Source organism: Formivibrio sp. oc-25 (genome assembly GCF_055810895.1).
The window spans coordinates 1-44,687 of record NZ_JBVVOL010000022.1 but is presented as its reverse complement, the minus strand read 5'-3'; the positions used below and the strand labels follow the sequence as shown (position 1 = coordinate 44,687).

Annotated in this window: 44 protein-coding genes; 27 read left to right on the top strand and 17 right to left on the bottom strand. The window is 56.9% G+C overall.

Translation table 11 applies throughout. From position 1 onward, the window contains the following. Positions 1–189: 189 nt before the first annotated feature. Positions 190–1,857: an energy-dependent translational throttle protein EttA gene (gene ettA, locus AC0KVQ_RS13025; protein ID WP_473421596.1), complete on the bottom strand. Its 1,668-nt coding sequence runs from the start codon at positions 1,855–1,857 to the stop codon at positions 190–192. 256 nt (positions 1,858–2,113) lie between these two features. Next, the gene (locus AC0KVQ_RS13020; protein ID WP_473421595.1) at positions 2,114–2,236 is read right to left on the bottom strand and encodes a hypothetical protein; all 123 of its coding nucleotides are present in this window, start codon (positions 2,234–2,236) and stop codon (positions 2,114–2,116) included. Between the two features lie 187 nt (positions 2,237–2,423). On the opposite strand from AC0KVQ_RS13020, the gene AC0KVQ_RS13015 reads away from it, so the two are divergent. Together AC0KVQ_RS13015 and AC0KVQ_RS13010 are read left to right on the top strand one after the other, a co-directional pair. Beyond that, positions 2,424–3,350 (top strand): ketopantoate reductase family protein, encoded by a 927-nt coding sequence (locus tag AC0KVQ_RS13015; RefSeq protein WP_473421594.1) that lies wholly within the window; start codon positions 2,424–2,426, stop codon positions 3,348–3,350. A gap of 59 nt (positions 3,351–3,409) precedes the next feature. After that, on the top strand, positions 3,410–4,486 hold the full coding sequence (locus AC0KVQ_RS13010; RefSeq protein ID WP_473421593.1) for a LacI family DNA-binding transcriptional regulator: 1,077 nt from the start codon (positions 3,410–3,412) through the stop codon (positions 4,484–4,486). An 826-nt stretch (positions 4,487–5,312) separates the two neighbouring features. Here AC0KVQ_RS13010 and thiD read toward each other — a convergent pair. Continuing rightward, a complete protein-coding gene (thiD, locus tag AC0KVQ_RS13005; RefSeq protein WP_473421592.1) occupies positions 5,313–6,161 on the bottom strand; it encodes a bifunctional hydroxymethylpyrimidine kinase/phosphomethylpyrimidine kinase in 849 nt (282 codons plus the stop codon). 223 nt (positions 6,162–6,384) lie between these two features. Between thiD and AC0KVQ_RS13000 the strand changes: the two genes are divergently transcribed. Beyond that, complete coding sequence (locus AC0KVQ_RS13000; RefSeq protein WP_473421591.1) at positions 6,385–7,701, top strand: PTS transporter subunit IIC; 1,317 nt, start codon at positions 6,385–6,387, stop codon at positions 7,699–7,701. Positions 7,702–7,809: 108 nt separating this feature from the next. After that, positions 7,810–8,451, top strand: a complete 642-nt coding sequence (locus AC0KVQ_RS12995; RefSeq protein ID WP_473421590.1) for a CheB methylesterase domain-containing protein — start codon at positions 7,810–7,812, stop codon at positions 8,449–8,451. 66 nt (positions 8,452–8,517) lie between these two features. Here AC0KVQ_RS12995 and AC0KVQ_RS12990 read toward each other — a convergent pair whose 3' ends face one another. The 10 genes from AC0KVQ_RS12990 to flhB all read right to left on the bottom strand — a co-directional run bounded on the left by AC0KVQ_RS12990 (position 8,518) and on the right by flhB (position 19,281). After that, positions 8,518–9,264 (bottom strand): flagellar motor protein, encoded by a 747-nt coding sequence (locus AC0KVQ_RS12990; protein WP_473421589.1) that lies wholly within the window; start codon positions 9,262–9,264, stop codon positions 8,518–8,520. Next, positions 9,264–10,007: an RNA polymerase sigma factor FliA gene (locus AC0KVQ_RS12985; protein WP_473421588.1), complete on the bottom strand. Its 744-nt coding sequence runs from the start codon at positions 10,005–10,007 to the stop codon at positions 9,264–9,266. Before AC0KVQ_RS12985 ends, AC0KVQ_RS12990 begins: the two co-directional genes overlap by 1 nt. A 59-nt stretch (positions 10,008–10,066) precedes the next feature. After that, the gene (locus tag AC0KVQ_RS12980; RefSeq protein ID WP_473421587.1) at positions 10,067–10,663 is read right to left on the bottom strand and encodes an ABC-type transport auxiliary lipoprotein family protein; all 597 of its coding nucleotides are present in this window, start codon (positions 10,661–10,663) and stop codon (positions 10,067–10,069) included. After that, entirely contained in the window at positions 10,660–11,706 is a 1,047-nt protein-coding gene (locus AC0KVQ_RS12975; RefSeq protein ID WP_473421586.1) for an MlaD family protein, read from the bottom strand. Before AC0KVQ_RS12975 ends, AC0KVQ_RS12980 begins: the two co-directional genes overlap by 4 nt. Continuing rightward, positions 11,703–12,455 (bottom strand): ABC transporter ATP-binding protein, encoded by a 753-nt coding sequence (locus tag AC0KVQ_RS12970; RefSeq protein WP_473421585.1) that lies wholly within the window; start codon positions 12,453–12,455, stop codon positions 11,703–11,705. The genes AC0KVQ_RS12975 and AC0KVQ_RS12970 overlap by 4 nt, the downstream gene beginning before the upstream one ends. A gap of 1 nt (position 12,456) precedes the next feature. Continuing rightward, positions 12,457–13,545 (bottom strand): ABC transporter permease, encoded by a 1,089-nt coding sequence (locus tag AC0KVQ_RS12965; protein ID WP_473421584.1) that lies wholly within the window; start codon positions 13,543–13,545, stop codon positions 12,457–12,459. A 3-nt stretch (positions 13,546–13,548) separates the two neighbouring features. Then, complete coding sequence (locus tag AC0KVQ_RS12960) at positions 13,549–14,445, bottom strand: MinD/ParA family ATP-binding protein (RefSeq protein WP_473421583.1); 897 nt, start codon at positions 14,443–14,445, stop codon at positions 13,549–13,551. Continuing rightward, entirely contained in the window at positions 14,438–15,934 is a 1,497-nt protein-coding gene (gene flhF / locus AC0KVQ_RS12955) for a flagellar biosynthesis protein FlhF (protein WP_473421582.1), read from the bottom strand. Before flhF ends, AC0KVQ_RS12960 begins: the two co-directional genes overlap by 8 nt. A gap of 100 nt (positions 15,935–16,034) precedes the next feature. Then, positions 16,035–18,035, bottom strand: coding sequence for a flagellar biosynthesis protein FlhA (gene flhA / locus AC0KVQ_RS12950; RefSeq protein ID WP_473421598.1), 2,001 nt, complete (start codon positions 18,033–18,035; stop codon positions 16,035–16,037). Between the two features lie 112 nt (positions 18,036–18,147). Continuing rightward, a complete protein-coding gene (gene flhB / locus AC0KVQ_RS12945) occupies positions 18,148–19,281 on the bottom strand; it encodes a flagellar biosynthesis protein FlhB (protein ID WP_473421581.1) in 1,134 nt (377 codons plus the stop codon). Positions 19,282–19,360: 79 nt separating this feature from the next. Here flhB and AC0KVQ_RS12940 point away from each other — a divergent pair, with 79 nt between their 5' ends. From AC0KVQ_RS12940 to AC0KVQ_RS12895, 10 genes are all read left to right on the top strand, one after another. Further along, entirely contained in the window at positions 19,361–20,464 is a 1,104-nt protein-coding gene (locus tag AC0KVQ_RS12940) for a flagellar hook-length control protein FliK (protein WP_473421580.1), read from the top strand. A gap of 188 nt (positions 20,465–20,652) precedes the next feature. Further along, a complete protein-coding gene (locus tag AC0KVQ_RS12935; protein ID WP_473421579.1) occupies positions 20,653–21,168 on the top strand; it encodes a flagellar basal body-associated FliL family protein in 516 nt (171 codons plus the stop codon). A 39-nt stretch (positions 21,169–21,207) separates the two neighbouring features. Beyond that, complete coding sequence (gene fliM / locus AC0KVQ_RS12930) at positions 21,208–22,227, top strand: flagellar motor switch protein FliM (RefSeq protein WP_473421578.1); 1,020 nt, start codon at positions 21,208–21,210, stop codon at positions 22,225–22,227. Further along, entirely contained in the window at positions 22,220–22,645 is a 426-nt protein-coding gene (gene fliN, locus AC0KVQ_RS12925; RefSeq protein ID WP_473421577.1) for a flagellar motor switch protein FliN, read from the top strand. The genes fliM and fliN overlap by 8 nt, the downstream gene beginning before the upstream one ends. Positions 22,646–22,647: 2 nt before the next feature. Then, complete coding sequence (fliO, locus tag AC0KVQ_RS12920) at positions 22,648–23,094, top strand: flagellar biosynthetic protein FliO (protein ID WP_473421576.1); 447 nt, start codon at positions 22,648–22,650, stop codon at positions 23,092–23,094. Beyond that, positions 23,091–23,831, top strand: a complete 741-nt coding sequence (fliP, locus tag AC0KVQ_RS12915; protein WP_473421575.1) for a flagellar type III secretion system pore protein FliP — start codon at positions 23,091–23,093, stop codon at positions 23,829–23,831. Before fliO ends, fliP begins: the two co-directional genes overlap by 4 nt. A 10-nt stretch (positions 23,832–23,841) precedes the next feature. Further along, complete coding sequence (gene fliQ / locus AC0KVQ_RS12910) at positions 23,842–24,111, top strand: flagellar biosynthesis protein FliQ (protein WP_473421574.1); 270 nt, start codon at positions 23,842–23,844, stop codon at positions 24,109–24,111. Next, positions 24,111–24,896, top strand: coding sequence for a flagellar biosynthetic protein FliR (gene fliR / locus AC0KVQ_RS12905; protein WP_473421573.1), 786 nt, complete (start codon positions 24,111–24,113; stop codon positions 24,894–24,896). The genes fliQ and fliR overlap by 1 nt, the downstream gene beginning before the upstream one ends. 75 nt (positions 24,897–24,971) lie before the next feature. Continuing rightward, positions 24,972–25,760 carry a GTP cyclohydrolase FolE2 gene (gene folE2 / locus AC0KVQ_RS12900; protein WP_473421572.1) on the top strand — a complete coding sequence of 263 codons (789 nt, stop codon included), beginning with the start codon at positions 24,972–24,974 and terminating at the stop codon, positions 25,758–25,760. Between the two features lie 15 nt (positions 25,761–25,775). Then, on the top strand, positions 25,776–25,940 hold the full coding sequence (locus AC0KVQ_RS12895; RefSeq protein WP_473421571.1) for a hypothetical protein: 165 nt from the start codon (positions 25,776–25,778) through the stop codon (positions 25,938–25,940). Positions 25,941–26,032: 92 nt separating this feature from the next. On the opposite strand, the gene pgeF is transcribed toward AC0KVQ_RS12895, so the two are convergent. Both pgeF and rluD read right to left on the bottom strand, forming a co-directional pair. After that, positions 26,033–26,773: a peptidoglycan editing factor PgeF gene (gene pgeF, locus AC0KVQ_RS12890; protein ID WP_473421570.1), complete on the bottom strand. Its 741-nt coding sequence runs from the start codon at positions 26,771–26,773 to the stop codon at positions 26,033–26,035. After that, positions 26,760–27,812, bottom strand: a complete 1,053-nt coding sequence (rluD, locus tag AC0KVQ_RS12885) for a 23S rRNA pseudouridine(1911/1915/1917) synthase RluD (protein WP_473421569.1) — start codon at positions 27,810–27,812, stop codon at positions 26,760–26,762. Before rluD ends, pgeF begins: the two co-directional genes overlap by 14 nt. Between rluD and AC0KVQ_RS12880 the strand changes: the two genes are divergently transcribed. The 5 genes from AC0KVQ_RS12880 (at position 27,811) to AC0KVQ_RS12860 (ending at position 34,290) form a co-directional block, all read left to right on the top strand. Beyond that, positions 27,811–28,611 carry an outer membrane protein assembly factor BamD gene (locus tag AC0KVQ_RS12880; RefSeq protein WP_473421568.1) on the top strand — a complete coding sequence of 267 codons (801 nt, stop codon included), beginning with the start codon at positions 27,811–27,813 and terminating at the stop codon, positions 28,609–28,611. The two genes, rluD and AC0KVQ_RS12880, sit on opposite strands and share 2 nt — an antisense overlap. A 159-nt stretch (positions 28,612–28,770) precedes the next feature. Continuing rightward, positions 28,771–29,901, top strand: coding sequence for a glutamine-hydrolyzing carbamoyl-phosphate synthase small subunit (gene carA / locus AC0KVQ_RS12875; protein ID WP_473421567.1), 1,131 nt, complete (start codon positions 28,771–28,773; stop codon positions 29,899–29,901). Between the two features lie 90 nt (positions 29,902–29,991). Beyond that, positions 29,992–33,213 carry a carbamoyl-phosphate synthase large subunit gene (carB, locus tag AC0KVQ_RS12870; RefSeq protein WP_473421566.1) on the top strand — a complete coding sequence of 1,074 codons (3,222 nt, stop codon included), beginning with the start codon at positions 29,992–29,994 and terminating at the stop codon, positions 33,211–33,213. Between the two features lie 89 nt (positions 33,214–33,302). Then, positions 33,303–33,785 (top strand): transcription elongation factor GreA, encoded by a 483-nt coding sequence (gene greA, locus AC0KVQ_RS12865; protein ID WP_473421565.1) that lies wholly within the window; start codon positions 33,303–33,305, stop codon positions 33,783–33,785. 73 nt (positions 33,786–33,858) lie between these two features. Further along, positions 33,859–34,290: a DUF4149 domain-containing protein gene (locus tag AC0KVQ_RS12860; RefSeq protein ID WP_473421564.1), complete on the top strand. Its 432-nt coding sequence runs from the start codon at positions 33,859–33,861 to the stop codon at positions 34,288–34,290. A 63-nt stretch (positions 34,291–34,353) separates the two neighbouring features. Here the strand turns inward: AC0KVQ_RS12860 and yhbY are convergent, their stop codons facing one another. Continuing rightward, positions 34,354–34,662 (bottom strand): ribosome assembly RNA-binding protein YhbY, encoded by a 309-nt coding sequence (gene yhbY, locus AC0KVQ_RS12855; RefSeq protein ID WP_473421563.1) that lies wholly within the window; start codon positions 34,660–34,662, stop codon positions 34,354–34,356. Positions 34,663–34,695: 33 nt separating this feature from the next. Between yhbY and rlmE the strand changes: the two genes are divergently transcribed. From rlmE to rpoD, 7 genes are all read left to right on the top strand, one after another. Beyond that, a complete protein-coding gene (gene rlmE / locus AC0KVQ_RS12850; RefSeq protein WP_473421597.1) occupies positions 34,696–35,319 on the top strand; it encodes a 23S rRNA (uridine(2552)-2'-O)-methyltransferase RlmE in 624 nt (207 codons plus the stop codon). 53 nt (positions 35,320–35,372) lie between these two features. Then, positions 35,373–37,289, top strand: a complete 1,917-nt coding sequence (gene ftsH, locus AC0KVQ_RS12845; protein WP_473421562.1) for an ATP-dependent zinc metalloprotease FtsH — start codon at positions 35,373–35,375, stop codon at positions 37,287–37,289. Between the two features lie 128 nt (positions 37,290–37,417). After that, positions 37,418–38,248 carry a dihydropteroate synthase gene (gene folP, locus AC0KVQ_RS12840; RefSeq protein ID WP_473421561.1) on the top strand — a complete coding sequence of 277 codons (831 nt, stop codon included), beginning with the start codon at positions 37,418–37,420 and terminating at the stop codon, positions 38,246–38,248. 103 nt (positions 38,249–38,351) lie between these two features. Beyond that, positions 38,352–38,564: a 30S ribosomal protein S21 gene (rpsU, locus tag AC0KVQ_RS12835; RefSeq protein ID WP_473421560.1), complete on the top strand. Its 213-nt coding sequence runs from the start codon at positions 38,352–38,354 to the stop codon at positions 38,562–38,564. A 77-nt stretch (positions 38,565–38,641) separates the two neighbouring features. Then, a complete protein-coding gene (locus AC0KVQ_RS12830; protein ID WP_473421559.1) occupies positions 38,642–39,082 on the top strand; it encodes a GatB/YqeY domain-containing protein in 441 nt (146 codons plus the stop codon). A gap of 28 nt (positions 39,083–39,110) precedes the next feature. Further along, entirely contained in the window at positions 39,111–40,982 is a 1,872-nt protein-coding gene (gene dnaG / locus AC0KVQ_RS12825; protein WP_473421558.1) for a DNA primase, read from the top strand. A gap of 97 nt (positions 40,983–41,079) precedes the next feature. After that, positions 41,080–43,032, top strand: coding sequence for an RNA polymerase sigma factor RpoD (gene rpoD, locus AC0KVQ_RS12820; RefSeq protein WP_473421557.1), 1,953 nt, complete (start codon positions 41,080–41,082; stop codon positions 43,030–43,032). Positions 43,033–43,114: 82 nt separating this feature from the next. Here the strand turns inward: rpoD and AC0KVQ_RS12815 are convergent, their stop codons facing one another. Next, positions 43,115–43,882, bottom strand: a complete 768-nt coding sequence (locus AC0KVQ_RS12815; protein WP_473421556.1) for a sulfite exporter TauE/SafE family protein — start codon at positions 43,880–43,882, stop codon at positions 43,115–43,117. Positions 43,883–44,328: 446 nt separating this feature from the next. On the opposite strand from AC0KVQ_RS12815, the gene AC0KVQ_RS12810 reads away from it, so the two are divergent. Further along, a partial coding sequence (locus AC0KVQ_RS12810) for a phosphoketolase family protein (protein ID WP_473421555.1) occupies positions 44,329–44,687 on the top strand: 359 nt, incomplete at its 3' end.

Below are 44,687 nucleotides of genomic sequence, written 5' to 3'. Positions count from 1 at the left end.
TCAGGCGCTCAAGGAGTGGCAGAAAAACAAGCCAGGATTATTCAATAAGCGCATTATCAATCGTCCGGGACTGGACAGATAGATCAGATAAACCTCGTACGGTGCAACTGTAGGGCAATGGGAGGCAGGCGCTGAAACAAAAACGCCACCGTTGCCGGTGGCGTTTCCATTTTCAACCACAAAAACCAATCAGCGCGTCACCGGCTTGTAGCGAATCCGCTTCGGCTTGGCGCCTTCTTCGCCCAGGCGCTTGCGTTTGTCGGCTTCGTATTCCTGATAGTTGCCGTCGAAGAAGGTCCACTGGCTGTCGCCTTCGGCTGCGAGGATGTGCGTGGCGATACGGTCGAGGAACCAGCGATCGTGGGAGATCACGAACACGGTGCCGGCGTATTCGAGCAGGGCATCTTCCAGCGCGCGCAGGGTTTCCACGTCCAGATCGTTGGACGGTTCGTCCAGCAGCAATACGTTGCCGCCCTTCAAGAGCGTCTTGGCCAGGTGCAGGCGGCCGCGCTCACCACCGGAGAGCATGCCGACCTTCTTCTGCTGGTCGCCGCCCTTGAAGTTGAAGCGGCCCAGGTAGGCACGGGATGACATTTCGAATTTGCCGACGGTAAGGTTTTCCAGCCCGCCCGAGACATCCTCGAACACGGTCTTGTCGGCTTCCAGCCCTTCGCGGGTCTGCTCGACAAAGGCCATCTGCACGGTCTGGCCGATTTCGATTTCGCCGGAATCCGGTTGTTCCTTGCCGGCGATCATCTTGAACAAGGTCGATTTACCGGCGCCGTTCGGGCCGATGATGCCGACGATGGCGCCGGGCGGGGCGTTGAAGCTGAGGTTGTCGATCAAGAGGCGATCGCCAAAGCTCTTGGAAACGCCCTTGAATTCGATCACCTTGTCGCCCAGGCGCTCGGCCACGGGGATGAAGATTTCCTGCGTTTCGTTGCGCTTCTGGTGTTCGACGCTGCTCAATTCCTCGAAGCGGGCGATACGCGCCTTGGACTTGGCTTGCCGCCCCTTCGGATTCTGGCGCACCCATTCCAGTTCCTGTTTCATCGCCTTCATGCGGGCGGCTTCGCCCTTGGCTTCCTGCTCAAGACGGGCTTCTTTCTGCTCCAGCCAGGAAGAGTAGTTGCCCTTCCACGGAATGCCGTGGCCGCGGTCGAGTTCCAGGATCCATTCGGCGGCGTTGTCGAGGAAGTAGCGGTCGTGGGTGACCGCCACCACGGTGCCGGGAAAGCGCACCAGGAATTGCTCCAGCCATTCCACCGATTCGGCATCCAGGTGGTTGGTCGGCTCATCCAGCAGCAGCATGTCCGGCTTGGACAGCAGCAGCTTGCACAGTGCCACGCGGCGCTTTTCACCGCCGGAGAGGTGGCCGATCTTGGCATCCCAGGCGGGAAGGCGCAGCGCGTCGGCGGCCAGTTCCAGTTGCAGTGCGGTGTTGTCGCCCGCGCCGGCAGAAATGATGGCTTCCAGCTTGGCCTGCTCTTCGGCCAGCGCATCGAAATCGGCATCGGGTTCGGCATAGGCCGCATAGACTTCTTCCAGACGCTTTTGCGCATCCATCACATCGCCCATGCCGGATTCGACTTCCTCGCGCACGGTCTTTTCCGGGTCGAGCTGCGGTTCCTGCGGCAGGTAGCCGATCTTGGTGCCGGCCAGATGCTGTACTTCGCCGTCATACTCCTTGTCCACGCCGGCCATGATGCGGATCACGGTCGATTTACCCGAACCGTTCAGGCCCAGCAGGCCGATCTTGGCGCCGGGGAAAAAGCTGAGGGAAATATCCTTGATGATCTGGCGCTTGGGCGGAACGATCTTGCTTACGCGCAACATCGACATGACGTACTGGGCCATGGTTAACCTTTTGTGAAAATCTGTGAATGAAGAGGGCGCCTCAGTTTGAGTTGGCAGGCGCAGACATGGCCGCGATTTTACCCGTACGGATGCCTGGCAGTCACGGAGGGATGCGCCTATGGCACCAGCTTTTGCGGCTGGCGAGTGCCCCGGTGCAACGCTGTAGACCTTTATGTGCATGTTGTGGTGCATGCAACAGGTTATTGCTATAAAACATCAATATTTGTTACCGGTATCATTGTTGTGATACTGTGCATTAATCAGTATGCGATATCTCCGTAAATGCTGCCGGCACCACGATTTCGACCAGCAACTTCCAGTCGATCGAACCGCCTCTGGTAAATGGTCGCTTCCAGCGCAATGCGGATGGCAGCATCATCCTGAATGGGTTCCTGCAACGTAATTGAGTTGAAATGAATTGAAACGACCCTGAAGCCTCCCCGGAATAGGGCACGTTTTACCCGGCAAGCTTTGCTTGCCGGGTTTTTTTATGGGTGTTTGCCGCAGCCTTGTAGCGGTAGCATCATGCTGATTTCCTGCTTTCCCTTTGATGAGGTTTTGCCGACATGGTCCAGAGCTTGCAACGCATCCATTTCATCGGCCTGGGCGCCATTGGTCTCAAATACGCTGCGCGCTTGCATGATGTGAAACCCGGCTGTGTGCGCGTCATCGCCGATGCCGAGCGTGAGGCTGCGCTTCGGGCGGATCCTCCCACGGTCAATGGCAAGTGCTATGACTTCAGTTTTGTGAGCCCGGGCGATGACAGCGAACCGGCCGATCTGCTTTTTGTTGCGGTGAAAGCCCGGCAACTGCCGCAGGCGCTGGCGGATATGCACAGTTTCGTGGGGCCGCATACCAGTGTGATTTCGTTGATGAACGGGATTACCAGCGAGGAAATCCTGGGGCAGGTGCTGGGCTTTGAGCATGTGCTCTATGCCAATGTGTATATGGATGCTGTGCGGCAAGGCCATGCCGTCACGTACCACCATATCGGCAAGATCGTGTTTGGCGAGCGGGATAATACGCATCGCTCCGGGCGCGTTCAGGCCATTGCCGATCTGTTCGATCTGGCAGGTATTCCTTATGAAATCCCGGTGGATATGCTGCGTGCACACTGGGCCAAATTCATGCTCAATGTGGGCATCAATCAGGCATCGGCCGTGTTGCGCGCGCCGTATGGCTGGTTCCAGCATAACGCGCATGCACGGGCGTTGATGGTATCTGCCGCGCAGGAGGTGGTGGCATTATCCCAATCGGCTGGTATTGGTCTGGAGCAAGAAGATCTTGACCGGATGCTTGCCATCATCGATACCCTGGCGCCGCATGCCAAGACTTCCATGCTGCAGGATATCGAGGCCGGGCGCGAAACCGAGGTGGATATCTTCGGCGGTGCCGTGATCGATCTGGGAAGGCATTACGGTGTCCCTACGCCGGTCAACCAGACCCTTTTTGACATGATCAAGGCTATGGAGGCCGCAAGCCGTGGTGCTTGAGTTGCCGGTAACATCGTATTGAAAAGCATAGGAAGGCCGTGGCAATACGGTCTTTTTGCATGAGCGAGGGATGGCTGTACACTTGGCCAATAATTCATCAGGATGACTTTATGCAAACCAAACGTCCCAGCATCGTAGATGTGGCTGCATTGGCCAAAGTATCCAAGCAGACTGTATCACGCGTGATCAACAACAGCCCGAATGTATCGGAAAAAACACGTGAGCGAGTTTCGCAGGCGATTTCCGCGCTGGGTTTTCGTCGTAGTGAGTTGGCCCGCAGTTTTTCCAGTGGAAGGACATTTTCCCTGGGTGTGGTCGGGCGCGATATCGGCTATTTCGGATCACGCACCTATCTGGGCATGGTTCAGCAGGCCGAGGCACTAGGGTATTCGTTGTTGCATAAGGAAATATCGAATTCAAGCCAGCAACAAGTCGAGGAGGTATTGCACACACTGCTCGACCGTCGAGTGGATGGCATCATCTGGACGGTTCCTGAGATCGCGGATAACCATGCCTGGCTGGATAGCGGATTGTTTTCCAGTTTGACAGTACCAATCGTGTTTCTGTCGATGACGGCTCGCCCTGATCTAAATGTGGTGGCCTTTGATAATGCCGAGGGTGCCCGCCTGGCAACCCAGCATTTGGTTGATAACGGATGCCGGCATATTGGACACATTGCTGGTCCTCTTGATTGGCTCGATGCCAGTGCGCGCAAGAGTGGTTGGGAATCTGTTTTGAAACAAGCAGGTTTGCCCGTTGGGCCTGAGCAAATTCAGTCGGGGGCCTGGAATGCAGAATCCGGCTACGAGGCCATGACGCGCTTGTTGCAAACCTGCCCTGAAATGGATGGAGTATTCGTGTCGAACGACCGAATGGCACTGGGCGCGATGCTGGCCATTCATGAAAAAGGATTGCGAATCCCTGAGGATATTGCCGTTGTCGGGTTTGATGGCATTTCTGACGGCGCTTTTTATCACCCGCCATTGACTACCGTGCAACAGGACAAGATGGCATTGGGACAACTCGCTGTACAGGTATTGGCAGACAAGATTGAAAAACGCTTCCACTCAAGCGTACGAACTGTGCCGGATTGGTCTGTCCTGACTCATCAACTGCTTGTGCGCAGTTCTGCTTGAATAACCTACCACTTTAAATGAAAAGGCGCGCCTGAGAGATCAGTGCGCGCCCGGGGGATGGGGTGGCGTTGTCTGGTGCATGGGTCACCTGTATCCGATCCGCAGGATGGCGGTCGGCAGTCAGAATTACTCTTCGGTCGTGATGATGTCTTCGATCACTTCGTTGGACAGCAGGTTGTTCAATTCCAGAAAAGCAAAAAAATCGTCAAACATGATGGTTCTCCTGGTTATCACGCAATAAAAATCAGGCTTCGTCTTTACCAGCGACTTTTTCAGCGATGGCGGCGGCACCGATGCTGGCGATGCTCAGGGCAACCGGGGCAGCGAAAGAGGCGATGCTGATGATGAGGCTTTCCATGGTGTTTCTCCGTATTCCAGTGTTGATGTTGTGCGTGTGGTGACGGGAGTGGCTTACTTCTCGTCGCTGGGCAGCAGCTTTTCGGCGATACCGATGACACCGGCGCTGACGAGGCCTGCGGCGGCGGGGATGGCAACGGGGGCGATGCTGATGATGAAGGCTGCGTCGATCATGATGTTTCTCCTGGTAGGTTCCGGCTCGTTTGCCGTGAAACAAAGTTACCAATTTACGGGGTGAATTGATACGTAAAACTACCAATTCTTGATGTAATCATTCACGTATCTTTGGTGTAGTTAACTACCAAAAAATCGTAATGCATTGAAAGTAAAGTAATTAATATTTTATCAATCGCACCGATTGATAAAACCATACTTCAATGGTCGGGATTGGGTGTGGTTGGCATGGCGAAAAAAACGGCCAGCCTGATGAACAGGCCGGCCGCTGGGTGTGTTGGTGCGGAAGGGTGCTTCAGGTGCGCAGGATATGCATGGCAACCGGTGCAAAGCCATGATTGAGCGGGCCGTGACCGTGGCCGGTGTGAGCCGTAGCGCCGGCAGCGATGGCTTGCACGATGTAGGCGCGGGCGAGTTCAACCGCAGCGGGCAGCGGGTGGCCAAGGGCCAGATGGCAGGCGATCGCGGAGGACAGCGTGCAGCCAGTGCCGTGCAGGTTGCGGCTATCGATGCGCGGGCTGCGGAAATGCCGGATAACGGTGCTGCCATCGGCTGCTCGGGTGGCCAACACATCCACTACTTCCGGCCCCTGCAAATGCCCGCCCTTGAGCAATACTGCGCGGCAGCCCAGTGCCAGCAAATCTTGCGCGGCTGCATCGAGCGCATCAATGCCTGCGATCGGGCGCCCGATCAGTACTTCGGCTTCATCCAGATTGGGTGTGACCAGTGCGGCGAGCGGGAAGAGTTTTTGCACCAGACCGGCAATGGTGGCTTCTGCAATCAGCTTGGCGCCGCTGGTCGAAACCATCACCGGGTCGAGAATCACGTTCGAGAGTCGATGGTGCGTGATGGCACTGGCCACGACATCGACAATCTCCGGCGCATGCAGCATGCCGATCTTGACGGCATCCGTACCAATGTCGTTGAGCACGGCATCAATCTGTGCAGTCAGAATTTCGGGCGGTACGGCATGGATGGCGGTGACGCCCTGCGTGTTCTGCGCCGTCAGTGCGGTGATTGCCGTCATGCCATAACAGCCGAGCGCGGACATGGTTTTCAGGTCGGCCTGGATGCCGGCACCACCGCCGCTGTCGGACCCTGCGATCGACAATACTCGCGGGTAATGAGGGGCGCTGCTGGTCATGGCGACACTTCCTGGATGATTGATGACGGATGCAAAGTTTACATGCTTACTGTCAGTCGCTATAGGGTTGTACCAAGCATTTGTGCCGAGTGCGGTATCTGAAAAATGCCAGGGTCATCCGGAAATATGTCGGAAAACTCCATGTGCGTGCTGTGTGGCAGCGGCATAATCACTGGCTTGTGATCAACAGGGGTAGATGATGGAGAGTTTGCAGTCAGCGCTGATGTGGTTTTTCAGTTTCAAGGCCTATGTCATGCTGCCCGTAGTGATTGGACTGCTGGCGTTGTTTGCGCGCGTGCGACCGGCTTCCGCCCTGATGCTGGCCCTGAAGCTGGGCGTGGGTTTTGCCGGGATCTTTCTGGTTTACGATGTGTTTCTGGGGCTGCTCAAGCCAGCGATCGAGGCCATCGTGCAGACACGTGGTTTGCAATACCCGGTGATCGATGCCGGCTGGCCACCGCTGGCGGCCATTACCTGGGCCAGCTGGATTGCGCCGGTTTCGATCGTGGTCGTGATCGGGCTCAACCTTGTCATGCTGTTCACGCGCCTGAGCGATACGCTCTATATCGATATCTGGAACTACTGGCACTTTGCTTTCCTGGGCGCCTTGGTGCTGAGCCTGACGGGTAACGTCTGGCTGGCTTTCGCGGCGGTCGGCTTGATCGCGTTGTACAGTTTCAAGGCGACCGAATGGTCAGCGCCGTATGTGCAGCGGGGCACAGGCATGGCCGGTATCGGGATCAGCCCGTTTTCCGTGACAGCTTTTCTGCCGTGGTCGGTGGCTGTCGATCGGCTGTTCGATGCCATTCCCGGGGTGCGCCATATCGTCTGGGATCCGAGCCGCGGCGGCGGAAAATTTGCCGTGCTGGGACAACCAATGGTGATCGGTGCGCTGCTGGGCGTCTTCCTTGGCTGGTTGGGCGGTTACCCGATACGCGAATTATCCGCGCTGGCGATCCAGATTGCTGCGGTCATGTATCTGTTGCCCAAATGCGGTGGCCTGATCGGTGAAGCGATGGAGCAGGTTACCGATGCCCTGCGTACCAGACTTAGCAAGCATCTGGCCGGGCGTGCACTGGTGATTTCGATGGATACGCCTTTTCTGCTGACGCATCCGTCAGTCATGGCCACCGGTTTGATCCTGATGCCGATCAGCCTAGCGCTGGCCTTCGTGATTCCCGGCAATCGCATGATCCCGGCCGGCGACTTGCCCAATCTGCTGTCGATCATGTCGCTCGGGGCTCTGGTTTTTCGCGGCAACGTATTTCGCGCTGTACTGGCAGGGATTCCAATCGTGATCGCTTTCATGCTGGTGGCGTCCGATCTGGCACCGCTCTTGACCAAGTTGGGCGCGCAGAGCGGGGTGGCTGCGCTGGCGCAAGGCGGGGCAGAGGTGACGGCCTTTACCGATGGCGGCAATCCGGTGCGCTACTGGATGTTCAAGCTGTTCCTGGGTGAGCTCTGGGCCTGGGGACTGCTGCCCGTGGCGTTATGGCTGATGTGGCTGGTGAGGGCACGTCAGCGCTCGCTAATGCTGTGAGTGTTTGTTTCCGCCAGTGTTGCCGGCTTGAGCGTTGTCCTGCAAAGTGCGATTCCAGCGCCTACAAAGGTAGTGTGCGCTTGAATCATTTCCAGAAAAGAGGGGCCTTTGCTGACGCAAACCGAAAAACTTGCCGCGGACGTGATTCTGCCGCCACCACGCAAGGGTGCCATGATGTTTACGCGCACCCAGCCGATCGTGGCGATCGGGATTTCGACCGGTGGGCCGGAGGCACTGGACATCATTCTGCCCAGACTGGTGCGTAATTGTCCGGGCGTAGTGATTGTGCAGCATATGCCCGGCAACTACACGGGCACGTTTGCGCGCCGCCTCAATGGTTTGTGCGAAGTGGATGTGAATGAGGCCATTTCCGGTGATCGCGTCAAACCTGGGCGTGTGCTGATTGCCCAGGGCGGCAAACACATGCTGGTCAAGCGTATCGGTATCGAATATGTGATCCAGATTGTCGACGGACCGCCGGTGTCACGACACGTGCCTTCTGTCGACGTGCTGTTCCGCTCGGTTGCCTGCGCGGCTGGGCACAATGCGGTCGGCATCATCATGACCGGCATTGGCAATGACGGTGCACAGGGGCTGCGCGAAATGCGTGAATGCGGCGCCAAAACGTATGCGCAGGATGAAAAAAGCTGTACGGTGTATGGCATGCCGCGCGAAGCCATGCGCAATGGTGCGGCTGAGACCGAGGTTACCCTGCAAAAAGTCGCCGATCTCATCAATAACCTGCGTTGAACACACCCTTCCGTATTCGACCAACGTCTTGCGGCACGGGTCCTTTGCGATGAGTTTCGAATGTTCTCAGGCGTCGTGCAGGTAGCCGGCCAGCCGGTTTTCCAGCAAGCGCGGATTTTCACCATTGGCGATGGAATACAAGCCTTCAGCCAGCATTTCGCGCCGGCGGACTTCCAGTGTGATGTAGTGCTTGAGCTTGTTTGCGATTGGCAGAAACAGCAGGTTGGCAGCGCCCACGCCATAAATAGTGGCAACAAAGGCGACTGCAATGCCGGCACCCAGCTTGGATGGATCTGTCAGATTCTCCATGACATGAATCAGGCCGAGTACCGCGCCCAGAATGCCGAAGGTGGGCGAATAGCCGCCGGCCGCTTCCCAGATGCGGGCTGCAGCGCGGGCATGATCCTCATAGGAATCGATATCGAGCTCCATCGCACGGCGCACGACTTCCGGTTCCGCACCATCGACCACCATGGCGAGACCGCGTTTGACGAACGGGTCTTTTTCGCTCTGCATATAGGCTTCCAGCGCAAGCAAACCATTGCGCCGTGCCTGTTGCCCCCAGTTGAGCAACGTACCCAACACCAGGCCGAAATCCAGGCGCGGCGGCACGAACACCCAGGCCGCCATGCGTACTCCGGCAACGAAATGGCGAGGCTGGCTTTGCAGCATGACCGCACCGGTTGTGCCACCGATCACGATCAGGAATGCTGTCAGTTGCAGCAGGGAGCCCAAGTGACCGCCTTCCAGTACTTGTCCCAGCAGGATTGCCGCCAGCCCGAGGATGACACCGATGATGCTGATCTTGTCCATTATTTGCCGGTCCAGTCCTTGAGTTTGCTACGCAGGCGCGCGACGGCCTGGCTGTGCAGCTGGCAGACGCGTGATTCCGTGACGCCCAAGACCGCGCCGATTTCCTTCAAGTTGAGCTCTTCATCGTAATAGAGTGCCATCAGCAGTTTTTCGCGCTCGGGCAAGGCTTCGATTCCGGCGATCAGCTGTTGCCGGAAGGCTGCGTCAGTCAGGATTTGGGCCGGGTTGGCGGTATGGTCGGCAGTGTACTGGTCGAGCTGGTCGTTCTCGTCATCGTCTTCGAAGTCTTCATAGTGCACCAGCTGATGTCCGCGCGCTTCGCCCAGCATCTGTTGATACTCCTGCAACGGCACTTCCATGGCGGTGGCGATTTCGCCCTCGGATGGCGCGCGCCCCAGACGATGTTCCAGTCGGTGCAGGGCGGCTTCGATCTCGCGCATGTTGCGTCGTGCCTGTCGTGGCAGCCAGTCGGCTTCGCGCAACAGATCCAGCATGGCACCCCGGATGCGCTGGCTGGCAAAGGTCTCGAACTGTGCGCCCGCAGTACTATCGAAATTGCGTGAGGCTTCCATGAGACCGATCAGTCCGGCCTGGATCAGATCTTCAACATCCACGCTGGCCGGCAGCCGGCTTGCCAGATGATAGGCCACGCGCCGTACCAGAGGCATGTGCGCGGTGATACGCGCCTCTTCACTGACAGCTTGCGTGGCTTGGTATAAAGAAAGGGCGCGAACCGATGGCATGACGAACCTTGCTGCAGAATGTCCGCAAGTTTAGCCCAGAAGATACGTCAATCCCAAGATCATTGGCGTGCGAGTGTCTGTTCCAGATCAGCAAGCGCCATGCATAACGCCCGGTCAAGGCCGGCGACGGCGGTGGCTGCGGCAGCATTATCGAGGGCGATGTGCTGGTTGAACTGCCAGTGCTTCTTCGCATGGCCGTCAGCATCGATCAGTCTGGCGCGCAAGGCCAGCACGGCTGCTGGATGCTTGGGGTCTCGCACATCGACATAAAGGTCGATCAGTTCCCCTTCCATCTGCAACCCGGTTTCGAGCCCGGAAGTGGCAGGCACCACGTCACGGAACAGCCCGCTGGCAGCAAGCCATTGGCGGCTGCGTTCAGCCAGCAGAGTGCCAGGCCCCGCCGTTAACAACCGGTAAGGATCTGCGGCATAGCGTTGATCCGTTTCCCGGTAGATCAGGCTGGCGGTGCGGTTGAGCTGCGAGCTGCGGAAATCCGCAAGGCGTACGCTGTCATGCAGCGGTGACTGCCTCTGCAGTGTTGCCGGGCGCTCACAGCCGAACTGGTAGAGCGTTTTGTCCGGGGTGACTGATTGCAGACTGCAGCCGGCCAGTAAGCAGCCGGCAATCAGGGCAATAAACAGGAGGCGTGAGGTCATTGTGGGGGCTCGTAAGGTTTGGGCGGGGCGCCCAGCAGTAAACCGGCAGGGTGACGATCAGCAGTTTCGGTCAGGCTGCGAAGGTTGGTGCTGATTTCGTTCAGATTGTCGACGAGGCTGGCGATTTCCTGGTCGCGGCTGGAGAGCAGCCGATCCATCCTGCCCAGTGCACGGTTAAGGTGAGTCACGGCCTGGTCAATTTGCGGGTTCTCCATGATTTCTCTGGCACGCTTGGCCGCCAAGGCCAGATCCACGGGGGCCGAGGCGATGGCCGGGTCGGACAGCAGACCTTGCAGCGCACGATTGCTGGTACGTACTTCGCTGAGCAAAGCGGTAGCCTCGCGGCTGAGTTGACCGATCTGGGCATCGGCCAGCTCGCCGGATACCCGGTCAAGATTTTGGCCAATGCTCTCGAGGGGCAGCGCGGCGATCTTTTCTTCCGTCAGTGCCAGGATGCGGGAGAGGTGGCTCATCATGCCTTCGATATCGATGCGTTGCAGGCGTGCCATCGCATCCTGCGCGCCATCGACAAATTGCTTAACCGTACTGCGTGCAGTCGGGATGTAGAAGTTTTCCGGATTCCAGTGGATGGCGAGCGGCGGGTTTTCTGCCGGATCGGTAAAGTCGATTTCCAGATAGCTGGTGCCGGTCAGTCCTTGGGGCGTGAGCTTGATGCGCAGGCCGCGGGCAATTTCCCGGTCGAGCGTGGACTGATCAGGAAAAGCGCTGTCGTCTCCCCCGAACATGTCCGGCTGCACGCGCGCGGTTACCATCACATACTGCTGACGCTGGGCGGCGGGTTTGTCCAGTTCGTAAGCGGTTCGGGTGAAGCTGATTCCGCTGACCTCGCCAACCACCACGCCACGGTAACGGATTTTGGAGCCGATATCGACACCCTGAACGGATTCGTCGAAATAGGTTTCCAGTCTGGCGTTGGTGCTGAACCATTTCCCCGCACCGAGCCCGACCAGCAAGCCCAGACCGATCAAGGTGGAGAGCAGCACGAAAATGCCAAGCCGATAGTGTTTTTTGTGTTCGCTCATGAAGTTTCTGCCTCACGCAGGAAAAAGCGCCGCACGCGCGGATCGTCATGCCGGGCAAGTTCGGCCGGTGTGCCAGTCGCAATAATGCCGCGCTCGTCGCGATCGAGCATGATGGCCCGATCGGCAATCGCATGGATGCTGGCCAATTCATGCGTGATCACCACGATGGTCATGCCCTGCTTGTCCGCCAGCCGGCGGATCAGCGCATCCAGCCCGGCCGAGGTGACAGGATCCAGCCCGGCCGAGGGCTCGTCCAGAAACAGGATCGCCGGGTCGAGTGCCATGGCGCGGGCGATTGCGGCACGTTTTTGCATGCCGCCCGAGAGTTCGGACGGCATGAAGTCGGCGAACTCTTCCAGGCCAACCAGTCGGAGTTTCAGCCGGGCAACCAGTTCGATCGCGTCGTCATCCAGGTCGCTGAAGCTTTCCAGCGGCAGGCGAACATTGTCGAGCACATTCATTGATCCGAACAATGCGCCGGATTGATACATCACGCCAAACCGGCGCAAGATCCGTTCCCGCTGTTCGCCGCTGGCACTGGCCAGATCGTCGCCACCGATTTCAATGCGACCGGCCAGTGGCGGGTACAGGCCGATCATGTGCTTGAGCAGGGTCGATTTGCCACAGCCGGACCCTCCCAGAATGGTCAGCACTTCACCGGCGACCACCTCGAAACTGATGTTGTCGAGAATGATCCGGCTGCCATAGCCGCAGCGCAGATCTTGGATCCGGATCACGGCGGTACGCATCTCAGATTCCCAGCTGATAATAGATGACGGCCAGCATGCCGTCCGTGACGACCAGGATAACCAGTGTCTGTACCACGGCGCGCGTGGTGGAAGCGCCGACCGCACTGGCGCCGGCACCGGTCGACAAACCGCGCAGGCAGCCGATGGCAGCCACTTCCAGCCCAAAGATGGCAGCCTTGACGATGCCACCGATCAGGTCATTCAAATCGGTGGCACTGGTGACCTGTCGCAAAAACGTGTTCACGGGGATGCCGAATCCCTCCAGTACCAGGGCGCCTGCCGCCAGACCGACCACTTCCGCCCAGATTGTCAGCAGGGGTGCCATCAGAAAGCCGGCCAGCAGGCGCGGCAATACCAGAAAACGCACGGGCTCAAAGCCGAAGGTGACCAGTGCGTTGACTTCTTCATTGACCTTCATGGTGCCAAGTTCGGCGGCAAAAGCGGCACCAGTACGGCCGGCGAGCAGAATCGCCGTGATCAGTGGCCCCATTTCACGGATCAATGACAACCCGAGCAGATTGGCGACAAAGATTTCCGCGCCGAACTGGCGCAAGGGCAGTGCAGATTGGAAGGACAGAATCACCCCGATCAAAAACGCAATGAGCGAGATGATGGGTAAGGCATTCACGCCGACCAGCTCGCATTGGCCCAGGAAATCCTGCCAGCGCAAGCTGCGCGGTCGGCGCAACAGTGTGGCCAGTGCCGCGCAGGCTGCTCCGATGAAGACCACCTGCTCCCGCCAATCCTCGATCCAGTCATGGGCGAATTTCCCCAGACGATGAATAAGGGGTAGTGCATGATGCGTGCGCCGGGTGACAAGTGGCCTGGCTGGCTCCAAGGCATCGACCAGCGACTGGAACGCCGGGTCCAGCCCCTGCAGCAGGATGTTCCTTCGCAGCAGATCGAATAGCAGGGCCGCGCCGCTGCCGTCACAGGTGGTGATGCCCTGTACGTCAATCCGCGTCTGGGCAGGCAGTTGGCGCAGCATGGGCCAAAGCTGGCTTGCCGTGATGATGGTGAGCGGGCCACGCAGTACGTAGTCCGTGCCGGACGCCGCCGAAGAGGGGATGAGCGTCGCGGTTTCGGTCATGGTTCAGTGCCGCAGTTGATCCGACAGCAGCCGGCTGGATTCCACCAACCGGTACACAAATGCTGCCGGCGTATCGTGGCGCTGTGCCGGGGAGGTCCAGCGCAGCATGACATCGGCAAGTTGGCGGAATGCCATGGCGGATTCCGATTCCGGAAATGCTTCTAAAATGGTCTGACCCAGCCGCGTTGCGCGATTCAGTTTTTCATCTTCCGGAACGAAGCCGACCAGTTTCAACCGGATTTCCTTGCCCAGATAATGCTGGGCAACCTCGCGGATGCGCCCGAACAGGGCGGCAGCATCTTCCAGACGATGCACACGGTTGACCAGAATGCGGAAATCGCGGCGTGCGAATTCGGTGTAGAGCAATTTGATCGTGGCATAGGCATCGGTCAGCGACTCGGCGCGATTGGTCAGCACAATCAGCACGTCATCAGCTGCCAGGCTCAGCGAAGGAACATTGCTGTTCGCCGCCGGGCAGGTATCCAGCAGCAGAAAATCGGCGTAGTCGGCCAGGTTTTCAAATTCGCTACCCAGCCAGTACTGTTCCTGTTCATTCAGGCAGGCCAGCATTTGCGGGCGTGCCGCAATCGGCAGGATGGAAAAGCCTCGTCCCGAGTCAACCAAGGTATCTGCCAGGCGCGCTTCACGGCGCAGTACCTGTTCCAGGTTGAATGTGGTTGCCAGCCGCAGACGGTGGCAGATATTGGATAGGCCGCTGAATTCGTCCAGCACGATGACAGTGCGGCTGCGCTCGACCAGTGCCGCAGCCAGATTGATGACCAGGGTAGTGGCACCGGCTTCGCCGCGTCCACCGGCAATGCTTACGCTGCGGCAGCCTGGGGAAGCAATCAGTGCACGCAATCCGGCAGCCTGGTCGTGGCGATGTGGCCGCCTAGCCACGTGCGCCTCCAAGGTTCAGATTGAAATCGAGCGTGCTGTCCTGCGTACCCATATAAAGCGGGTATTCATCCTTGCGCAACTGGTAGACCGAGTTGTCCTGTTGCGCCCGGAAGGCTCGGTCGATCAGATAACCGGTATTGGCGCTGTGCAGATCTTCCGGCACGCGCTGGCCATTGGTGACGAAGTGCAGCGGCAGGCGATGGCGGATGGCCACATCCAGGCAGCCGCCAAATGCCAGGGTTTCATCGAGCTTGGTCAGGATGCAGCCGATGAGGTGACGGTTGCGATAGCGACGAGCCACGTCATCCAGTGTCGATGCCTGGGCGTTGGCAGACAGCAACAACAACGTGCCGATGTTGTCGAGGTTGAAGAGCGCCAGTTGGTCGCCGATGCGCTGGTCGCGTTGTCCCATGCCGACGGTGTCGATCAGGATCAGATGCCGATCGGACAAGTCTGCCAGCGTCAACTCCAGGTCGGTTTCATCCTTGATGTCGTGCACCGGCACGCCCAGAATGCGACCGTAGATGCGCAACTGGTCGTGCGCGCCGATCCGGTAGCTGTCTGTCGTCAGCAAAGCCACCGACTGTGGGCCGTGCGTCAGAGCGCAGCGTGCGGCCAGTTTTGCCACTGTGGTGGTTTTGCCCACACCGGTCGGGCCGATCAGCGCATAGACGCCGCCGCGCGCAATGATGTCCTGATCCGGGCCTGGCGTGGAAAGGTTGTGCTTGAGCGCGGCCTTGGTCCAGCTCAGTCCCTGATCAATCCCCAAGCCGCTCGGCATCTTGTCGATCAACTGGCGCGCCAGTGCCGGACAAAAACCCGCGGCGAGCAGTTGGCGCAGGATCTCGAGTTTTTCCGGCGCGTGCTTGGATAGCTCGTTCCAGGCCATACCTGCGAGCTGGCTTTCCAGCAACCCGCGCAGCATGCGGATTTCTCGCGCGATATCCTGTACCACTTCCTGCTCTACGGCGGGTGCTGCGGCTGGCTTCGGCTGCTCATCGAAATCGAAGGTCGGCAGTGGTTTGCTTTCCGCCACCACTGGCGGAGGGCGACGTGGGGGAGGGGGGGCAGGAGCAGGTTTGGCTGCGACAAGCTGTGGTTCGACGAGTGGCGGGCGCGCCGCAGGCGTGTTGCGATTGCTGCGAATGACCAGCGGTGCACTGGTATCGAGGTCGTCCAGTGTCGGATCGTGATCTTCATCCGGGATAGCGTAAGCACGGGCCACGCTCTGTTTGGCTGTCGTGTCAGTCTGGGCCGACTGCATCAGCCGGGCACCGTTTTGTGCCGCGCGCGGTGTCGGTTTGGGTGTGCTGGCAGCGGCCGGCATGCTGGTGAGTACCGCAACGTCGGCTTCGGCCACTGCCATGATCTCGAAGCCGCCGCCTGCCACCTGCCGGTTGGACAGAATAAGCGCATCCGGGCCCAGCTCGTCGCGGACCTGACGCAGTGCATCGCGGGTGGTGGCTCCGTAGAACTTTTTAACGACCATAGTCGGCTGCCGAATGGAATTGCCCTATTTTGTCTGAACGCGCCGTTCTGCACAAATCCTGCGCATGAAACAAGCGGTTATCCGTGCTTGAGTGTCTGATTTACTGTCCTCCGAGCACACCGACGATACGTATGGTTTTACTGTCAGGAATTTCATTATGCGAGATCACGCGCAAACCGGGCGTGGCGCGGCGCAGGAAGCGTGACAGCATCGGACGCAGTTGCGCCGGGCAGATCAGTACACTGTTCAAGCCCTGGTTTTCCATGTTCTCCACCAGATTGGTCGCCTGCTGCAACAGACGTTCCGCCAGCCCGGGTTCCAATCCACCCTGGGATTTTCCGCTCGCGGCTGACAGCAGAATCTGCTCTAGCTGTGGCTCAAGCGTCACCACTTTCAACTCATCCTCACCCGGGAACAGCTGGTGGATGATGGCGCGGCCCAATGCCACCCGTACGGCGGAGGTCAGGTCGTCAATATCCTGCGAGCGCGGCGTATGCTCGGCCAGGGTTTCCAGAATGGTGCGTATGTCGCGGATGTGCATACCTTCATCAAGCAGGTTGTGCAGCACTTTTTGCAAGGTGCCAATCTGAACGACCTTGGGCACCAGATCTTCCACCAGCTTGGGCGACTCCTTGCCGATGTGATCCAGCAACTGCTGGACCTCTTCGCGTCCCAACAGTTCGGCGGCATGGTTCTGCAGGATGTTCGAAATATGCGTGCCCACAACCGTGCTGCTGTCCACGACGGTGTAGCCCATGGCCTGAGCCTGGTCACGCAGGCTGGCGTCAATCCAGACTGCTGGCAGACCAAAGGTCGGATCCTGCGTGCGTGTACCGGCCAGGCTGCCGACGGCATTGCCCGGATTGATGGCCAGCCATTGGCCGGTGTAGGCCTCGCCGGCGCCTACGTCGACGCCTTTGAGCTGGATGCGGTACTGGTTGGGTTTCAGTTCCAGGTTGTCGCGGATATGCACGGCGGGGACCAGAAAACCGAGTTCCTGCGCGATTTTTTTGCGGATGCCGCGGATGCGTCGCAGCAATTCGCCATCCTGATTGCGATCAACCAGCGGGATCAGGCGATAGCCAACTTCCAGGCCGATCGGATCGACCGGCTGTACATCGGCCCAACTGACTTCCTGCAAGGGTGCTTCCGGTGGCGGTGCTGCGGATTGCGTCGGGGCTTGCTGGGCGGCAGCCAGCTTCTTGCGCGTATCTTGTTCCACCCACCAGGCCAGGCCACCGGCAATGCTGGCGATCAGCAGAAAGGCAACATGCGGCATGCCGGGAGTCAGACCGAGAATGGCCATCACGCCAGCGGTTACATAGAGTACCTGCGGCTTGCGGAACAGTTGGCCGATCAGCTGCTCGGACAGGTCTTCATCGTTGCTGACGCGTGAAACCACGATACCGGCGGCAACGGAAATGATCAGCGAGGGAATCTGGGCTACCAGGCCATCGCCGATGGTGAGTTGGGTATAGGTCGTGCCGGCTTCTGCAAAGCTGAGGCCGTGCTGCAGCATGCCGACCGTGAGGCCGCCGACAATATTGATCACCATGATCAGAATGCCGGCGACGGCATCCCCACGCACGAATTTCGAAGCACCGTCCATCGAACCAAAGAAATTCGATTCCTGAGAGATCGCCGTGCGGCGCTTGCGTGCTTCTTCTTCACCGATCAGGCCGGCGTTCAGGTCGGCATCAATCGCCATCTGTTTGCCGGGCATCGCATCCAGCGTGAAGCGGGCCGACACTTCGGCAATCCGTCCCGCGCCCTTGGTGATCACGACAAAGTTGATGATGGTCAGGATGATGAAGCCAACCAGGCCGACGGTGAGATTGCCCCCGATCAGCGCGTGACCAAAGGATTCAATCACTTTGCCGGCAGCATCCGCGCCGGTATGGCCCTCGGTGAGAACCAGTTTGGTCGAGGCAACGTTGAGCGACAGGCGCATCAATGCCGTCATCAGCAGAACCGTGGGGAAGGATGAGAATTCCAGTGGCTCGCGCGCATAGAGGCTCACCATCAGTACGATCACCGAAATGGCGATGTTGAAGGTGAAAAAGAAGTCGAGCACGATGGCCGGCAACGGCAGGATCATCATGCCGAGGATCATCAGCACAAGCAGCGGGCCAGCCAAACGGTTGAGATTGATATCGCGCAGCACGGATCAGTTCGGGTCGGGTTTACGGGGCGCTGGTGTATCAGCCCCAGGTTTACTGGGCTTGTGGATCAAGCTCTGCCGGTACCGGCAGATTTTCATTCAGCACCGGCTCGCTACCGCCATGGCGCTGGAATTGCTTGAGCTGATAAATGTAGGCCAGCACTTCGGCTGCAGCAGTATACAACGCAGTCGGGATTTCTTCGCCGAGTTCGGCGTGGTGGTATAGCGCGCGGGCAAACGGTGGCGTGCGGATGACCGTGACCTTGTGTTCGCGGGCGATCTCGATGATGCGTTCGGCCAGCAGGAATGAACCCTTGGCCACGACCTTGGGTGCGCGCATGCCTTCGCTGTACTGGATGGCCACGGCATAGTGAGTCGGGTTGGTGACGACCACGTCAGCTTTCGGAATAGCCGACATCATGCGCTTTCTGGCCGCTTCCCGTTGCAACTGACGGATGCGGCCCTTGACCTCGGGGGAGCCCTCCATTTCCTTCATTTCCTGCTTGACCTCTTCCTTGGTCATGCGCAGTCCCTTGTGGTAATCCCACAGCTGATACGGCACATCGATCAATACGATCAATGCCATGGCACCAATGGCCATCAGCAGGGTGAACCGCACCAATTGCCACAAATAAAGCAGACCATTGGGCGATGGCATCGTGATCATGGCCAGAAACTGGTCACGCTCATACCAAAGCGTGGCAGCCACGATCCCGCCGACCAGGCCTGATTTAAGAATGGTCTTGAGCATTTCTATGATGCTGCGTACGGAAAACAGACGCTTGATTCCGCTCATGGGATTCATGCGGCCGAAATTCGGATTGAGCGACTCCAGCGAGATCAGCCAGCCGCCAATCAATACCGGTGTTAGCAGTGCAGCCAGCAGTGTTGCCAGGAATACCGGTGCCAGCGCGATGAGCGCGCTGCTGGTGGCGCTGATGAAGTGTCGAGCCATCATGTCGGGATCGGCCAGCATGGCGCGGTCGAAGCCTAGCGAAGATGCAGTGATTTGTTTGAGTGCGGCATAAAGTGCTGGGCCACTCCAGAATGCCGTAAGCAGACCTGTCATCAGCACGGCAAACGTGGCCAGTTCGCGCGAACGCGGTATTTGCCCCTTGCGTCTGGCTTCTTCCAGGCGTCGGGGCGAAGGCGGTTCGGTACGTTCGAGATCGGAATCTTCTGCCATGGTGGCAGTTTAGCATGGCCGCTCCCTGGCATTGTACTTGCTTGTATGCGGCGAAATGATCTGGTATCCGAGGTTTGCCATGCCCGCTGTTTTTGTCGCCAACAATAATCCCATTGCTGCCAGTGTCCAGGTTGAAACTTCTGCTATGGGCAATCGTGCAAATGTGCCGGGTTTTGACCAAACCCTGCGGCGTGAGCTGGATAAACGCGAAACCGCGACGCCGGGTGGCGAATCGCAGCCACCACAGCCAGGAGCCGGTGCAGCCGAGGCAGTACAGGCACTGCCCTGGTTGTTGATGTTGCAGAACTATGCAGCAGGCCAGCCCGCAGATGTGCTACCTGAAGAGGGCGAAGCACTCGGTGAGCAGCTGTCGGCGCAGCTTGATCAGGCCGATTCTCTGCGCTTGCAATTGCAACAAATGGTGGGTGGCCAAGGCAATAATTCTGGCTCAGCCATGTTGACGGACGCAGAAGAAACGGTGGGGCAGGCTGTTTCTGGTGCCGCAACTGGCAATGCGCTGGCGGCAAATGTTTCCGTGCAAGGTGGCAAGGAATTGCCGCCATCGCTGAAGTTGGTAGCGGACGAGGGCAAGTTTGTTGAGCTGTTGCAAGCTGGGCAGGATGCGCTTTCCCGTGCCGAGCAAACCGTGCCGGTGGGTCAGGCGCCGGTTCGCCTGGAGCAGGCACAGTCACAGCCCCAGGTGACAAGCCATGCGGTCATTGATGAGCCTGTCGGTCATGCCAGGTGGGGGGATGTGGTCGCGCAGCGTGTTTCCCTGATGCTGGGCCGACAGGAGCAGCAAATGGAAATGCAGTTGAATCCGCCTAATCTTGGGCCGATGGAGGTTCGTCTGACTCTGGGGGCGGATCAGGCAAGTGTGGTATTTGCTTCGCAGCATGCGGCTGTGCGTGAAGCGCTCGCTGCGGCGACCCCACGTCTGACTACCTTGTTGGCAGAGCAGGGAATCCAGTTGGTGAATGTGCAGGTTGCGTCTGATAGCTTGCAGCAGCATATGCAACAGCAGGCGCGGCAGCAGCCGGATTCTGGTGCGCAGCAAGGACAAGGCAGGACGCAGCATTCCCTGTTTGATCAGGCCGCTACCCCTTTGCCGGTAGAGACAGTTTCATCCATGGCCGGTGTCCATTTGCCGCTTGCTCGTTCCGGCGTCAGCCTTTACATCTGATTGGCATGTTGCACAGTGAAGTCAATAGTCGAAGTGATATCTCAAAGAATAATCCTTACCGCTTGTTTTTATAGGTTTTTTGATTTATAACCCGCTTCAGGTACGCCGGCTTGTGCTGGCGTTTTGGGTTTATTGCGTTCACGATTGGCAAATTGTGCGCGCAGATAGTCGCTGAATCGGGGAAAACCATGGCTGAAGCTCAAGCCGAAAACGTTGCCAAGCCTAAGAAAAAACTGCTGATTTTTGCACTGATCGGCGTGGTGCTGGTTGTTTTGCTGGCGGTGGGTGGTCTGGTTGCATTTCTGATGCTGCGTTCTGATCCTGCGACTGAAGATGCCGTATCCGAAGCTGCGCATGCCTCAGCCAAGCCCAAGCAGGACAAGAAGGAAAAAAACGGGCATCCACCGGTATTCGAAAAGTTGCCGCTGTTTACCGTGAATCTGAATTCGGAAAACGGCGAGGTGATGCAAACCGAGATTGTGCTTGAGGTGGCCGATGCTGAGGGTCAGAACGCCATCAAGCAGGTTTTGCCCAAGATTCAGGGGGGCATCAACAAACTGCTCAGTGCCAAGACCCCGGACGAGGTCAAAACGGTTGAAAGCAGAGAGAAGCTGGAGTCGGAGATAAAAGATCTGGTGAACAAGACTGCGGAGCTGGAGTCGGGTGTGCTCTCGGTGAACTTCACTTCATTTATTGTGCGATAAGTCGATATAGCGTTTAGCAGTTTCATCTGAAGAAGAATCATGGCCGACGATATTCTTTCCCAGGAAGAGGTAGACGCGCTGCTGCGTGGCGTCACCGGAGAGGAAGATACCGCTGATGAGGAGTACGACGCATCGGCGGTGCGGCCTTACGACATCGGCAGGCAGGAACGTATCGTTCGCGGGCGGATGCCCACGCTGGAAATTCTGAATGAGCGTTTCGCACGTAATCTGCGTATCGCGCTGTTCAACTTCATGCGCCGGAATGCGGAAATATCCGTCGGGCCGATCAAGGTGCAGAAGTACGGTGATTTCATCCGTAACCTGGTTGTGCCGACCAATCTGAACCTCATCCAGATGAAACCGCTACGCGGCACTGGATTATTCATTTTTGATCCGGATTTCGTATTTTTGGTCGTCGACAACTTGTTTGGCTCCGATGGCCGCTACCATGTCCGGGTAGAAGGGCGCGATTTTACCCCGACAGAGCAGCGTATTATCCAGCGCCTGCTTGATGTGGTTTTCGAGGAATACCAAAAAGCCTGGAAGCCTGTTTTTGAGTGTGAGTTTGCCTATATCCGCTCGGAAATGAATACCCAGTTTGCCAATATCGCCACTCCTACCGAAGTCGTGGTTTCCTTTACCTTCAAGATTGAACTCGGGGCAGGCGGGGGCGACTTCCATGTTTGTTTGCCTTATTCAATGATCGAGCCGATTCGTGATCTGCTCTACAGTTCCATGCAGGCAGACCGGATCGAGGCGGACAATCGCTGGCTGAGTCTGTTGCGTCGACAGGTTCAACAGGCGGAGGTTGATCTGGTTGCCCATTTGGGAGGAACCGAAGTCAGGCTGGGCGATGTGGTCAATCTCAAGGCGGGTGATGTCATATCGCTGGATATCCCGGAGGCCGTCATCGCCGAGGTGGATGGCGTGCCGGTTCTTGAGTGCAAGTATGGTATTCTCAACGGCCAATATGCTTTGAAGGTGAACAAGATTCTGAGTACGCCGGAATTGATGACCGGTTTGCCGGAGGACGATAGCCACGGAGACTCAAATGGCTGAAGAGAACAACAATCCCGCTGACGACGACAGCGGTCTGATGGATGACTGGGCGGCAGCGCTGGCCGAACAGGAAAGTGCGGATAGCCAGCCAGCCAGTGTGAAGCCGGCCGATATCTTCGAGCGGTTCGATACCGCACCGAGCACCGCTGCTGCACCCCACAACATTGACATGATCATGGATATTCCAGTTTCACTCACGGTGGAGCTGGGGCGTACCAAGATTGCCATTCGCAGTTTGTTGCAGCTGGCGCAGGGATCGGTCGTTGAGCTGGATGGCCTGGCTGGCGAGCCAATGGATGTGCTGGTCAACGGGTGCTTGATTGCGCAGGGCGAAGTGGTTGTCGTGAATGACAAGTTCGGTATCCGCCTGACGGATATCATTACCCCGGCTGAGCGTATCCGCCGCCTGCATAAATAATCATGATCGCAATTTGTTTCCTGCCGGCTGTTTTGGCCGGCACTTCCGTTGCAGCCATTGCTGCTGCTTCCTCGCCGGTTTCGGCTGAGCCTTCCCTTCTGGGGGGCATGTTCCAGGTGGTATTGGCGCTTGGGCTGGTGCTGGTGCTGATTGTGTTCGCTGCCTGGCTGACCAAGCGTTTTTCCTTGTTGCCGCGACCTGCGGGGGGAATGCTGCGGGTGGTCTCAGGTGTCATGATTGGCCAACGTGAGCGGGTTGTTGTGGTCGAAGTGCAGGAACAGTGGCTGGTGTTGGGTGTCACGCCTCAGTCGGTCAATCTGCTCAGTTCGATGCCCAAGCCCGCAGAAACAGCCGTGACGGAACCGGCGGTCGCGCCCTTTGCCGAGCGCTTGGCGCGTGCTGTGCAGCGGCGTATCCGGCCGGATTCCTCTTCGGTGGAGCAGCCATGAAGCACTATCTGCTGCTGGCTGGCCTGGCGTTGGTGGCCATCCCCGCATGGGCGGCCGAGCCTGGTATCCCGTTCCTGAATGCAACCCAGGGCGCGGGGGGGACTGCTTATAGCCTGTCGATCCAGACGCTGCTGTTCTTGTCGGCACTGAGCTTTCTGCCCGCCGTGCTGTTGATGATGACGGCGTTTACCCGCATTGTCATTGTGCTGTCGCTGTTGCGCCAGGCGATTGGCGTGATGCAGGCGCCGCCTAACCAAGTGGTGGTGGGTCTCTCGCTGTTTCTGACCTTTTTCATCATGGCGCCAACATTTGATCGCGTCTATCAGCAGGCGTATCAACCCTTTTCCGAGCAGCGGATCAGCTTCAATGAGGCGCTGGATAAGGGGGCTGTGCCGATCAAGGAATTCATGCTCAAGCAAACGCGGCAGCGTGATCTGGCTTTTTTCATCGAGGTATCTGGCGCGCAAAAACCAAACGGGCCCGAAGATGTCAGCTTGCGTGTACTGGTGCCGGCTTTTGTAACCAGTGAGCTCAAGACCGCGTTCCAGATCGGTTTTCTGGTGTACATCCCGTTCCTGATCATTGATGTGGTGGTGGCCAGCGTGTTGATGGCCATGGGCATGATGATGGTCTCGCCCGTTGTTATTTCGCTGCCATTCAAGCTGATGCTGTTTGTCCTGGTGGATGGCTGGACCTTGTTGATGGGTTCATTGGTCCAAAGTTTCATGCAGCCCTGAAGGAGTAGCGATGACGCCGGAATCCGTAATCACGATCCTGCAGCGTGCCATGGAAGTGATGGTGTTGCTGGGCGGGCCGATGTTGCTGACCATTCTGGTGATCGGTCTGTTGGTGAGCATTTTTCAGGCGGCAACGCAGATCAATGAAGCAACGTTGTCGTTTATTCCGAAGCTTTTGATGGCATTTCTTGTGGTGGTCGTGGCAGGTCCGTGGATGCTGCAGATTGTGACCGATTACACCATTCGCCTGTATCAAAGCATTCCGCAGCTGATCGGCTGATGTGGACGGTTACCCAGGCACAAATTGATGGCTGGCTGGCCTTGTTCTGGTGGCCATTCCTGCGCATCTTCGGCTTGATGATTGTCGATCCGTTTTATTCGAATCGTTCGATTCCGGTGCGGGTGCGTATTGGTTTGTCGATTCTGTTGGCGGTGCTGGTGGCCCCATCGATGCAGGATTTGCCTTCAGTGCCGGTCGTGTCGCCGCAAGGGATGCTGGTATTGGCCAAGGAGCTTTTGATCGGAGCTGCGATCGGTTTTGTCGTGCGTTTGTTGTTTTCAAGCCTGGAAATGGCAGGGCATCTGGCCGGTCTGCAGATGGGTCTGGGGTTCGCCACTTTTTATGATCCGCAGCATTCCACCAATGTACCCATCATTGCGCAGTTGATGAGTTTGTTGATGCTGCTGGTTTTTCTGGCGTTCAACGGTCATTTGATCATGTTGCGCGCCTTGTTTGATAGCTTTGTTCAATTGCCGATCCAGGCGGCACCTGCCGGCGCTTCGGGCTTTCTGCTGGTGGCCCAGTTCGGGGAAATCATATTTCGCGTGGGGCTAATGTTGTCGCTGCCGGTATTGGCGGCTTTGCTGGTAACCAATCTGGCGATCGGTGTGATGACGCGGGCGGCGCCGCAGCTTAACGTGTTTGCCATCGGGTTTCCGATTACGCTGGCCATTGGCGCTGTGGCACTCTATTTGCTTCTTCCCTTTTTGTTGCCCCATATTGACGCCTTGCTCGGCGAAATTACGCGTTTTTATCTCAAGATGCTGGACAGCTTTGCTGTGTGAATAATTCTTGAGTTGTTTACTCAACTATTGTCGCGGAGTATACTTGGCGACAGATTTTATTGACGAGAATCTCTCATGGCTACAGCCATTGCTGATGTACAAAACTCCCCTGACAGTCGCAATATCGCCATCAACAAGGTTGGCATCAAATCGATTCGTCATCCGGTTCGTGTATCCGATCGCGCCGATGGCGAGCAATACACGATTGCAGTTTTCGATATGTTCGTGTTCTTGCCGCAGCATTTCAAAGGCACGCATATGTCGCGTTTCGTCGAGATACTGAATAGTCACGAGAAGGCCATTTCCGTGAATTCGTTTGAAACGATTCTGCGTGAAATGTGCGAACGGCTGGAGGCGGAGTCCGGCTATCTGGAAATGCGTTTTCCTTTTTTCATCAACAAGCAGGCGCCTGTCTCCAAGGTCAACAGCCTGATGGATTATGATGTCACGCTGATTGGCGAAATCAAATCCGGTGAATTCGAAATGCGCTTGAAGGTGCTTGTGCCCGTTACCAGCCTTTGTCCGTGTTCCAAGAAAATTTCTGACTATGGTGCGCATAATCAACGCTCCCACGTGACCATCACGGCAACGCTGGCCGAACATGTCTGGATCGAAGAGCTGGTTGAGCTGGTGGAAAAGGAAGCTTCTTGCGAACTGTGGGGCTTGCTCAAGCGTCCTGATGAAAAATACGTGACGGAGCGCGCCTATGACAATCCCAAGTTTGTCGAGGATATGGTGCGTGATGTCGCGGCCCGATTGAATGCGGATGGCCGTATTGCAGCCTATATGGTCGAGTCGGAAAATTTTGAGTCGATCCATAATCACTCCGCCTATGCCTTGATCGAGCATGACAAGCGCAAATAACAAACAATCGCGCGCATGCACATCCTGCTGATTGGCTATCTGTTTGTCATCACGATGATGGCAGTTACCAGTGGTAGCTGGTTGCGCGGCGTCGTTTGGCTGGTGTTGCTGGGGGTGTTGCCGAGTTGGCTGCTGCTGTGGCGGATGCGCCGGAAACAGCTGCGTCGCAAGCGGGAATAAGAACCGGTTCAAGGACTGTGGCGAGACGGTCTCGCAGCAAGACTGGGAAAAGGTTTCAAGCAAAGGGCTGGATGGTATATCCAGCCCTTTGCTTATTCCATCCAGATCAGGCTGGCCATGCGGCCGGTACGGCCATCGCGACGGTAGGAAAAAAAGCTGTCGGTTTCCGTGTGGGTGCAGCGATTCCCGCCGTAGATTTGCACAACACCACAACCGATCAGGCGTTGCCGGGCAAGCTCGTAGATGTCTGCCAACCATTTTCCGGTCTGTTTTCCTGGGTGGAATGCGCTTTGGGCGCGGGGATCGGAAGTGGTGAAGGCCGAGTAAACATCATCACCCACCTCAAAAGCTTCAGGACCAATTGCCGGGCCAAGCCAGGCCATGATGTCCCGGGTGGGCACCTGCATGGCTTTTACCGTGGCTTCCAGTACGCCAGCGTGCAGGCCCCGCCAGCCGGCATGGGCCGCACCAACAGCCTGGCCGTGGGTATCGCAGAACAGAACGGGCAGGCAGTCCGCAGTCATGGCGGCGCAGACTCGGTTGGCGATGCGGGAAACGGCTGCATCGGCTTCGGCGTAAGGGCAGGTGCAAGCTGCGTTGACGACGGTCGTGCCATGCACTTGCGTGAGCCACAATGGCTCCATGGGCAAGTGATGATCGAGTAGTGCCCGGTTTGCCGCGACGGCCCGGACGTCGTCACCGACGTGATTGCCCAGGTTCAACGAAGCGTAAGGCGCGACACTCACGCCACCGTGACGGGTGGTCGAAATGGCGTGCACCGATGCAGGGGCCGGCCAGTCTGGCTTGATCAGCGGCAGCTCATTCCTTGACATAAATGACCTCGCAATCACTGTCGTCTTCCCAGTCTTCGTCGTCGTCCCACTCTTCCTGCTCCATGCCGGCATCCGCACGCAAAGCCAGCAGCAGATTATTCAGGTCGTCCGGAATGGGGGCTTTCCAGCTCAGGGTCTGTCCGGTTTCAGGGTGCTGCAGCGAAAGTTTGCGAGCGTGCAATGCCTGGCGGTTGAAGTCTTCCAGTGCAAGACGAATTTCAGGGGATACCAGTCTGGGCTTGCCGCCATAGACCGGATCGGCAGCCAGGGGGTGGCCAATATGTGCCATGTGTACCCGGATCTGGTGGGTGCGACCGGTTTCTAGGCGGCATTCGATCAGGGTATGGCTGGTAAATTGCTCCAGTGCGCGCCAGTGTGTGATGGCAGGTTTGCCAGTATGTACCACGGCCATTTTGGTACGTTCGCGCAGGTGACGACCGATCGGTGCATTGACAGTGCCTTCACCCGCCAGTTTGCCCTGTACGATGGCAAGGTAGTGGCGTTTGACGGTCCTGGCTTGCAATTGCTGGACCAGATGGTTTTGGGCTTGCAAGGTGCGTGCGACCACCATCAGGCCGCTGGTATCTTTGTCGAGCCGATGCACAATGCCTGCTCTGGGCACGCTTTTGAGCTCCGGATAAGCAAACAGCAGGCCATTGAGCAAGGTGCCGGACCAGTTGCCGCTGGCTGGGTGTACTACCAATCCAGCTGGTTTGTTGACAACCAGAATGGCGGGGTCTGCATGCACGATGTCGAGCGGGATGTCCTCGGGCTGGAAGGATGTCTCTTCCGGGTCGGGCTGTGCCAGTACCGTGATCTGCTCGCCACCCCAAAGCTTATCCTTGGGGCGGACGGTTTTTCCATCCACGGTAACCAGGTTGTCCTTGATCCAGCCGGCAAGACGGTTGCGGGAAAACTCCGGCAGGAGCGTGGCCAGCGCCGCATCCAGGCGCTCACCGGCCAGTTCGGACGGTACAGTCAGAACACGTGCTTCTGCGAAGTCGTTATAATCGTCGAGTTCGATATTGGAATTCATCATGAATCAGATTTTAACCCGAATCCTTGCCGCTGCCTGCCTGACCGTAGTTATTGCCGGCTGCTCCTCAACGCCAGACGAGCAGGATCTCACTCGAGGCTGGAGTGCTGACAAACTCTATTCGGAAGCCAAAGACGAACAGGCAACCAAAAACTATGACCGCTCGACCAAGCTGTTCGAGACGCTGGAGGCGCGCTACCCCTATGGCCGGTACGCGCAACAGGCGCAGCTCGAGATTGCCTACAACTATTACAAGGATTCCGAACCTGCCCTGGCTCTGGCTGCGATCGAACGCTTTATCAAGCAGAATCCTTTGCATCCAAGCATGGATTATGCGCTCTATCTGAAGGGGCTGGTGTCCTTCAATGAAGCGCAGGGATTCATGTCGCAGCTGGCCAAGCAGGATATGTCCGAGCGTGATCCCAAGAACGCCAAGGAATCTTTCCTGGCCTATCAGGAGTTGGTAAATCGTTTCCCGGATAGCAAATATGCGCAGGATGCACGCTTGCGCATGGGTTACCTGATCGGTGCGCTGGCCACGCACGAGCTGCATGTGGCGCGTTACTACTACAAGCGCGGCGCTTATCTGGCGGCGGCCAATCGCGGCAAATTGCTGCTGGAAGTTTATGGCAATACCAAGCAGGTTGAGGGGGCGCTTGGAATCATGGTGCTGGCCTATGACAAGCTTGGCATGACACCGTTGCGCGATGATGCCAAGCGTATCTTGTTGCAGAATTATCCGGATACGCGGGCCATGCGTGAGGATTTCCTGTCCGATCCGTGGTGGTGGGCGCCACTCTGATAGTGGTGGGTTGATTCTGGCGGATTGAAGGGATTAGGGTTTTCCGGTAGAATTCAGATAATTTTGCACAGTCAAAACGGGATGGGATCGCCTGTCCCGTTTTTCTACATGTGTATCCCGAAAAATTCATGTTTGGGGCGCAATGCCCAGGAGTCGCCAGTGTCCAAACAAGCACTTCTCGCACTTGCCGACGGCACCTTGTTTTACGGTACTTCGATTGGCGCCGATGGTGAAACTATTGGTGAAGTGGTTTTCAATACTTCGATCACCGGCTATCAGGAAATTCTGACGGATCCGTCTTACTGTCGCCAGATTGTCACGCTGACCTATCCGCACATCGGTAATTATGGTGTGAATTCGGAAGATTGCGAATCACGCGCTGTATTTGCAGCGGGCCTGATCATCCGTGATTTGCCGCTGCTTGCTTCCAATTTCCGTAGTGAAATGAGTCTGTCGGAGTACCTCGTTACCAACAAGACGGTGGCGATTGCCGATATCGATACGCGCAAGCTGACCCGTATTTTGCGCGAAAAGGGTGCCCAGCCCGGTTGTATCGTGACAGGTGATGCAATTGATGCCGTGGCTGCTGTGGAAAAGGCAAAATCCTTCGGATCAATGGCTGGCCAGGATCTGGCCAAGGTCGTTTCTTGTGACAAAACCTATGAGTGGGATATTCGCGAATGGCGACTGGGCGTGGGTTATCCGGTTCAGTCCCACCCGAAATTCAAGGTTGTTGCCTATGATTTCGGTGTCAAGCACAACATCCTGCGCATGCTGGCCGAACGTGGCTGCCATCTGACCGTGGTGTCGGCCCAGACCCCTGCGTCCGAGGTGCTGGCAATGAATCCGGACGGCATCTTTCTTTCCAATGGTCCGGGCGACCCGGAGCCTTGCGATTACGCGATTGCCGCGATCCGTGAATTCCTGAGCAAGAATGTACCGGTTTTTGGCATTTGCCTGGGGCATCAGTTGCTCGGCTTGGCTGCGGGTGGCAAGACCAGCAAGATGAAATTCGGCCACCATGGCGCGAACCATCCGGTGCAGGATCTGGATACCAAGCGTGTAATGATCACCAGCCAGAACCACGGTTTCCAAGTGGATGAGACCAGCCTGCCTGCCAATGTGCGAGTGACTCATCGTTCACTGTTCGATGGTACGGTGCAGGGCATTGCCCTTACGGACAAGCCGGCCTTCAGCTTCCAGGGTCACCCCGAAGCGAGCCCTGGGCCGCATGACGTGGCCTACCTGTTCGATCGATTCATTGCTTCGATGGAGGCAGCGAAAAAGTGAATGTGTGAATGCGTGAACGAGTGAGCCGATCTTTGGCCATCCAGTTCGTTCACCCCGTCACTTACTTCACTTGTTCACTGAGTTAATAAAATGCCAAAACGTACAGACATCAAATCCATTCTGATCATTGGCGCAGGCCCGATCATCATTGGCCAGGCGTGTGAATTCGACTATTCGGGTGCGCAAGCGTGCAAGGCACTGCGCGAAGAAGGGTACAAAGTCATCCTGGTCAACTCCAACCCGGCCACGATCATGACTGATCCGAATACGGCCGATGTGACCTATATCGAGCCGATCACCTGGCAGGTGGTTGAGAAAATCATCGAAAAGGAGCGCCCAGATGCGATCCTGCCGACCATGGGCGGGCAGACCGCGCTGAATTGTGCGCTGGATCTGTGGCACAACGGGGTGCTCGACAAGTACAAAGTCGAGCTCATCGGTGCGCAACCCGAGGCCATCGACAAGGCGGAAGACCGCCAGAAATTCAAGGCAGCCATGAGCAAGATCGGACTGGGTTCCGCCCGTTCCGCGATTGCGCATAGCCTGGAAGAGGCGCTGGTGGCACAGCAGCAAGTCGGTTTCCCTGCCATCATCCGTCCGTCATTCACGCTTGGTGGCTCCGGTGGCGGTATTGCCTACAACATCGAAGAGTTTGTCGAAATCTGCACGCGCGGTCTGGATCTCTCGCCGACACGCGAACTGCTGATCGAAGAATCGTTGCTGGGCTGGAAAGAATACGAGATGGAAGTCGTGCGTGATCGCAACGACAACTGCATCATCGTTTGTTCGATTGAAAACCTTGACCCGATGGGGGTGCATACCGGCGACTCGATTACGGTAGCACCGGCACAGACCCTGACCGACAAGGAATATCAGATCATGCGTAACGCCTCGATCGCGGTGTTGCGCGAGATCGGCGTCGATACGGGTGGTTCCAACGTGCAGTTCTCGATCAATCCGGCGGACGGCCGCATGATCGTGATCGAGATGAATCCCCGCGTTTCACGTTCTTCAGCGCTGGCTTCCAAGGCAACCGGTTTCCCGATTGCCAAGGTTGCAGCCAAGCTGGCCGTGGGTTACACGCTTGATGAATTGCGCAACGAGATTACCGGTGGCAAGACGCCGGCATCGTTCGAGCCTTCCATCGATTACGTGGTAACCAAGATTCCGCGTTTTGCCTTCGAGAAATTCCCGCAGGCCAATGATCGCCTGACCACCCAGATGAAATCGGTGGGTGAGGTGATGGCTATGGGTCGCACCCAGCAGGAGTCCTTGCAAAAGGCGCTGCGCGGGCTTGAAACCGGTATGTCCGGTTTCGATGAAATCACGACCGACCGCGCCAAGATTGAGGCTGAAATCGTCTCGCCGGGCCCGGAGCGCCTGTGGTATGTGGCCGATGCTTTCCGTATCGGCATGAGTCTGGAAGAGGTCCATCAGCTGACCAAGATTGACCGCTGGTTCCTGGTGCAGATCGAGGATCTGCTCAAGGAAGAGGCTGCGTTGCGTGGCAGAAATGTTGAAGAGGTCGATGCGGCTACCTTCCGTCGCCTGAAGCGCAAAGGCTTCTCGGATCGTCGTCTCGGTACTTTGCTCGGATGTGACCAGAATGCAGTGCGCCGCGCCCGCCATGCCTTGAATATTCGCCCGGTCTACAAACGTGTGGATACCTGTGCGGCCGAGTTTTCGACCAATACAGCTTATATGTACTCGACCTACGAGGAAGAATGCGAGGCGCAGCCGACTGACAAGAAAAAGATCATGGTGCTCGGCGGCGGGCCAAATCGCATTGGCCAGGGTATCGAGTTCGATTACTGCTGCGTGCATGCCGCACTGGCGCTGCGCGAAGATGGCTATGAAACCATCATGGTCAACTGCAATCCGGAAACGGTTTCGACTGATTATGATACGTCAGATCGTCTGTATTTCGAGCCGTTGACGCTGGAAGACGTGCTTGAAATCGTGCATGTGGAAAAGCCGGTTGGTGTGATCGTGCAGTATGGCGGCCAGACACCGCTCAAGCTCGCACGCGCACTGGAAGCCAACAACGTACCGATCATCGGTACCAGCCCTGACATGATCGATGCGGCGGAAGATCGTGAGCGCTTCCAGAAATTACTGCACGACTTGGGTTTGCGTCAGCCGCCCAATGCCACGGCACGCACCGAAAAGGATGCGCTGGCGCTGGCGGCGAAGCTGGGTTATCCGCTGGTTGTGCGACCATCCTATGTGCTGGGTGGCCGTGCGATGCAGATCGTGCATTCCGAGGATGATCTGGCGCGCTACATGCGCGAGGCGGTCAAGGTTTCCAATGACAGCCCGGTATTGCTGGATCGCTTCCTGAATGATGCGATCGAGGTGGATGTCGATGCGCTGTCCGACGGTGAAGAAGTGCTCATCGGCGGCATTATGGAACACATCGAGCAGGCAGGCGTGCACTCCGGTGATTCCGCCTGCTCGTTGCCGCCGTACAGCTTGTCGTGCGAGATTCAGGATGAGCTGCGTCGCCAGACGGTGGCCATGGCCAAGGCACTGAAGGTGATTGGCCTGATGAATGTGCAGTTCGCCATTCAACGCCAGGATGGTGAATCGGTTGTTTATGTGCTGGAAGTGAACCCGCGTGCATCGCGCACGGTGCCCTATGTATCCAAGGCCACCAGCCTGCCGCTGGCTAAGATCGCTGCACGATGCATGGCTGGCCAGACACTGGCGTCGCAGGGTGTAACGCATGAAGTGATTCCGCCGTATTACTCGGTCAAGGAAGCGGTATTCCCCTTCATCAAGTTCCCCGGGGTCGATACCATCCTCGGGCCGGAGATGAAATCGACTGGCGAAGTCATGGGTGTGGGCGATACGTTTGCTGAAGCTTTTGTAAAGAGCCAGCTTGCGGCTGGCGTGGTACTGCCGACATCGGGTAACGTGTTTATCTCGGTGCGTGAGGCTGACAAGTCCGGCATCGTCGAGTGTGCCCGTATCCTGACCAAGCTTGGTTTTCATGTTTATGCCACCAAAGGTACTGCGGCCGTGATGACGGCTGCCGGTGTCAACGTGCATCTGGTGAACAAGGTCATGGAAGGTCGTCCGCACATCGTGGATATGATCAAGAATGGCGAGATTGCCATGATCATCAACACCGTGGATGAGCGTCGCCAGGCAATCCAGGATTCTTATTCCATTCGCCATGAGGCATTGAAAGCAAAATTGCCTGTCTATACGACCCTGGCTGGTGCACGTGCCGCATGCGTCGGGATGCGCGATCTGGGCGAAATGCGTGTTTACGATCTGCAGGGCTTGCATGCCCGTATCAAAGCCTGATAACTTTACGTCCATGACAACAAACCGCCGTCCCATGGGACGGCGGTTCTTCTTTTGGTGCAGGCAAGCGGCCTGCGGGAGGAAACAGAATGATCAAGATTCCGCTGACCCTGGTTGGTATGGAAAAGCTCAAGACCGAGTTGCAACGCTTGAAAAGCGTTGAACGACCTGCGGTGATTGCAGCCATTGCCGAGGCGCGCTCGCATGGTGATATCTCGGAAAATGCGGAATACGATGCCGCCAAGGAAAAGCAGGCTTTTATCGAGGGGCGTATCGCCGACATCGAAAGCAAGCTCTCCAATGCCCAGGTGATTGATCCGGCGGCATTGTCGGCTACCGCCGAAGGGCGGGTGGTGTTTGGCGCCACTGTCGATCTGGAGGATCTGGATGCCGGCAATCAGGTTACCTATCAGATTGTCGGTGACGACGAGGCGGACTTGAAGGATGGCAAGATTTCGGTATCCAGCCCGATTGCCCGTGCTCTGATCGGCAAGTATGCCGGCGATGTGGCCGAAGTGCTGGCGCCGGGCGGAATTCGCGAGTATGAAGTGCTGGATGTGAAATATATCTGAGGGAGATAGGAGTGGGGTGTGCGGCGTGAGGTGTTTACCCCCTCGCTCCTAATACCTTGCTTCTCACAAGCAAATGGGCAATGGCTTCAGGAATATTCTTACCACATTGTGGGTGGGCGGCATGTGGGTGATCGGCGTGGTGGCTGCCCCTATCCTGTTTGACAGTGTCGACAAATCTGTTGCGGGCATGCTGGCCGGCAAGCTATTCCATGCTATTGGCTGGATCGGAATGGTGGCTGGCAGCTATCTGGCCATGTGGCATATTTGGGAAGAGGGTTTGCGCGCACTGCGTTCGATGCGTTTCTGGCTGATCATTGCCATGCTGGTCTGCACGCTGGTCAACCAATTTGCGGTATTTCCCATCATTGCCGGTATCAAGCCTGCTGTCAGCAATGCGACCGAGGGGATGTTCGGTGGCGGGTTATCCAGTTGGCATACCATTTCCAGCCTGATCTATCTGATTCAGAGTCTGCTGGGGTTGATGTACGTCTGGGGGAAGGACTGAAGAGAGTGTGATGGAGTGAGCATTGGCGTTTTAGCGTGCTCACTCAGTCACGTTTTTTTGTGCTTACTTGGACTTGGGTAGAGTGATCCCGTTTTTTCGGGTTTCCGACGGGCGGTAAATCAGCAGTAGTTTGCCGATATGCTGAACCGGAGCCGCATCCAGATCGGTACAGATTTGTTGCAGATATTGTTCGCGCAATGCCCGGTCATCGCCTAGGATGCGGATCTTGATCAGCTCGTGTGCGTCCAGGTTGATGGCGATTTCGCGAATCACTGCATCGGTCAGGCCATTGTTGCCGATCATGACGACCGGGTTGATGTGATGAGCCAGGCTTTTGAGATGGCGGCGCTGATCTGGTGTCAGTTCGATCATTTTTTAATTCCTTGAATAAACAACGGATTATACCTGATGGCACGTAGCAAGACCAGTAATGCCTGGTTGCAGGAGCATGTCAACGATCACTACGTTCATATGGCGCAGAAGGATGGTTATCGTGCCAGGGCTGCGTACAAGCTGCTGGAAATCAACGAGAAAGATCATCTGCTGAAAAAAGGGATGTATGTCGCCGATCTGGGTGCGGCACCGGGAAGCTGGTCGCAGGTGGCCAGAAATCTGGTGGGGGACTCGGGTAGGGTGTTTGCGCTGGATATCCTGGATATGCCCGCGATTGCCGGTGTGGAGTTTCTGCAAGGCGATTTTCGCGAGGAAGAAGTGCTCAATCATTTCACGGAAATGCTGGATGGCCGACAACTGGATCTTGTGATTTGCGATATGGCGCCCAATATCTCCGGTAATGCGGTAACCGATCAGGCCAAAAGCATGTACCTGTGCGAACTGGCGCTCGATTTTTCGCAGCATTATCTGAAACCTGGCGGCTGTTTTTTGGTCAAGGTATTTCAGGGATATGGTTTCAACGAGTTTATGATGGCGATGCGTGAGCAGTTTGCCTCGGTGGCATCGAGAAAACCCAAGGCGTCGCGTGATCGCAGCAGTGAAATCTATCTGCTTGGCAAACAGAAAAAGGCCTGACGCGGTAGAATCAGGCGTGAATGGCCCGACGGTCGGGCAACAGGAGTCAAGGCGTGAACAATATCGGCAAGAACGTTGCTATCTGGTTGATTGTCGGCCTGGTGCTGATGACGGTGTTCAATCAGTTCACCAAGCGGCAGGATACGGCCCAGGTGGTGGCATATTCGCAATTCATGGTCGAGGTGGAGTCGGACAAGATCGCCTCGATTTCCATTGAGGGTTATCCGCTGCGTGGCCAGTGGATACGCGGCAAGCGTGTCGATGGCACGACATTTTCCTCGTTTGCCCCGTTTGATTACCGGCTGGTAGACACGCTGCTCAAGCACAATGTCAAGTTTGAGGCCAAGCCGGAAGAAGAGCCGTCGATGCTCATGAACCTGTTCGTGAACTGGTTCCCGATGCTCTTGCTGATTGGTGTGTGGATTTTCTTCATGCGCCAGATGCAGGGCGGTGGCAAGGGCGGTGCATTCAGTTTTGGCAAGTCCAAGGCGCGCATGCTCGATGAGGCAAGCAACACGGTGACATTTGCCGATGTGGCCGGTTGTGACGAAGCCAAGGCCGAGGTGGCGGAAATTGTTGATTACCTGCGCGATCCGTCCAAATACCAGAGCCTGGGCGGGCGCATGCCACGCGGTATCCTGATGGTGGGTTCCCCGGGTACCGGCAAGACCTTGCTGGCCAAGGCAATTGCCGGCGAAGCCAAGGTGCCGTTCTTTAGTATCTCCGGTTCTGATTTTGTGGAAATGTTCGTAGGTGTCGGTGCGGCACGTGTGCGCGACATGTTTGACCAGGCCAAGAAGAATGCCCCTTGCATCATCTTTATCGACGAAATCGATGCGGTGGGTCGTCAGCGTGGAGCAGGCCTGGGTGGTGGTAACGACGAGCGCGAGCAGACTTTGAACCAGATGCTGGTCGAGATGGATGGCTTTGAAGGAAATTCCGGCATCATCGTGATCGCAGCTACCAACCGCCCCGACGTGCTGGATCCGGCGTTGTTGCGCCCTGGTCGTTTCGATCGTCAAGTGGTGGTACCCCTGCCTGATATCGTCGGGCGTGAACAGATTCTTGGCGTACACATGCGCAAGATTCCGATTGCCAATGATGTCGATGCCAATGTGCTGGCGCGTGGTACGCCGGGTATGTCGGGCGCGGATCTGGCTAACCTGGTGAATGAGGCGGCGTTGTTCGCAGCACGTCGCAACAAGCGTCTGGTTGACATGGACGACTTCGAATCTGCCAAGGACAAGATTTTCATGGGGCCGGAGCGCCGCTCGATGGTCATGACCGAGGATGAGCGCCGTGCGACTGCCTACCATGAGTCTGGTCATGCGGTAGTGGCTTATGTCCTGCCGGGTACGGATCCGGTGCATAAGGTCACGATTGTGCCGCGTGGTCGGGCACTGGGTTTGACCTGGCAGTTGCCGGTGCGCGATCGCTTCAGTCTGTACAAGGATCAGATGCTGTCGAGCATTTCCATCATGTTTGGTGGACGCATTGCAGAGGATCTGTTCATTCATCGCGTTTCAACCGGGGCCAGCAATGACTTCGAGCGTGCAACGTCGATGGCGCGCGATATGGTCACCCGTTACGGCATGTCCGAAAAAATGGGGCCGATGGTTTATGGCGAGAATGATGGCGAGGTGTTCCTGGGGCGTTCGGTAACGACGCACAAGAACATGTCCGAGGCCACAATGCAGCAGGTGGATGCAGAAATCCGTCGCATCATTGATGAGCAGTATGCGCTGGCTGAGCAGATTCTCAAAGATAGCAGCGATAAGGTCGAGGCCATGACCAATGCGCTGATGGAGTGGGAAACCATTGATGCCGAGCAGATCCGCGACATCATGGAAGGGCGTCAGCCGCAGCCTCCCAAGGGCTGGATTCCCAAGCAGCCTCCTGCGGTGCGCGATGATGATACGCCCAGTGGCAGTGCGCCCGTGCCGACAATCAATCCTGCTCCTGAAGCTTGAGTGGGTGGTTGCATGTAAGTACCTGTACGGAGTTTGGTGAGGTTTTCATCAGGACTTCGTGGCAAATATATATGGACAGGTTCTAAAGGCGGCGCAGGTGCGTCGCCTTTTATTTTGTGAGGATGCTGATGCGCAGATTGTCGTGTGGCCGTTTTGTGCTGGAGTTGGAGCGCCCATTGGTGATGGGCATTGTCAATGTAACGCCCGACTCGTTTTCTGATGGCGGACGTTTCGCTTCGCGTGATCAGGCTGTGGCGCATGCCGCACGACTGGTGGAGGACGGGGCGGATATTCTGGATGTGGGAGGGGAGTCTACTCGTCCTGGTGCGGCTGAAGTCCCGGTTGAGGAGGAGATTCGACGCGTGGTTCCGGTATTGGAATCATTGCGGGATTTGAAGGTGCCTCTTTCCATCGACACGCGCAAGCCGGCAGTGATGCGCGCCGCGCTGGAGGCAGGGGTCGATTTGGTCAATGATATTGCAGCACTGGAGGGTGAGGGGGCGCTGGCTTTGCTGGCGCAATTCGGCGCGGCCGTCTGTCTGATGCATATGCGGGGAGATCCCCGGACCATGCAGGATGCGCCTGAGTATGAGGACGTTGGCCGTGATGTTGAGGTATATCTTGCGCAACGGCGAGATGCTGCGGTGGCTCGGGGCATAGCCCGTGATCGCATCTTGCTGGATCCCGGTTTCGGTTTCGGCAAGACCCTGGATCAGAATGTGGCCTTGTTTCGCGCCATGCCGGCAATGATCGAAAGGCTTGGCTGCCCATTTCTGGTTGGTGTGTCGCGCAAGTCTATGCTTGGTCAGATTACCGGGCGACCAGTGGATGCCCGAATGCCGGCTAGTATTGCTGCGGCGGTGCTGGCGGCGCAGGCTGGTGCCGCCGTGATTCGGGTGCATGACGTGGCACAGACTGTGGATGCGCTCAAGGTTTGGCGGATGTTGCGCCCTGGCTAAAAAGGTCAAATCTGTTTTGACAGCTGATCAGCTTTGCTTGATAATACCCGACTTTCCGCACAGGCCCTGTGTGGGCTGTTTAGAATAGATACAGGATTTGTCAATGCCTACCGTTCGCGTCAAAGAAAATGAACCGTTCGAAGTCGCCATGCGCCGTTTCAAGCGCACGGTGGAAAAGACTGGTCTGCTTACCGAGCTGCGTGCTCGCGAGTTTTACGAGAAGCCTACTGCTGAGCGCAAGCGCAAGCTCGCTGCTGCCGTAAAGCGCCACTACAAGCGCCTGCGCAGCCAACAATTGCCCGCCAAGCTTTACTGATCGTCAAGTATGTCTGCTGAAAGGCCGCACGTGTGCGGCCTTTTGGTGTTTGTGTTTTGCAAAATTTGGAAGCTGCCATGAGTCTCAAAGCGCGTATTCAGGAAGACATGAAATCGGCCATGAAGGCCAAAGAGATGGATCGTCTGGGTGCGATCCGTTTGTTGCTGGCTGCCATGAAGCAGCGCGAAGTCGATGAGCGCATCGAGCTGGATGATGTGGCAATTGTTTCGGTGATCGAAAAGATGCTCAAGCAGCGCAAGGATAGCATCGAGCAGTACGAAGCGGCCGGGCGTGCTGATCTGGCGGAAAAGGAAAAGGCCGAAGTCGCCGTGCTTTCGCACTATATGCCGCAGCGCCTGACGGCAGAGGAGGTGATGGCAGTAGTGGATGCCGCTATTGCGGTGCATGGTGCATCGCAGCCTGCCATGGGCAAGATCATGGCCGATCTTAAATCGCAACTGGCTGGGCGTGCTGACATGAGTGAAGTGTCGAAGCTGGTCAAGTCTCGTCTGGGTTGAACAGGACTGTTGGGGGTTGTAACGCCACATGGCGCGCATTCCTGAATCTTTTGTCCAGGACCTGCTGGATCGCGTCGATATTGTTGATGTGATCGAGCGCTACCTGCCGCTCAAAAAAGCCGGGCAAAACTATTCGGCTTGCTGTCCGTTCCACAAGGAAAAGTCCCCTTCGTTTACCGTTAGTCCGACCAAGCAGTTCTATCATTGTTTTGGTTGTGGTGCGCATGGCTCTGCGGTTGGCTTCGTCATGGAGTATCAGGGAGTCAATTTCCCGGAGGCCGTGCGTATCCTGGCGGAGGGTGCTGGCATGCAGATGCCGGTCGATGATGCCGCACAGGCCGCTGAAGTGCGGGAAGGCCCCAGTCTGCTGGATGTGTTGAAGCAGGCGTCAGATTTTTATCGGGCGCAACTAAAAGTGGCGCCTGTGGCCATTGCCTATCTGAAAGGGCGTGGCGTGACCGGACGAACGGCTGCGCGCTTCGGGATCGGCTATGCGCCTGGTGGGGATGATTGGCAGGCGCTCAAGCAGATATTTCCTGATTATGACTGGAGCAAGTTGCTGCCCGAAGCAGGCTTGGTGGTCGAAAAGGAGGAGACGAAGCGCCGTTATGATCGCTTTCGCGATCGGGTTTTGTTTCCTATCCTGAACCAGCGCAACCATGTGATTGGGTTCGGTGGTCGCATCATGGGGGCGGGCGAGCCCAAGTATCTGAATTCGCCAGAAACGCCTGTCTTTGAGAAGGGACGTGAATTGTACGGATTGCCGCAGGCGCGCGCGGCGATTCGTGAACGAGGACGTGTCCTCGTGGTCGAAGGCTACATGGATGTGGTCATGCTGCATCAGCATGGCGTCGAATATGCGGTGGCCACTCTGGGGACGGCGTGTACGCCGGAGCATGTCAAAAAATTGCTCAAGCTGGCTGATGAAGTGGTGTTCTGTTTCGATGGCGATGCGGCAGGTCGACGCGCTGCCTGGAGAGGCCTGGAAAACAGTTTGCCGGAAGTGAGTGATGGCAAGGAGTTGCGTTTTCTGTTTTTGCCGGCTGAGCATGATCCGGATAGCTATGTGCAGGCATTCGGACGTGAGCGTTTCGAAACCTTGCTGGCGCAAGATGCGCTGCCGCTGTCGCAGTATCTGTTGCGGGAATTGTCTGCCCAGGTGGATTTGACCAAGGAGGAGGGACGCGCTCGCCTCTTGCATATTGCCAAGCCTTATCTGCAACGCATGGCGCATGCGCCGGCCTTGCAGATGTTGTTGAAGAAGCGCCTGGCGGAATTGTGTCAGTTGTCGCTGGATGATCTGGCTGTGATTGATGGTCAGGGCCGTAGTGAGCCTCGTGAGGATCAGGTGCCGCAGGTTGCCAGACGAGAAGGTAGTGCGCGGCCTGGCTGGGGCGGGCGCGAGCGAGAGCGCACGGGCCGTCGTTTCGGGCGGGATGCGGAAAAAGAAGTGCCTTTGACGCCGCAAAAGCGCCGGCCGCGGCAGGATGTGCTGCAAAGCTTGCTGCAATTGGTGCTGTTTGCACCGAAATTGGCGAGCGATGGCGAGCCGTTCTGGCTGCAGTGGCCGCAGGATGGTTTTGCCAGGCTGGTGTCCGATGTCTTGACGCGTGCGAGGCAGCAGCCAGAAATGACCGGTGTGGCATTGCTGGAATCGTGGCGCGAACATGACGAATTTTCCGTGCTTTCCCGTTCTTTCCAGTTGGCCTGTTCGCTTTTTGCACGGTTCGATACCGAGGATCTGGCAACGGAGTATGCCGATACCTGTCGTGCGGCTGGGCGCAATCTGGAGCGGCCGGTGGCAGCTGGCCGGTATGCGGAATTGGAATATCGCGCCGCCAATGGTGGCTTGACCGATGCGGAAAAGGCCGAATATCTGGCGTTGATTGCGCGGAAGTAGTTGAAGTTATTGGGCGGGTGGGAATGTCCTGACGACAGGTCGACCCGGTTGTGGCATAATTGCCGGTTTCGCTATTTAAGCAAAGAGTTGCACAGACATGGCAGCTGATCACGAGTTCGAAAAGGAAGACCTGGATTTCCGGGAAATCAAGCGGGATCAATCCGAGAAAATTGACCCTGAAGTACGCAAGGCAAAATTCAAGATGTTGATCGTGCTCGGCAAGGAGCGCGGCTACTTGACCTATGCCGAGATCAACGACCATTTGCCGGAAGACATGCTCGATGCCGAGCAGATCGAAGGCGTGATCAGCATGATCACCAACATGGGCATTCAGGTTTGCGATGAAGCGCCGGATGCTGAAGAAATGCTCATGTCGGATGCACCGGCTGCCGTAGCGGATGAAGATGCCGCGGAAGAGGCCGAGGCAGCATTGTCTTCCGTGGATGCCGAATTTGGCCGCACCACCGACCCGGTACGCATGTACATGCGCGAAATGGGTACGGTCGAGCTGCTGACACGTGAAGGCGAAATCGAAATCGCCAAACGCATCGAAGAAGGCTTGCGTCACATGATCCAGGCCATCTCGGCCTGCCCGACCACCATGCAGCAGATCCTTGATCTGGTCGACAAGGGCGTGCAGGGTGAAATCCGGATCGATGACGTGATCGATGGCATTATTGATCCCAATGCGATCGAAGAAGAAGCTGAGCCGGAAGAGTTGCCGGAAGAAGAGCTGGAAGCCGGTTCCGATGATGAAGAAGATGAGGATAGTGAAGGTGCTGCGTCTGCGGCAGCCAGCGCTAATCTCGAATTGCTGAAGACGCAGGCTGCTGAGAAATTTGCCATCGTGCGCACGCATTATGACGCCATGCTCAAGGCACTGAAAAAAGAAGGGCCTTCCAGCAAGGGTTATATCAAGGCACACGAAGCCATTGTCGAGGAGTTCCAGCAGATCCGATTCTCGGCGCGCCAGGTGGAAGCGCTGTGTGATCAGTTGCGCAATATGGTCGATGATGTTCGCAGTCTTGAACGCGAAATCATGGATCTGTGTGTGCAGAAGGTCAGAATGCCGCGCGAGCATTTCATCAAGACCTTCGTTGGCCGGGAAACCGATTTGACCTGGGTGGCAGAAGAAATCAGCGCCGGGCACAAGTATTCGGAAATCCTGGAGCGATATCAGCACGCCATCATGGAAAAGCAATCCAAGCTGGCAGAGCTGCAAGACAGCGCGCTATTGCCGGTCAAGGAGCTAAAGGAAATCAACCGACAGATGTCGACCGGTGAAGCCAGAGCCATTCGTGCCAAGCGCGAAATGATCGAGGCCAACCTGCGCCTGGTGATCTCGATTGCCAAGAAGTACACCAACCGTGGCTTGCAATTCCTGGATCTGATCCAGGAGGGCAATATTGGCTTGATGAAGGCGGTGGACAAGTTCGAATACCGTCGTGGCTACAAGTTCTCGACCTATGCCACCTGGTGGATCCGTCAGGCGATTACACGCTCGATTGCTGACCAGGCACGTACGATCCGGATTCCGGTGCATATGATCGAAACGATCAACAAGATGAACCGTATCCAGCGTCAGATCCTGCAGGAAACGGGCGTGGAAGCTACGCCTGACCAGTTGGCTGAACGCATGGAAATGCCGGAAGACAAGATCCGCAAGATCCTCAAGATTGCCAAGGAACCGATTTCGATGGAAACGCCGATCGGTGACGACGACGATTCGCATCTGGGTGATTTCATCGAGGACTCGGTCACGGTGGCACCGGCCGATGCCGCGATCTATGCCGGTCTGCGTGAAGCTACCAACGAAGTGCTCGATACCCTGACTCCGCGCGAGGCCAAGGTATTGCGCATGCGTTTCGGCATTGAAATGAATACCGACCACACGCTGGAAGAAGTGGGCAAGCAGTTTGATGTAACGCGTGAGCGGATTCGCCAGATCGAAGCCAAGGCACTGCGCAAGTTGCGTCATCCGACCCGTTCCGAACGCCTCAAGAGCTTCCTTGAGAGCGTAAGCACTGAAGGTGGCGGCGGCGGAAGCTGATCCGACCTGCTTCCAAGCGATAAAAAGCCCTGCAATGGAGACATTGCAGGGCTTTTTGCTGGGCGCGTATTGAACGATCGATTTACAGGGTACGCACGGTATCGAAGATCAGCTTGGCCAGCAGTGTAATCGCCAGAACTATAAACAGACGGCGTACCCACTGATTGCCACCGCGCAGCGCCAGACGTGCACCGACCCAGGCACCCGCCATGGCGGCGATGCCCATCGGAATGGCCAGTTGATAGGCAACATGCCCTGCAGGAATGAAAAAGCACAAAGCAGCCAGATTGGTTGCCATGTTGACGAACTTGGCACAGGCCGATGCGCGCAGAAAATCGAAATGGAACAGGCGAATGAACAGGAAGATCAGGAAGCTGCCTGTGCCTGGCCCAAAAAATCCGTCATAGAAGCCGATGGCCATGCCGACCAGCAAGCCTGCCACCAATTCGCGTTTTGTCAGTGGCTTGCTCTGATCCTGTGCTCCGAAAGCAGGCTTTAGCCAGGTGTAGAGCAGCATGACGATCAGCAGGCAGATCACGCCTGGCCGTACCCAGTTGACCGGCAGATAGGCGATCGCGCGTGCCCCCAGATAGGCACCGATAAATGCCGCGCCGGCTGCCATCATGACCAACCGCCAGGGAATATCGAGCTTCATGGCATATTGCCGCGCGGCAAAGGCATGCCCCATCACAGCGGCAAACTTGTCCGTGCCAAAAATGGCAGCGGGCAACAAGCGGGGCAGCACGGCGAACATGCCGGGAACGATCACAAGACCGCCACCGCCAACCGTGGCATTGATAAGGCCGGCAGCAAAGGATAGGGGAAGAAGCAACAGGAGTTCATGCAGCATGGTGGCTCAGACGAGGTTGTGGGGGAGGATTCTGGTCAAGCCAGCAGGCCATTTTAGCATTGTGAGAAATTGGTCATGGTTGTGATATTCACGATTTGCACCGGCTGGCTAGTTTATCCAGATGTGATATTGCAAAAATCCAGATCGCACGATGCCAATGATAGAAAAAGCAATTTTTGGTCACTGAATTGGCAGATAAAGCTATGTTTTGGCAAGGATGCCCCCCCTAGAATTACCTGCGGTCACAGCCAAAAAATACAAAAACATCGGAAGGCACTCAGGGCGGCAGGTGCAAGGACTATCAGCGGGTTTCACAGACCGGATTTTGGCGGGCCCGCGAAACCGCATGAAACCCCTGTTGCGACGGCTGTGGCAACGAATCCAGTCGCAGGCGACAAGGACTGCGTACTTGGCAAATGTTTCCATCCATATCATGAGGTGAAACCGTGACTGCAGGACGTCTTTCCCAGGATCAAGTTACCAAGATGCACACCTACTGGCAGGCGGCGAATTACCTGTCGGTAGGGCAGATCTACCTGCTGGCCAACCCGTTGCTGAAGGAGCCGTTGCAGCGCGAGCACGTCAAGCCGCGCCTCTTGGGCCACTGGGGCACCACACCAGGGCTGAATTTCATCTACGTGCACCTGAACCGGGTGATCAAGGAACGCAGCCAGCCGATGATCTACATCACTGGTCCGGGTCATGGCGGACCAGGGCTGGTGGCCAATAGCTGGCTGGAAGGCACCTATGCCGAGATCTACCCGGATATCGATCACAGCGAAGCCGGCGTGCAGAAACTGTTCAA

Coding starts and splice junctions, on each gene's coding strand:
- ettA (WP_473421596.1), bottom strand. CDS start 1,857: ATGGCCCAGTACGTCATGTCGATGTTGCGCGTAAGCAAGATCGTTCCG.
- AC0KVQ_RS13020 (WP_473421595.1), bottom strand. CDS start 2,236: ATGATGCTGCCATCCGCATTGCGCTGGAAGCGACCATTTACCAGAGGC.
- AC0KVQ_RS13015 (WP_473421594.1), top strand. CDS start 2,424: ATGGTCCAGAGCTTGCAACGCATCCATTTCATCGGCCTGGGCGCCATT.
- AC0KVQ_RS13010 (WP_473421593.1), top strand. CDS start 3,410: ATGAGCGAGGGATGGCTGTACACTTGGCCAATAATTCATCAGGATGAC.
- thiD (WP_473421592.1), bottom strand. CDS start 6,161: ATGACCAGCAGCGCCCCTCATTACCCGCGAGTATTGTCGATCGCAGGG.
- AC0KVQ_RS13000 (WP_473421591.1), top strand. CDS start 6,385: ATGTGGTTTTTCAGTTTCAAGGCCTATGTCATGCTGCCCGTAGTGATT.
- AC0KVQ_RS12990 (WP_473421589.1), bottom strand. CDS start 9,264: ATGGACAAGATCAGCATCATCGGTGTCATCCTCGGGCTGGCGGCAATC.
- AC0KVQ_RS12985 (WP_473421588.1), bottom strand. CDS start 10,007: ATGCCATCGGTTCGCGCCCTTTCTTTATACCAAGCCACGCAAGCTGTC.
- AC0KVQ_RS12980 (WP_473421587.1), bottom strand. CDS start 10,663: ATGACCTCACGCCTCCTGTTTATTGCCCTGATTGCCGGCTGCTTACTG.
- AC0KVQ_RS12975 (WP_473421586.1), bottom strand. CDS start 11,706: ATGAGCGAACACAAAAAACACTATCGGCTTGGCATTTTCGTGCTGCTC.
- AC0KVQ_RS12970 (WP_473421585.1), bottom strand. CDS start 12,455: ATGCGTACCGCCGTGATCCGGATCCAAGATCTGCGCTGCGGCTATGGC.
- AC0KVQ_RS12965 (WP_473421584.1), bottom strand. CDS start 13,545: ATGACCGAAACCGCGACGCTCATCCCCTCTTCGGCGGCGTCCGGCACG.
- flhF (WP_473421582.1), bottom strand. CDS start 15,934: ATGGTCGTTAAAAAGTTCTACGGAGCCACCACCCGCGATGCACTGCGT.
- flhA (WP_473421598.1), bottom strand. CDS start 18,035: ATGATGATCCTGCCGTTGCCGGCCATCGTGCTCGACTTCTTTTTCACC.
- flhB (WP_473421581.1), bottom strand. CDS start 19,281: ATGGCAGAAGATTCCGATCTCGAACGTACCGAACCGCCTTCGCCCCGA.
- AC0KVQ_RS12940 (WP_473421580.1), top strand. CDS start 19,361: ATGCCCGCTGTTTTTGTCGCCAACAATAATCCCATTGCTGCCAGTGTC.
- AC0KVQ_RS12935 (WP_473421579.1), top strand. CDS start 20,653: ATGGCTGAAGCTCAAGCCGAAAACGTTGCCAAGCCTAAGAAAAAACTG.
- fliM (WP_473421578.1), top strand. CDS start 21,208: ATGGCCGACGATATTCTTTCCCAGGAAGAGGTAGACGCGCTGCTGCGT.
- fliN (WP_473421577.1), top strand. CDS start 22,220: ATGGCTGAAGAGAACAACAATCCCGCTGACGACGACAGCGGTCTGATG.
- fliO (WP_473421576.1), top strand. CDS start 22,648: ATGATCGCAATTTGTTTCCTGCCGGCTGTTTTGGCCGGCACTTCCGTT.
- fliP (WP_473421575.1), top strand. CDS start 23,091: ATGAAGCACTATCTGCTGCTGGCTGGCCTGGCGTTGGTGGCCATCCCC.
- fliQ (WP_473421574.1), top strand. CDS start 23,842: ATGACGCCGGAATCCGTAATCACGATCCTGCAGCGTGCCATGGAAGTG.
- fliR (WP_473421573.1), top strand. CDS start 24,111: ATGTGGACGGTTACCCAGGCACAAATTGATGGCTGGCTGGCCTTGTTC.
- folE2 (WP_473421572.1), top strand. CDS start 24,972: ATGGCTACAGCCATTGCTGATGTACAAAACTCCCCTGACAGTCGCAAT.
- AC0KVQ_RS12895 (WP_473421571.1), top strand. CDS start 25,776: ATGCACATCCTGCTGATTGGCTATCTGTTTGTCATCACGATGATGGCA.
- pgeF (WP_473421570.1), bottom strand. CDS start 26,773: ATGTCAAGGAATGAGCTGCCGCTGATCAAGCCAGACTGGCCGGCCCCT.
- AC0KVQ_RS12880 (WP_473421568.1), top strand. CDS start 27,811: ATGAATCAGATTTTAACCCGAATCCTTGCCGCTGCCTGCCTGACCGTA.
- rluD (WP_473421569.1), bottom strand. CDS start 27,812: ATGATGAATTCCAATATCGAACTCGACGATTATAACGACTTCGCAGAA.
- carB (WP_473421566.1), top strand. CDS start 29,992: ATGCCAAAACGTACAGACATCAAATCCATTCTGATCATTGGCGCAGGC.
- greA (WP_473421565.1), top strand. CDS start 33,303: ATGATCAAGATTCCGCTGACCCTGGTTGGTATGGAAAAGCTCAAGACC.
- AC0KVQ_RS12860 (WP_473421564.1), top strand. CDS start 33,859: ATGGGCAATGGCTTCAGGAATATTCTTACCACATTGTGGGTGGGCGGC.
- yhbY (WP_473421563.1), bottom strand. CDS start 34,662: ATGATCGAACTGACACCAGATCAGCGCCGCCATCTCAAAAGCCTGGCT.
- folP (WP_473421561.1), top strand. CDS start 37,418: ATGCGCAGATTGTCGTGTGGCCGTTTTGTGCTGGAGTTGGAGCGCCCA.
- rpsU (WP_473421560.1), top strand. CDS start 38,352: ATGCCTACCGTTCGCGTCAAAGAAAATGAACCGTTCGAAGTCGCCATG.
- AC0KVQ_RS12830 (WP_473421559.1), top strand. CDS start 38,642: ATGAGTCTCAAAGCGCGTATTCAGGAAGACATGAAATCGGCCATGAAG.
- dnaG (WP_473421558.1), top strand. CDS start 39,111: ATGGCGCGCATTCCTGAATCTTTTGTCCAGGACCTGCTGGATCGCGTC.
- rpoD (WP_473421557.1), top strand. CDS start 41,080: ATGGCAGCTGATCACGAGTTCGAAAAGGAAGACCTGGATTTCCGGGAA.
- AC0KVQ_RS12815 (WP_473421556.1), bottom strand. CDS start 43,882: ATGCTGCATGAACTCCTGTTGCTTCTTCCCCTATCCTTTGCTGCCGGC.